The 57,671-nt window shown below is 71.9% G+C and carries 50 protein-coding genes and 1 riboswitch (1 of these 51 only partly in view); of the genes, 28 read left to right on the top strand and 22 right to left on the bottom strand.

Going from position 1 to position 57,671, the window contains the following annotated elements; translation table 11 throughout:
• The 3 genes from AB0E05_RS20335 to AB0E05_RS20325 form a co-directional block, all read right to left on the bottom strand.
• Positions 1-846 carry the 5' portion of a phosphatidylglycerol lysyltransferase domain-containing protein gene (locus AB0E05_RS20335; protein WP_361965325.1) on the bottom strand. 960 nt of this gene lie to the left of the window's left edge, so 846 of the gene's 1,806 nt are visible here — the first part of the coding sequence; its start codon is at positions 844-846; its stop codon lies beyond the left edge, outside the window.
• Between the two features lie 81 nt (positions 847-927).
• On the bottom strand, positions 928-2,019 hold the full coding sequence (gene cobT, locus AB0E05_RS20330; protein WP_361965323.1) for a nicotinate-nucleotide--dimethylbenzimidazole phosphoribosyltransferase: 1,092 nt from the start codon (positions 2,017-2,019) through the stop codon (positions 928-930).
• Between the two features lie 561 nt (positions 2,020-2,580).
• On the bottom strand, positions 2,581-3,777 hold the full coding sequence (locus AB0E05_RS20325) for a bifunctional adenosylcobinamide kinase/adenosylcobinamide-phosphate guanylyltransferase (protein ID WP_361965321.1): 1,197 nt from the start codon (positions 3,775-3,777) through the stop codon (positions 2,581-2,583).
• A gap of 90 nt (positions 3,778-3,867) precedes the next feature.
• On the opposite strand from AB0E05_RS20325, the gene AB0E05_RS20320 reads away from it, so the two are divergent.
• On the top strand, positions 3,868-4,071 hold the full coding sequence (locus AB0E05_RS20320) for a hypothetical protein (protein WP_361965319.1): 204 nt from the start codon (positions 3,868-3,870) through the stop codon (positions 4,069-4,071).
• A 38-nt stretch (positions 4,072-4,109) separates the two neighbouring features.
• On the opposite strand, the gene AB0E05_RS20315 is transcribed toward AB0E05_RS20320, so the two are convergent.
• From AB0E05_RS20315 to AB0E05_RS20300, 4 genes are all read right to left on the bottom strand, one after another.
• The gene (locus tag AB0E05_RS20315; RefSeq protein ID WP_361965317.1) at positions 4,110-5,183 is read right to left on the bottom strand and encodes a trypsin-like peptidase domain-containing protein; all 1,074 of its coding nucleotides are present in this window, start codon (positions 5,181-5,183) and stop codon (positions 4,110-4,112) included.
• A 94-nt stretch (positions 5,184-5,277) separates the two neighbouring features.
• Positions 5,278-7,080 (bottom strand): ABC transporter ATP-binding protein, encoded by a 1,803-nt coding sequence (locus AB0E05_RS20310; RefSeq protein ID WP_361965480.1) that lies wholly within the window; start codon positions 7,078-7,080, stop codon positions 5,278-5,280.
• A 545-nt stretch (positions 7,081-7,625) separates the two neighbouring features.
• Positions 7,626-8,366: a methyltransferase domain-containing protein gene (locus AB0E05_RS20305; RefSeq protein ID WP_361965315.1), complete on the bottom strand. Its 741-nt coding sequence runs from the start codon at positions 8,364-8,366 to the stop codon at positions 7,626-7,628.
• A 101-nt stretch (positions 8,367-8,467) separates the two neighbouring features.
• Positions 8,468-9,064 (bottom strand): DUF3043 domain-containing protein, encoded by a 597-nt coding sequence (locus AB0E05_RS20300; protein ID WP_361965313.1) that lies wholly within the window; start codon positions 9,062-9,064, stop codon positions 8,468-8,470.
• A 308-nt stretch (positions 9,065-9,372) separates the two neighbouring features.
• Between AB0E05_RS20300 and AB0E05_RS20295 the strand changes: the two genes are divergently transcribed.
• From AB0E05_RS20295 to AB0E05_RS20270, 6 genes are all read left to right on the top strand, one after another.
• Positions 9,373-10,173: a PspA/IM30 family protein gene (locus AB0E05_RS20295; protein ID WP_361965311.1), complete on the top strand. Its 801-nt coding sequence runs from the start codon at positions 9,373-9,375 to the stop codon at positions 10,171-10,173.
• 55 nt (positions 10,174-10,228) lie between these two features.
• Entirely contained in the window at positions 10,229-10,507 is a 279-nt protein-coding gene (locus AB0E05_RS20290; protein WP_361965309.1) for a hypothetical protein, read from the top strand.
• A gap of 177 nt (positions 10,508-10,684) precedes the next feature.
• Complete coding sequence (locus AB0E05_RS20285) at positions 10,685-12,037, top strand: histidine kinase (protein WP_361965307.1); 1,353 nt, start codon at positions 10,685-10,687, stop codon at positions 12,035-12,037.
• A complete protein-coding gene (locus AB0E05_RS20280; protein ID WP_361965305.1) occupies positions 12,034-12,720 on the top strand; it encodes a response regulator transcription factor in 687 nt (228 codons plus the stop codon). Before AB0E05_RS20285 ends, AB0E05_RS20280 begins: the two co-directional genes overlap by 4 nt.
• Positions 12,721-12,919: 199 nt before the next feature.
• Complete coding sequence (locus tag AB0E05_RS20275) at positions 12,920-16,057, top strand: efflux RND transporter permease subunit (protein WP_361965303.1); 3,138 nt, start codon at positions 12,920-12,922, stop codon at positions 16,055-16,057.
• A 149-nt stretch (positions 16,058-16,206) separates the two neighbouring features.
• Positions 16,207-16,884, top strand: a complete 678-nt coding sequence (locus AB0E05_RS20270) for an alpha/beta hydrolase (protein WP_361965301.1) — start codon at positions 16,207-16,209, stop codon at positions 16,882-16,884.
• Positions 16,885-16,887: 3 nt separating this feature from the next.
• Here the strand turns inward: AB0E05_RS20270 and AB0E05_RS20265 are convergent, their stop codons facing one another.
• Together AB0E05_RS20265 and nadA are read right to left on the bottom strand one after the other, a co-directional pair.
• Entirely contained in the window at positions 16,888-18,090 is a 1,203-nt protein-coding gene (locus tag AB0E05_RS20265; RefSeq protein ID WP_361965299.1) for a multidrug effflux MFS transporter, read from the bottom strand.
• Positions 18,091-18,385: 295 nt separating this feature from the next.
• Positions 18,386-19,582, bottom strand: coding sequence for a quinolinate synthase NadA (gene nadA, locus AB0E05_RS20260; RefSeq protein WP_361965297.1), 1,197 nt, complete (start codon positions 19,580-19,582; stop codon positions 18,386-18,388).
• 271 nt (positions 19,583-19,853) lie between these two features.
• Here nadA and AB0E05_RS20255 point away from each other — a divergent pair, with 271 nt between their 5' ends.
• Positions 19,854-20,210 (top strand): iron-sulfur cluster assembly accessory protein, encoded by a 357-nt coding sequence (locus AB0E05_RS20255; RefSeq protein WP_361965295.1) that lies wholly within the window; start codon positions 19,854-19,856, stop codon positions 20,208-20,210.
• 68 nt (positions 20,211-20,278) lie between these two features.
• Here the strand turns inward: AB0E05_RS20255 and AB0E05_RS20250 are convergent, their stop codons facing one another.
• Entirely contained in the window at positions 20,279-21,781 is a 1,503-nt protein-coding gene (locus AB0E05_RS20250; protein ID WP_361965293.1) for a hypothetical protein, read from the bottom strand.
• Between the two features lie 81 nt (positions 21,782-21,862).
• Positions 21,863-22,063, bottom strand: a complete 201-nt coding sequence (locus tag AB0E05_RS20245; protein ID WP_361965291.1) for a hypothetical protein — start codon at positions 22,061-22,063, stop codon at positions 21,863-21,865.
• Positions 22,064-22,192: 129 nt separating this feature from the next.
• On the opposite strand from AB0E05_RS20245, the gene AB0E05_RS20240 reads away from it, so the two are divergent.
• The gene (locus AB0E05_RS20240) at positions 22,193-23,164 is read left to right on the top strand and encodes a carbohydrate kinase family protein (protein WP_361965289.1); all 972 of its coding nucleotides are present in this window, start codon (positions 22,193-22,195) and stop codon (positions 23,162-23,164) included.
• A 205-nt stretch (positions 23,165-23,369) separates the two neighbouring features.
• On the opposite strand, the gene AB0E05_RS20235 is transcribed toward AB0E05_RS20240, so the two are convergent.
• Positions 23,370-24,737, bottom strand: a complete 1,368-nt coding sequence (locus tag AB0E05_RS20235) for an aminotransferase class V-fold PLP-dependent enzyme (RefSeq protein WP_361965287.1) — start codon at positions 24,735-24,737, stop codon at positions 23,370-23,372.
• Between the two features lie 435 nt (positions 24,738-25,172).
• On the opposite strand from AB0E05_RS20235, the gene coxB reads away from it, so the two are divergent.
• The 4 genes from coxB to AB0E05_RS20215 all read left to right on the top strand — a co-directional run bounded on the left by coxB (position 25,173) and on the right by AB0E05_RS20215 (position 29,614).
• Positions 25,173-26,099, top strand: coding sequence for a cytochrome c oxidase subunit II (gene coxB / locus AB0E05_RS20230; RefSeq protein ID WP_361965478.1), 927 nt, complete (start codon positions 25,173-25,175; stop codon positions 26,097-26,099).
• On the top strand, positions 26,096-27,820 hold the full coding sequence (gene ctaD / locus AB0E05_RS20225) for a cytochrome c oxidase subunit I (RefSeq protein ID WP_361542562.1): 1,725 nt from the start codon (positions 26,096-26,098) through the stop codon (positions 27,818-27,820). The genes coxB and ctaD overlap by 4 nt, the downstream gene beginning before the upstream one ends.
• A complete protein-coding gene (locus tag AB0E05_RS20220; RefSeq protein WP_361965285.1) occupies positions 27,817-28,215 on the top strand; it encodes a cytochrome c oxidase subunit 4 in 399 nt (132 codons plus the stop codon). The genes ctaD and AB0E05_RS20220 overlap by 4 nt, the downstream gene beginning before the upstream one ends.
• Positions 28,216-28,360: 145 nt before the next feature.
• Entirely contained in the window at positions 28,361-29,614 is a 1,254-nt protein-coding gene (locus AB0E05_RS20215) for an Ig-like domain-containing protein (protein WP_361965283.1), read from the top strand.
• Positions 29,615-29,718: 104 nt separating this feature from the next.
• On the opposite strand, the gene AB0E05_RS20210 is transcribed toward AB0E05_RS20215, so the two are convergent.
• Positions 29,719-30,120, bottom strand: a complete 402-nt coding sequence (locus tag AB0E05_RS20210) for a hypothetical protein (RefSeq protein ID WP_361965281.1) — start codon at positions 30,118-30,120, stop codon at positions 29,719-29,721.
• Between the two features lie 191 nt (positions 30,121-30,311).
• On the opposite strand from AB0E05_RS20210, the gene AB0E05_RS20205 reads away from it, so the two are divergent.
• The 6 genes from AB0E05_RS20205 (at position 30,312) to AB0E05_RS20180 (ending at position 37,896) form a co-directional block, all read left to right on the top strand.
• The gene (locus tag AB0E05_RS20205; protein WP_361965279.1) at positions 30,312-30,929 is read left to right on the top strand and encodes a heme-copper oxidase subunit III; all 618 of its coding nucleotides are present in this window, start codon (positions 30,312-30,314) and stop codon (positions 30,927-30,929) included.
• Between the two features lie 98 nt (positions 30,930-31,027).
• Complete coding sequence (locus AB0E05_RS20200) at positions 31,028-31,837, top strand: c-type cytochrome (protein WP_361965277.1); 810 nt, start codon at positions 31,028-31,030, stop codon at positions 31,835-31,837.
• Positions 31,834-32,907: a Rieske 2Fe-2S domain-containing protein gene (locus AB0E05_RS20195; protein WP_361965275.1), complete on the top strand. Its 1,074-nt coding sequence runs from the start codon at positions 31,834-31,836 to the stop codon at positions 32,905-32,907. Before AB0E05_RS20200 ends, AB0E05_RS20195 begins: the two co-directional genes overlap by 4 nt.
• The gene (locus tag AB0E05_RS20190; RefSeq protein WP_361965273.1) at positions 32,904-34,580 is read left to right on the top strand and encodes a cytochrome bc complex cytochrome b subunit; all 1,677 of its coding nucleotides are present in this window, start codon (positions 32,904-32,906) and stop codon (positions 34,578-34,580) included. The genes AB0E05_RS20195 and AB0E05_RS20190 overlap by 4 nt, the downstream gene beginning before the upstream one ends.
• 161 nt (positions 34,581-34,741) lie before the next feature.
• On the top strand, positions 34,742-35,809 hold the full coding sequence (gene trpD / locus AB0E05_RS20185; protein ID WP_361965271.1) for an anthranilate phosphoribosyltransferase: 1,068 nt from the start codon (positions 34,742-34,744) through the stop codon (positions 35,807-35,809).
• Between the two features lie 381 nt (positions 35,810-36,190).
• Positions 36,191-36,308: riboswitch (SAM riboswitch) on the top strand.
• Between the two features lie 190 nt (positions 36,309-36,498).
• Positions 36,499-37,896 (top strand): aminotransferase class V-fold PLP-dependent enzyme, encoded by a 1,398-nt coding sequence (locus AB0E05_RS20180; protein WP_361965269.1) that lies wholly within the window; start codon positions 36,499-36,501, stop codon positions 37,894-37,896.
• Here AB0E05_RS20180 and AB0E05_RS20175 read toward each other — a convergent pair.
• The 7 genes from AB0E05_RS20175 to AB0E05_RS20145 form a co-directional block, all read right to left on the bottom strand.
• Positions 37,827-39,047: a glycerate kinase gene (locus tag AB0E05_RS20175; RefSeq protein ID WP_361965267.1), complete on the bottom strand. Its 1,221-nt coding sequence runs from the start codon at positions 39,045-39,047 to the stop codon at positions 37,827-37,829. The genes AB0E05_RS20180 and AB0E05_RS20175 overlap by 70 nt on opposite strands.
• Positions 39,048-39,118: 71 nt before the next feature.
• The gene (locus AB0E05_RS20170; protein WP_361965264.1) at positions 39,119-40,534 is read right to left on the bottom strand and encodes an SLC13 family permease; all 1,416 of its coding nucleotides are present in this window, start codon (positions 40,532-40,534) and stop codon (positions 39,119-39,121) included.
• A 164-nt stretch (positions 40,535-40,698) separates the two neighbouring features.
• The gene (locus AB0E05_RS20165; protein WP_361542522.1) at positions 40,699-41,361 is read right to left on the bottom strand and encodes a response regulator transcription factor; all 663 of its coding nucleotides are present in this window, start codon (positions 41,359-41,361) and stop codon (positions 40,699-40,701) included.
• Entirely contained in the window at positions 41,358-42,818 is a 1,461-nt protein-coding gene (locus tag AB0E05_RS20160) for an ATP-binding protein (RefSeq protein WP_361965262.1), read from the bottom strand. Before AB0E05_RS20160 ends, AB0E05_RS20165 begins: the two co-directional genes overlap by 4 nt.
• Entirely contained in the window at positions 42,805-43,206 is a 402-nt protein-coding gene (locus AB0E05_RS20155; protein ID WP_361965260.1) for a small secreted hydrophilic protein, read from the bottom strand. Before AB0E05_RS20155 ends, AB0E05_RS20160 begins: the two co-directional genes overlap by 14 nt.
• A 150-nt stretch (positions 43,207-43,356) precedes the next feature.
• Positions 43,357-43,638 (bottom strand): Lrp/AsnC ligand binding domain-containing protein, encoded by a 282-nt coding sequence (locus AB0E05_RS20150; RefSeq protein WP_361542513.1) that lies wholly within the window; start codon positions 43,636-43,638, stop codon positions 43,357-43,359.
• Entirely contained in the window at positions 43,635-44,375 is a 741-nt protein-coding gene (locus AB0E05_RS20145; RefSeq protein WP_361965476.1) for a rhomboid family intramembrane serine protease, read from the bottom strand. The genes AB0E05_RS20150 and AB0E05_RS20145 overlap by 4 nt, the downstream gene beginning before the upstream one ends.
• Positions 44,376-44,694: 319 nt before the next feature.
• On the opposite strand from AB0E05_RS20145, the gene AB0E05_RS20140 reads away from it, so the two are divergent.
• From AB0E05_RS20140 to AB0E05_RS20120, 5 genes are all read left to right on the top strand, one after another.
• Entirely contained in the window at positions 44,695-44,937 is a 243-nt protein-coding gene (locus AB0E05_RS20140) for a hypothetical protein (RefSeq protein ID WP_361965475.1), read from the top strand.
• A gap of 54 nt (positions 44,938-44,991) precedes the next feature.
• Positions 44,992-46,353, top strand: a complete 1,362-nt coding sequence (locus AB0E05_RS20135) for an NYN domain-containing protein (protein ID WP_361965258.1) — start codon at positions 44,992-44,994, stop codon at positions 46,351-46,353.
• A 351-nt stretch (positions 46,354-46,704) separates the two neighbouring features.
• On the top strand, positions 46,705-47,772 hold the full coding sequence (locus AB0E05_RS20130) for an NlpC/P60 family protein (protein ID WP_361965256.1): 1,068 nt from the start codon (positions 46,705-46,707) through the stop codon (positions 47,770-47,772).
• A gap of 205 nt (positions 47,773-47,977) precedes the next feature.
• Complete coding sequence (locus AB0E05_RS20125; RefSeq protein ID WP_361965254.1) at positions 47,978-49,000, top strand: NlpC/P60 family protein; 1,023 nt, start codon at positions 47,978-47,980, stop codon at positions 48,998-49,000.
• Positions 49,001-49,029: 29 nt separating this feature from the next.
• Entirely contained in the window at positions 49,030-50,286 is a 1,257-nt protein-coding gene (locus tag AB0E05_RS20120; protein ID WP_361965252.1) for a hypothetical protein, read from the top strand.
• On the opposite strand, the gene AB0E05_RS20115 is transcribed toward AB0E05_RS20120, so the two are convergent.
• On the bottom strand, positions 50,243-51,517 hold the full coding sequence (locus AB0E05_RS20115) for a glycosyltransferase 87 family protein (protein ID WP_361965250.1): 1,275 nt from the start codon (positions 51,515-51,517) through the stop codon (positions 50,243-50,245). The two genes, AB0E05_RS20120 and AB0E05_RS20115, sit on opposite strands and share 44 nt — an antisense overlap.
• 142 nt (positions 51,518-51,659) lie before the next feature.
• Between AB0E05_RS20115 and AB0E05_RS20110 the strand changes: the two genes are divergently transcribed.
• Positions 51,660-52,814: a glycosyltransferase family 4 protein gene (locus AB0E05_RS20110; RefSeq protein WP_361965248.1), complete on the top strand. Its 1,155-nt coding sequence runs from the start codon at positions 51,660-51,662 to the stop codon at positions 52,812-52,814.
• 91 nt (positions 52,815-52,905) lie between these two features.
• On the opposite strand, the gene AB0E05_RS20105 is transcribed toward AB0E05_RS20110, so the two are convergent.
• Positions 52,906-54,702, bottom strand: a complete 1,797-nt coding sequence (locus tag AB0E05_RS20105) for an AMP-dependent synthetase/ligase (protein WP_361965246.1) — start codon at positions 54,700-54,702, stop codon at positions 52,906-52,908.
• 328 nt (positions 54,703-55,030) lie between these two features.
• On the opposite strand from AB0E05_RS20105, the gene AB0E05_RS20100 reads away from it, so the two are divergent.
• The 3 genes from AB0E05_RS20100 to AB0E05_RS20090 all read left to right on the top strand — a co-directional run bounded on the left by AB0E05_RS20100 (position 55,031) and on the right by AB0E05_RS20090 (position 57,595).
• Positions 55,031-55,804 (top strand): metallophosphoesterase, encoded by a 774-nt coding sequence (locus AB0E05_RS20100; RefSeq protein WP_361965244.1) that lies wholly within the window; start codon positions 55,031-55,033, stop codon positions 55,802-55,804.
• Positions 55,805-55,919: 115 nt separating this feature from the next.
• Complete coding sequence (locus AB0E05_RS20095; RefSeq protein ID WP_361965242.1) at positions 55,920-56,369, top strand: SRPBCC family protein; 450 nt, start codon at positions 55,920-55,922, stop codon at positions 56,367-56,369.
• Positions 56,369-57,595 (top strand): ArsA-related P-loop ATPase, encoded by a 1,227-nt coding sequence (locus AB0E05_RS20090; RefSeq protein ID WP_361965240.1) that lies wholly within the window; start codon positions 56,369-56,371, stop codon positions 57,593-57,595. Before AB0E05_RS20095 ends, AB0E05_RS20090 begins: the two co-directional genes overlap by 1 nt.
• Positions 57,596-57,671 lie beyond the last annotated feature (76 nt).

Below are 57,671 nucleotides of genomic sequence, written 5' to 3'. Positions count from 1 at the left end.
CACCGCGCTCTTCTCGCGGCGCAGGGCGAAGTAGCCGAGGGAGTCGCGTTCGCCGTGCCGCTCCAGGAGGGCGCGTAGCCGCTCCTCGTCGTCCGCGTCGATCGGGTCGACGGCGCGGCGCGAGCGGAACGCCGCGTACAACACGGCGAGCAGCAGCAGCGTGGACATCACGTTGATGGTGACGTCCACCCAGCCGGGGGTGTCGATGCCCGCGAACGCGGAGTCGTCGGCGGCGAGCGAGCCGAGCCGGACTGCGCCGTACCGCCAGCGCTCCAGGAAGGTGGAGGGGGCGGTCGCGGTGTTGGTGACGGTGACCAGCAGGGCCGCGGCCAGCGAGGTGACCAGCAGCCCGCCGGCCGCGACGGCCGCCGCGAGCTTGGGGTTGGAGCGGTCGCCCTTCGCGTAGAACTCCCGCCGCCCCAGCACCAGCGCCGCGCAGAACGCCGCCGTCAGCGCCAGCGAGATCCAGTTCTGCGGATGGGACCTGATGGCCGCGTCGACCGCGAAGGCCAGCGTGAAGAGGGCGAGGAACAGCCCCCCGAGGACCAGGTTCAGGATCCAGGCGGCCCGCTTGCGGCGGCGCATGGTGATCGCGAGGAAGAGCGTGAAGGCGCCGGAGGCGAAGCCCGCCGTCAGCAGGTACGGGGTGAAGTAGTCGTCGACGTTGTGGCGGCGGATGTCCTGGCCGAGGGAGACCCACACCGCGCTCAGCACGTTGAGGCACGTCACCGCGCGCAGGTACCAGACGGTGAAGGCCCACGCGCGGTGCGAGCGGGTGGTGGCCCCGTCGGGGCGGGTGCGGCTTCCTGTGTCGCTGACCGAATGGAACAAGCGGACCTCTCCCATGAAAAGCGATCATATGGGGCATCGCTGGTCATGGCGGGTCAGGGTACGGCCGCCTCGTCGGTGGCGGCCGTACCCGGCGCGTCAGTCCTTGTCGTCGCCCGCCTCGGGGCCGTCGGCCGCGGCCTCCGCGGGGCGCTCCGGCAACTGGGCCAGCAGCGAGGCGGCTGCCTGTACGAGGGGGAGCGCGAGCAATGCCCCGGTTCCTTCACCCACACTGACGCCCTGGTCGAGCATCGGGTTGAGCGCCATCCGGTCCAGCGCCTTCGCCTGCGCCGGCTCACCGGTCAACTGGCCCGCCAGCCACCAGTCCGGCGCACGGAACGCGGCCCGCTGCCCGACCAGCGCGCACGCCGCCGAGACGACCCCGTCCAAGATCACCGGGGTACGGCGCACGGCGCACTGGAGCAGGAAGCCGGTCGTCGCCGCGAGGTCCGCGCCGCCGACCGCCGCCAGCAGCTCCAACTGGTCGCCGAGCACCGGGCGGGCGCGGCGCAGCGCGTCGCGGATCGCGGCGCACTTGCGCATCCACGCCAGGTCGTCGATGCCGGCGCCGCCGCGGCCCGTGACCACCGAGGCGTCGGTCCCGCAGAGCGCCGCGACCAGGACGGCCGCGGGGGTCGTGCCGCCGACGCTCAGATCGCCCAGCACCACCAGGTCCGTCCCGGCGTCCGCCTCCTCGTCGGCGATCGCCATGCCCAGGCGCACCGCCGCCTCGGCCTCCTCGACGGTCAGCGCGTCCTCGACGTCGATCCGTCCGCTGCCGCGGCGCACCCGGTGCCGTACGACGTCGGCGGGGAGCAGGTCCGGGTCGCAGTCCAGGCCGGCGTCCACGATCCGCACCGGGACGTCCATCCGGCGGGCCAGCACCGCGACGGGGCTGGTGCCCTCCAACACCGCGGACACCAGCGCGTGCGCGCTGCCCGCGGGGCGGCCGGAGACGTCCAGCTCGGCGACGCCGTGGTCACCGGCGAAGAGCACCACCTTCGGGCGGACGACGGGCTCGGGCGGGGTGCAGCCCTGCGCGGCGACCAGCCACTGGCCCAACTCGTCCAGCCGCCCCAGTGCCTTCGGCGGGACCAGCAGCCGTTCCCGGTGGTCTTCGGCGACCTGTCGGAGGGTGCCGTCCGCGCGGGCGATCCGGTCGGAGAAGTCATCGAGAGTCAGCCTGCTCATTCGCCGAACAGTACCGGGTGGCCTCGGGCCCCGTAGGCGCCCGTTCCCCTGCGGGTGCGCTGCCCTCCGCGCTCCGTGACCGCCCGCCGTTCCCCTGCGGGTGCGTTGGTCTCTGCGGACCGTGGTCGCTTCTCGCGCAGTCCCCCGTCCCCTGCGGGTACGGGGACCCCCAGCGCCCCTAAAGACTGCCGCCCTGCGGCGCAGCTGCGCCATGGGGATCCGCCCACGCCCGAAGGGCGGGGCATATAGGGGCGCGGGGAACTGCGCGAACAGCCACAGACGGGCCGCAGACGCCAACGCCCCGCATGGGAACGGCGGAGTGGCATGGGGGCGCGGGGAACTGCGCGATAAGCCCACCACCGGGCGGTAGGGGCCAATGCACCCGCAGGGCTACGGCGGGCGGCAGTCGTTAGGGGTGCTGGGGGTCCCCCCCGTGCCCGCAGGGCACAGGGGCGGAACTGCGCGATAAGCCCACCACCGGGCCGCAGGGACCGGCGCACCCGCAGGGATGCGGCGGGGTGTCAGGGGCGCGGGCCACCCGCACCTGCACCCGCACGCGCGTCAGCGCAGGCGCAAGGGCTGGCCCGCGACCACCAGGACCACCTGTTCGCACTCCGCGGCGAACGCCGCGTTCAAGCGGCCCAGCTCGTCCCGGAACCGCCGGCCCGACGCCGTCGCCGGGACCACCCCCGCGCCCACCTCGTTCGTCACCGCCACCACCGTCCGCGGTGTGGCGCGGACCGCCGCGACCAGGTCCGCCACCCGCTCCCGCAGGGACGACTCGCCGCCGTTCCGCCACGTCTCCTCCTCCCACGCCCCCGCCCGGTCCAGCGCGTCCGTCAGCCACAGTGACAGGCAGTCGATGAGCAGCGGCGGGCCCGGTTCCGTCAGCAGGGGCACCAGGTCGCAGGTCTCCTCGGTGCGCCAGGAGCCAGGGCGGCGGTCCCGGTGCAGCCGGACCCGTTCCGCCCACTCCGCGTCGCCCTCCCGGCCGCCGCCCGTCGCCACGTACGTCACGTCCGGGAAGGTCCAGAGCCGCCGCTCCGCCTCCACCGACTTGCCCGAGCGCGCGCCGCCGGTGACCAGGGTGCGCCGGGGGACGTCCGGCACCGCGTGGTACTCGCCGACGAGCAGGGTCGTCCCGTCCGGCACCGCCCTTGCGCCCGCCGCCGCCAGCCGGCGGTCCAACTCGGGCCCGCCCGGCACGTCGTGGTCCAGATGCACCGCGACCACGTCGGTCGTCGGGCCGACCGCGCCGGCCGCGCGCAGCCGGGCGAGCCCGTCCGGCCGCCCGACGACGTCCGCGACGACCATGTCGTACGGCGCGCCGGCGGGCGCGAGGCCCGCGGGTGCGCCCTGCGGCGGCAGGTACAGCAGCCGGGTCCCGTCGGGCGACGTCACCTCGTACCCCGTGCCCGGGTGGTCCATCGGCACCGCCCGCACCCGATGCCCGCTGATCAGGGTCAGCACCCGGCCGTCCGGCACCCGGCCCGCCGTCGGCAGCCCGGCCGGCAGCTCCACCGCGGGCCCGTCGTGGGGGTGCGTCAGCAGCACCTGGCGCACCCCCACCAACGAGTGGCCCGCGCGCGCGGCGGCCAGCGCGGCCCCCGGCGTCAGGTCGAGCAGCAGTGCTCCGTCCACCAGCAGGGCGGTCGCGGCCCGCGCCTGCGGGCCCCGGGCGAGTGCGCACACGGCGCACGGACAGTCGGACCTCGGCAGCCCGGCGGGTGCGCCGGTCCCGAGCAGGGTCAGTTCCACGCCCTTGATACTCCCGTGTCTTAGCCGGTGCTGCGCGCCCGGCTACGCTGCGGGCAGGACAGAGATCACCGACGGCCTGCGGAGGCGGACATGGCGTGGACGTGGCGGTTCGAGAAGTCCGACGGAACGGAGGTCGCGCCCTCGGTCGAACCCGAGGAGTTCTCCACCCAGGGCGATGCGGAGTCCTGGATCGGCGAGCACTGGAAGTCCCTGTGCGAGGGCGGTGCGGACCAGGTCGTCCTCTCCGAGGACGCCACCGTGATCTACGGGCCGATGAGCCTGCACGCGGAGTGACCGACGGGCGCCCCGGACCCCCGGGGCGCCCCGTCCCCTCAGATCTCTCCGAGCGTCACCTGCGCCGACTTGCGCTCCCCTTCCCTGAGGAAGGTCACGGGCACCTTCTCGCCCGGCTTGTCGGACGCCAGCGCCTCCGCCAGCGAGGTCAGGTTGGTGATCGACGCGTTGCCCACCTGCGTGATGATGTCGCCGCTGCGCAGCCCCGCCCGGTCGGCCGGGCCGTTCTTCTCCACCTCGACCACCGCCACCCCGGACGGCTGGTAGTTGTCGTCGAGGACGGTGCGTCCGATGATCCCCAGCGCCGCCCGGCCGGAGTCCGTCACCCGGCCGTACTTGATGATCTGGTCGGCGACGGTCTTCACCATCGTCACGGGGATGGCGAAACCGATGCCGGGAGCGGCGCTGCCCAGGTTCGGGTCGGTCGCCGCCAGCGTCGGTACGCCGATCACCTCGCTGTCCAGGTTGACCAGGGCGCCCCCGCTGTTGCCCGGGTTGATCGCCGCCGAGGTCTGCACCATGTTCGCGATCGTCGCGCCCGTGCCGCCGCCGGACGCGCTCTCCGTCACCGTGCGGCCGACCGCCGAGACGATGCCCTGGGTGACGCTGCTGGACAGCCCGAGCGGGGAGCCCATCGCCAGGACGATCTGCCCGACCTCGACCTTCGCGGAGTCGCCGAACGTGGCGGGCTTCATGCCGGCGGGCACCTGGTCGAGCTTGAGGACCGCGAGGTCCTGCTCCGGGTAGGAGGACACCAGCTTCGCGGGCAGCGGCTGTTCCCCCGTCGCCGTCGTGACCTGGAAGGTCTTCTCCGCGCCCACGACGTGGGCGTTGGTGATCAGATGGCCCTTGTCGTCGTAGACGACGCCGGAGCCCAGGCTGTCGCCGGCCTCGATCTGGACGACCGACGGCAGCACGTCCTTGATGACGGTCTCGTAGTCCGTCTGGAGGTCGTTGGCGGCCTTGGGCACGGCGACGGCCCGGGTGGAGCTCTCCGGCTTGGCCGCGGCCGATGCGCCCGCGCAGCCGGCGGCGAGGGCGCCGGTGGATATCGCGGCGGTCAGCGACAGCAGCAGGCGGCGGAGGGCGGCGCGGCGGTGGGGTGAGTCCATGCTCGGAGTGTCCCTTTTGCCGGGTTGCGTCGGCCTGTTGTACGCCTCCGATCAGGTGGCCGCCGCCCGGCCCCGGTCCCGGCTCCGGCCCGCTTCAGGAGGCCGGCACCCCCGCCTCGTCCTGCTCGACCGCCCGCTCGGCCCCGCCCGGCAGCGCCGGCTCGGACGCCAGGAACTGCGTGGCCGCCAGCTCCCCGTACAGCGGGTCCCGCGCCACCAGCTCCTGGTGCGTGCCCACCGCACGCACCTTGCCCGCGTCCATGACCACGATCCGGTCCGCCAGCGTCACCGTCGACAGCCGGTGCGCCACCACCAGCACCGTGACGTCCCGCGACACCTCGGCCACCACGTCCCGAAGCGCCAGCTCGTTCACCGCGTCCAGCTGCGACGTCGCCTCGTCCAGGAGCAGCAGCCGGGGTCGGCGCAGCAGGGCGCGGGCGATCGCCACCCGCTGGCGCTCGCCGCCGGACAGCTTGGAGCCGCGGTGGCCCACGACCGTGTCCAGGCCGTCCGGCAGCCGGTCGACGAGCGCGTCCAGCCGCGCCCGTACCAACACCTCCCGGACGTCCTCGTCCGTGGCGTCGGGGGCGGCGAACAAAAGGTTCTGCCGCAGGGTGCCGGCGAGCACCGGCGCGTCCTGCTCGACGTAACCGATCGCGGCGCGCAGCTCGGGCAGCGACCAGTCCCGCACGTCGCGGCCGTCCACCAGGACCCGGCCGCCGCTCGCCTCGTAGAACCGCTCGACAAGGCCGAAGACGGTCGTCTTGCCCGCGCCGGACGGGCCGACGAAGGCGGTCATGCCGGCGCCCGGCACGGTGAAGGAGACGCCGTGGTGCACGGGCGGCAGGTCGTCGCGGTAGCGGAAGACCACGTCCTCGAAGACGACCGTGGCCGCCCCGGAGACCTCGGGCCGGCCGGACGCCGACGGCCGCGGGTCCAGGTCCTCCGTCTCCAGCTGCTCCGCCTCCACCAGCCGCGCGATCGCGGCCGAGCCGATCTGGTACTGCGTCGCCGCCTCCACCAGCCTGCTCACCGGGTCGATCAGATAGAAGAGGAAGAGCAGGAACGCCACCAGCGTGGAGACCGAGATCTCGCCGGACGCCACCCGCGCCCCGCCGATGCCCAGCACGGCGAGGAAGGACACCTGGATCGCCAGGCCCACCGACGACCACGCCACCGCCTGCCACTTCGCCGAGCGCACCCCGTACCGCCACGCGGTCGTCGCCGCCTGGTTGACGACCTCGGTCTCCCGCTGCTCGGCGCCGGACGCCTTGACCGTGCGGAACGCCCCGAAGGCCCGCTCCAGCACGGTGGATATCTCGCCGACCGCCTCCTGCGCCTTCTTCGTCGACTTGGAGATCTGCGGCATGACGAACGAGACCACGCCGCCGATCAGCACGATCACCCCGAGCGTGACCCCGAGGAGCACCGCGTCCATCAGCGCCATCAGCACGATCGTGGCGACGAACGAGACGCCGCCCGTGATCGCGGAGACCACGGACTGGGTCGTCACGGCCTTCAGCAGGGTGGTGTCCGAGGTGATCCGGGACATCAGGTCGCCCGGCTGCGTGCGCTCCACCTCCGGCAGCCGCAGCCGCAGCAGCCGCCCGATGAGCGTGCGGCGGGCCGCGAGGACCACGGACTCGGCGGTGCGCTCCAGGACGTACGCGCCCACGGACTCGATCGCGGTGCCGACCACCACCAGGGCGGTGAGCACCACCAGGATCCCGGCGATGGAACCGTCCTCGCCGAGCCGGTCGACCAGCGCCTTCGCCGCGAGCGGCTGGGCGAGCGAGGCGACCGCCCCGACCAGGGCGAACACGGCGCCGAGCGCGACCGCCCAGCGGTGCGGCCGGAAGTGCGCGTACAACGCCCGCCAGGTCTCCCTGGCGGGCAGCTTGGGCGTGTCGGCGGGCTCAGATCCGCTGGGACTGTCACCGGTTCTCGGCCGGGTGACGTCGTCATTTCGGGTGGTGTCTTCGGCGCTCACGGAAGGGGGGACGCGAAATCGGGCCCGACGCCTGACTGAAGGCGCGATGCGATCGCCAGGGCGTGCTGGACGTAGCCGCCGTAACCCTGCGGCCCGGCGGGGACTGTTCGCGCAGTTCCGCCCCTACGCCCAGAGGGCGTGGTGGTACCTCCAGCACTCCTTGACAGCCCCACTCGCCGTAGCCCTGCGGGAGCATTGGTCTCCACCGGCCCGTGGAGGGCTGTTCGCGCAGTTCCGCCCCCTGTGCCCTGCGGGTACGGGGGGACCCCCAGCGCCCCTGATTCGTTGCCCCGTCACTCTCCTGCGGGCCGGAGGTGAAGGTGTTTAGGGGCGCGGGGAACTGCGCGACAAGCCCACCACCGGGCCGCAGAGACCAATGCTCCCGCAGGGGAACGGCGGCTACGTCCAGCGGCGCAGGGGGGCGCGACCCACGATGTGGGCGCCCCGCGGGGTCAGCCGCGGACGCCGCACAGGTGGAGCAGCGCCGCGATGCGGCGGTACGGATCCCGGCGGCCCGCCCGGTCCTCCGCCGCGATCAGCCGCTCCAGCGCCTCGGTCGCGGCGCTGTCGGCCCCGGTCGTCGACCACTCGGAGAAGACCTGCACGCCGTACCAGGCGTGCAGCGGCGCCGCGATCCCCGCCAGCGTGGCGGTCAGGTCCTCCAGCCGGTCCGCGCGCAGCGGCACCCCGCGGCGGTCGGTGTACCCGGCGGCGTCCGGCTCCAGGGCGGAGAGGGTCCGCTCCCAGTCCCCGGCGAGCCCGGGACCCATGGCGAGCGCGTCCGCGTTCCGTACGACGAGGGACAGCAGCCCCCCGGGCGCCAGCATCCGGGCGAGCCCGGCGAGCACCCCCTCCGGCTCCACGGACGCCATCAGGACGCCGTGGCACAGCACCACGTCGAAGCTGCCGGGAGTGAAGTGGACGCCGGTGTCCCGGCCGTCGCCCTCGATCAGCCGGACGCGCTCGCGGATGCCCGCGGGCTCGGTCGACAGCGCCTCCTGGGCGAGTCGGAGCTGCTCGGCGTCGCCCTCCAGGCCGGTGATGGCGTGGCCGGCACGGGCCAGCCGCAGCGCCTGCACGCCCCGGCCCATGCCGACGTCGAGTATCCGCAGCCGCTGCCCGACCGGGTAGCGGGCCACTATCTGCTCGTCGAGCTGGCGGGAGACCAGCTCCTGCCGGACGGCGTCACCCACGTCGGCGAAGGACGCGGGAGGAGCAGAGGGCGCGGCGGGTGCGGCTGAGGCGGCGGACGCGGCCCCACCCGGAACTTCCGGGGCGGTCGCGCCCTGGCCGGTCAGGGCCGTTCTCCGCGCTTGACCTGGGGCTTGGGCAGACGCAGTCGGCGCATCTGGAGCGTGCGCATCAGGGCGTACGCCACCGCGCCGCGCTTGGGCTCGTCGGGGAAGCGCTCGTTGAGCTGCTTCTTCAGGCGGATGCCCAGGCCGATGGAGTCCACGACGATCATCACGATGACGCCGAGCCAGAGCAGCAGCGCGATGCTCTGCAGCTGGCCGATGCGGACCATGCTCAGGATGAGGATGATCACCGCCATCGGGAGGAAGAACTCCGCGATGCAGAAGCGGGAGTCCACGAAGTCGCGGGCGAAGCGGCGGACCGGACCCTTGTCACGGGCTGGCAGGTACCGCTCGTCACCGCTCGCGAGCGCCTCGCGCTGACGGGCCAGCTCGGTGCGCCGGGTCGCCCGCGCACGCTTCATCGCGGCCTTGCGGTCGGTCGGCTGCGTGGCGGCACGACGGCGTTGGCTCTGGGCCTCGCTCCTCTTGGGAGTGGGGCGACCCTTCGGGGCCTCGGGGTCGCGGGGCTGCTGGGAGAGGTCCGCCGGCACCTGGTCGGTGGGGGCCTTCTCTGTCTTCGCACGGCTACGGAACACGAAACCCAAGGGTACGTGGTGGTGCGCGGGGGACCCAATGCCGGAGGGGAACGATCCGGCAACACCGTGCGTCTTCACAGGCGGGACGACCGCGTTCGCCGGACCCGTACGGGGCCGGTCCGGAGGGGTGCCGAGGGGCGACCCTGACGGTCATCTACTCCTTGCGCTGGATCAGGAGCCGTACGCAGTCGTCCTTGGGGAGGAGCGCATCCGTGCTCGAACAGTGCGGTAATGGAAGCAGGGCCCGTACTGTGGGTTCTGTTGGAGTGCTGGAGCCGTAGTCCGTCAGAAGGGGGCGCGCGAAGCCCATGAGCGGTGTGATGAAGCGTATGGGGATGATCTTCCGCGCGAAGGCAAACAAGGCCCTTGACCGGGCCGAGGATCCGCGCGAGACCCTCGATTACTCGTACCAGAAGCAGCTGGAGCTGCTTCAGAAGGTGCGCCGCGGCGTCGCCGACGTGGCGACGTCCCGCAAGCGTCTGGAGCTCCAGCTCAACCAGCTCCAGGGGCAGTCCTCGAAGCTGGAGGACCAGGGCCGCAAGGCGCTGGCGCTCGGCCGTGAGGACCTGGCGCGCGAGGCGCTGTCCCGCCGCGCCGCGCTCCAGCAGCAGGTCACCGACCTGGAGACCCAGCACACGACGCTGCAGGGCGAGGAGGAGAAGCTCACCCTCGCCGCCCAGCGCCTCCAGGCCAAGGTCGACGCCTTCCGCACCAAGAAGGAGACGATCAAGGCCACCTACACCGCCGCCCAGGCGCAGACCCGGATCGGGGAGGCGTTCTCCGGCATCTCGGAGGAGATGGGCGACGTCGGTCTGGCGATCCAGCGGGCCGAGGACAAGACCGCCCAGCTCCAGGCGCGGGCCGGGGCGATCGACGAGCTGCTGGCCTCCGGTGCGCTCGACGACCCGTCCGGGATGGCGAAGGACGACATCGCCGCCGAACTGGACCGCATCTCCGGCGGTACGGACGTGGAGCTGGAGCTCCAGCGGATGAAGGCGGAGCTGGCCGGCGGCTCGGGCTCGTCCCAGCAGGCCATCGAGGGCGGCCAGGGCGCCGCGCAGGACGCCGGGCAGCAAGGCACCAACCGTCCGAACTTCGACAAGCACTGACCTGCGGGCGGGCCCGCGGGCCGGCTGTCACAGGACCGAGCGAGAAGGACTCGTCATGATCGTACGGATCATGGGGGAGGGCCAGGTGAGGCTGGCGGACAGCCACCTCACCGAGCTGAACGAGCTCGACGACGAGCTGATGGCCGAGTTGGAGCAGGGTGACGAAGCCGGGTTCCGGCGCACGTTCACCGCCCTGCTCGACAAGGTCCACGAGCTCGGCGAGCCCTTGCCGGACGCGTCCTTGGAGCCGTCCGAGCTGATCCTGCCCGCGCCGGAAGCCACCTTGGAGGACGTCAGACAGCTCATCGGGGACTGGGGCTTCATCCCCGGCTGAGCCGCCCCGCGGGACGGCGTTCCCGCCCGGCGCCCAGCACACTCCAACACGTCGATCCCCCCGTACCCGAAGAGGGCCGGGGGGATCGGTGCACCCACCGCCCGCCGCCGCGGTCCCGCCCCACCGTCCGGGGGCATCCGCCCCGTCCGCCGACCGCACGTCGTACCGTTGCTTGCCGTGACCTCCCTCGCCACCGGGTTCGCCCGCGCGCAACGCTGGCTCCGCGAGCACCCCCTGGCGCTCGACGCGGCCATCGCCACCCTCGCCCTCGCCTGCATGGTCGTCGGCTCCTTCGCCGAGCCGTACGGCGAGCACGGGCCGACGTTCGGCGCCCGCAGCCCCGGCGCCCGCAGCCTGCTGCTGATGACCCTGGCCGCCGCCGCCCTCGTGTGCCGACGGCGCCAGCCGATGGCGGTGCTGGCGTTCACCGGCCTCCTCAGCCTCATCGAGCTGGTCTTCGGGGAGCCGTCCGCCCCGGTGGCGATGTGCGCGGTGATCGCGCTCTACACCGTCGCCTCCCGCACCGACCGCTCCACCACCTGGCGTGTCGGGCTGCTGACCATGGTCACCCTGTCCGGCGCCGCGATGTTCTTCGGCACGACGCCCTGGTACACCCAGGAGAACGTCGGCGTCTTCGCCTGGACCGGAATGGCCGCCGCGGCCGGTGACGCGGTGCGCAGCCGCCGTGCCTTCGTCAACGCCATCAGGGAGCGCGCCGAACGCGCCGAACGCACCCGCGAGGAGGAGGCCCGGCGCCGGGTCGCCGAGGAGCGGCTGCGGATCGCCCGGGACCTGCACGACGTGGTGGCCCACCACATCGCCCTGGTCAACGTGCAGGCGGGGGTGGCCGCGCACGTCATGGACAAGCGCCCCGACCAGGCGAAGGAAGCACTGGCCCACGTGCGGGAGGCCAGCCGGTCCGCGCTCAGCGAGCTGCGCGCCACCGTCGGCCTGCTGCGGCAGTCCGGCGACCCGGAGGCGCCCACCGAGCCGGCGCCCGGCCTCGACGTGCTCGACGAACTCGTCACCACCTTCCGGCAGGCCGGACTCCCGGTCGAGGTGGCCCGCGCCGACCAGGGCGTGCACCGGCCGGCGGCGGTGGACCTGGCCGCGTACCGCATCATCCAGGAGGCACTGACCAACGTCCGCAAGCACGCGGGCTCGGGGGCCAGCGCGGAGGTCAGCGTCATCCGGGTGGGGACGACCCTGGAGGTCACCGTCATCGACAACGGCTCGCCCGAGGGCGAGGGCCCCGACTGCGTCCACGCCCGGGCGAGCGCCGACGCCCCGGGCCAGGAGGCGGCCCGCGACGGCGGCCACGGCAAGGGCCAGCCCCCCAACGGCCACGACGACCCCGATGCCGGTGACGGGCGCGATCGGGGTGAGGACCGCGGTGGCCACGGCCTCCTCGGCATGCGCGAGCGCGTCACCGCCCTCGGCGGGCGGCTCAGCACCGGCCCCCGCTACGGCGGCGGCTTCCGCGTACAGGCGATACTGCCCCTCACCGCACGCACGGGAGGGGACCGATGACGATCCGCGTCTTGCTCGTCGACGACCAGACGCTGCTGCGCAGCGCGTTCCGCGTCCTGGTGGACTCGGAGCCCGACATGACCGTGGTCGGCGAGGCCGCCGACGGGGCCGAGGGGGTGGCCCTGGCCCGCTCCGAACGCGCCGACGTCGTCCTGATGGACATCCGCATGCCCGGCATGGACGGACTCGCCGCCACCCGGCTGATCAGCGCGGACCCCGAACTGGCCCACGTCCGCGTGGTCATGCTGACGACGTTCGAGGTGGACGAGTACGTCGTCCAGTCGCTGCGCGCCGGGGCCTCCGGCTTCCTCGGCAAGGGCGCCGAGCCCGAGGAGCTGCTGAACGCCATCCGGATCGCCGCCGCCGGTGAGGCGCTGCTGTCGCCGACCGCGACCAAGGGCCTGATCGCCAAGTTCCTCGCCCAGGGCGGCACGGCGGACGACGACCCGGACGCCGAGCCGTACTCGGAGCGCCTCGCAGCGCTGACCGTACGGGAACGGGAGGTGTTGGTGCTGGTCGCGGGCGGCCACTCCAACGACGAGATCGCCGAGCGCCTCGAAGTCAGCCCGCTCACCGTGAAGACCCATGTGAACCGGGCGATGGCCAAGCTCGGCGCCCGCGATCGCGCCCAACTCGTCGTCACCGCCTACGAGTCGGGACTGGTACGCCCAAGGGTGGAGTGACCCCGCCGGGGTACGTACTCCAGCTGCGGTATGCGCGAGATAAAGAAACGGGACCTGGGGGCGACGGGCCCGGCGCGGGGATGGCTGATCGTATAAGCGGGCCACTGACCCCGCCCGCCGGCGATCCAGGTCGCCCTGCGCCGTACGTCCCACCGCGGCGCGCTCCTGCCGCGCATGCCACAGAAGAGAGACGAACCCCATGTCCTGGCTGTCGAAATTCAGCCTGAAACAACGTGCCCTGGTCGGGCTGATGTCGATCGTGGCGATCGTCTTCGGGGCGATCGCCATACCCCAGCTCAAGCAGCAACTGCTGCCCTCCATCGAACTGCCGATGGTCTCGGTGCTCGCCACCTACGAGGGCGCCTCTCCCGACGTGGTGGAGAAGCAGGTCGTCGAGCCCCTGGAGAACTCCATCGAGGCCGTCGACGGCATCAAGGGGATCACCTCCACGGCGAGCGAGGGCAACGCCGTCATCATGGCCAGCTTCGAGTACGGGGACGGCACCAAGCAGCTCGTCGCCGACGTGCAGCAGGCGGTGAACCGGGCCCGCACCCAGCTTCCCGAGGACGTCGACCCGGAGGTGATCGCCGGCTCCACCGACGACATCCCCACCGTCGTCCTCGCCGTCACCTCCGACAAGGACCAGCAGGCGCTCGCCGACCAGTTGGAGCGCACCGTGGTGCCCGCCCTGGACGACATCGAGGGCGTCGGCCAGGTCACCGTCGACGGCGTCCAGGACCTCCAGGTCTCCGTCACCCCCGACGACGCGAAGCTCGTGGCGGCCGGGCTGACCACCGCGGCCCTCGCCGACGCGCTGAGGGCGGGCGGCGCGACCGTGCCGGCCGGCTCCTTCAGCGAGGGCGGCAAGAACCGCACGGTGCGGGTCGGCGCCGGCTACACCGACCTCAAGCAGATCGAGAACCTCAGCGTGGTGCGACCCAAGGGCGGGCCCGTGCGCGTCGGTGACGTCGCGAAGGTGGCGCAGCAGCCGTCCGTCGCGACCTCGCTGACCCGCACCAACGGCAAGCCCAGCCTCGCCGTCTTCGCCACCATGGACAACGACGGCAGCGCCGTCGCGATCTCGGACGCGGTCAAGGACAAGCTGCCGGAGCTGCGCAAGGACCTCGGCAGCGGCGCCGAGGTGACCGTGGTGGCCGACCAGGGCCCGGCGGTCTCCAAGGCCATCTCCGGACTAACCACGGAGGGCGCGCTCGGCCTGCTCTTCGCGGTCGTCGTGATCCTGGTCTTCCTGGCCTCCCTGCGCTCCACCCTCGTCACGGCGGTCTCCATCCCGCTCTCCGTGGTGCTGGCGCTGATCGTGCTGTGGACCCGTGACCTGTCGCTGAACATGCTCACCCTGGGCGCGCTGACCATCGCCATCGGCCGGGTCGTGGACGACTCGATCGTGGTGCTGGAGAACATCAAGCGGCACCTCGGCTACGGCGAGGAGCGGGAGGGCGCGATCATCACCGCGGTCAAGGAGGTCGCGGGCGCGGTCACCGCCTCGACCCTGACCACGGTCGCCGTATTCCTGCCGATCGGGCTGGCCGGCGGCATGATCGGCGAGCTGTTCGGCTCGTTCTCGCTGACGGTCACGGCGGCGCTGCTCGCCTCGCTGCTGGTGTCGCTGACCGTCGTGCCGGTGCTGTCGTTCTGGTTCCTGCGCGCGCCGAAGGACGTGCGCGACCTCGGCCCGGACGAGGCGCGCCGGATCGCGGAGGAGAAGGAGGAGCGCAGCAAGCTCCAGCGCTCGTACATCCCCGTGCTGCGGTTCGCCACCCGCCGTCGGATCACCAGCATCGTCCTCGCGGTCGTCGTCCTCTTCGGCACCTTCGGCATGGCCGGCCTGGTGAAGACGAACTTCTTCGACCAGGGCGAGCAGGAGGTCATGTCGATCAAGCAGGAGCTCCCCGTGGGCGCCAGCCTGGAGGCGTCCGACGCCGCGGCCAAGCAGGTCGAGAAGGTGCTGTCGGGCCTGGACGAGTTGGAGAACTACCAGGTCACCGTGGGCTCATCCGGCTGGATGGCGGCCTTCGGCGGCGGTACGGGCACCAACCAGGCGTCGTACCAGATGACCCTGAAGGACGCCGCGGACTTCGAGGACGTGCGCGACCGCGTCGACGCGGAGCTGGCGAAGCTCAAGGGCATCGGCGACACCACGATCTCGGCGGGCGACGGCTTCGCCAGCCAGGACGTCAGCGTCGTGGTGAAGGCCGCCAACCCGGACACGCTCAAGGAGGCGTCCGAGGCGGTGCGCAAGGAGGTCGCGAAGGTCAAGGACGTCACCGACGTCCAGAGCGACCTCGCGCAGTCCGTGCCGCGGATCTCGGTGACGGCGAAGCCCGCCGCTGCCGCCGCCGGCTTCAACGACGCGACGCTCGCCATGGCCGTCACCCAGGCCGTGCGCGGCACCCCCGCCGCAAAGGCGACCCTGAACGACACCGAGCGCGACGTGGTGATCACCTCCGCCAAGCCCGCCACGACCATGGCGGAGCTGAAGGAGCTCCCGCTCGGCGCGGTCAAGCTGGGCGAGATCGCCGAGGTGCAGCTGGTGCCGGGTCCGGTCTCGATGACCCGCATCGACGGCTCGCGCGCCGCCACCATCTCGGCCAAGCCGACCGGTGACAACACCGGCGCGGTCAGCTCCTCGCTCCAGTCGAAGATCTCCGGCCTGGACCTGCCCGAGGGCGCCACCGCCTCCATCGGCGGGGTCTCCGAGGACCAGGACGAGGCGTTCGTCTCGCTGGGCCTGGCGATGCTCGCGGCGGTCGCGATCGTCTTCATGCTGCTGGTCGCCACCTTCCGGTCGCTGGTGCAGCCGCTGATCCTGCTGGTCTCCATCCCGTTCGCGGCGACCGGTGCGATCGGTCTGCTGGTGATCACCGGCACCCCGATGGGCGTACCGGCCCTGATCGGCATGCTGATGCTGATCGGCATCGTGGTCACCAACGCGATCGTGCTCATCGACCTGATCAACCAGTACCGCGCCCAGGGGCTCGGCGTCGTCGAGTCCGTCATCGAGGGCGGCCGGCACCGGCTGCGGCCGATCCTGATGACCGCACTGGCGACGATCTTCGCGCTGCTGCCGATGGCGCTCGGCGTCACCGGCGAGGGCGGCTTCATCGCCAAGCCGCTGGCGGTCGTGGTGATCGGCGGTCTGATCAGCTCCACGCTGCTCACCCTGCTGCTCGTGCCGACGCTGTACGCGATGGTGGAGCTGCGCAAGGAGCGGCGCCGCAAGAAGAAGGCCGAGAAGCGCGCCCGGAAGTCGGGCGAGCAGGGGCCGGACCGCGGGCCCGCACAGGGCGACGAGGACCTGAGCCTCCAGAAGGCCTGAGCCGCAGCCGTACGACGCCGCCCGCTCCCGGGGAAGGTCCCTGGGGGCGGGCGGCGTGTTGCCGCCCCGAGGCGCCCATGGGTGGGGCTCGACCGGCCTATCAGGCGAAAGTGCCACAAATCGGGGCACTCTTCCGTCACGATGTGACCATGACGGAGTACGTGCTCATCCCCGGTGCCGACGGCCGCGCCTGGTACTGGCACCGTGTCGTGCCGGAGCTGCGGGCCCGGGGGCATGAGGCCATCGCCGTCGACCTCCCGGAGGACAACACCGCCGACCTCGCCGCGTACACGGACGCGGTCATCGACCAACTCGACGCCGCGCCCGGCCGGCTCGTCGTGGTGGCGCAGTCGCTCGCCGGCTTCATCGCGCCCCTGGTGTGCCAGCGCATCCCGGTCGAGCGGCTGATCCTGGTGAACGCGATGGTGCCGGCGCCCGGCGAGAGTCCAGGGGAGTGGTGGGGCAACACGGGACACCCCCAGGCGCGCCGGGCCTCCGCACTGCGCGACGGGCGCGACCCGGACGCGGCCTTCGACCCGCTGGTGGACTTCTTTCACGACGTGCCGCCGGAGATCACCTCCGAAGCGCTGGCGATCGGTCCGCCCGGCGGGCCGTCGGAGGCCCTCTTCACGGACCCGTGGCCGCTGTCCGGCTGGCCCGACGTCCCCACCCGCTTCCTCCAGGGCCGGGACGACCGCTTCTTCCCCCTGGAGTTCCAACGCCGGGTGGTCGCCGAGCGCCTGGGCGTCCCCGTGGAGCCGCTGCCCGGCGGCCATCTCGTCGCCCTCGCCCGCCCCGAGCAGCTCACCGACTGGATCTGCGGCTGACCCTCACCCCGAGGGCGCCTGGACGGAGTTCGCGCCACGGGCCGTGCGGTGCGCCGCGTACCGCTCCGACGCCAGGGCGGCGGCCGAGCACACGGTCATCCCCAGCACCAGCGGCCCCACCGCCTCCGCCCCGGCCAGCCCCATCAGCGGGGCGACCAGCGCACCCAGTGCGCTCTGGGCCGTACCGAGCAGGGCGGACGCCGTGCCGCTCGCGGTCGGGACCCGGGCGAGCGCGAGCGCGGCGGAGTTCGACCCGGTGCACCCCAGCCCCGCGCACACCAGCGCCAGCAGCGGCAGCGCGAGGTGCACCGACAGCGCACCGGCGCCCGCGGCCAGCAGCAGCCCGCAGGACCCGGCGAGCATCAGCCGCAGCCCGGTCCGCAACAGTCCTTCGGGACTCACCCGCCCCACCAGCCGCGCGGCGAGCAGGGAGGAGAGCGTCGCCACCACCGCGCCCGAGGAGAAGGCCGCCGACGAGGCGCCCACGCCCATCCCCAGGACCGACTGGAAGAGGAACGGCGACCCGGCGACGTAGCAGAACAGCGTGCCGTACCCGAAGGCGAACGCACCCGAGTAGCCGAGGTACGGACCGTCGGCGACGGTCGTGCGCAGGGACCGGGCGAACGGCGCGAGCCCGCCCGCGACCCGCCGCCGCGCCGGCAGGCTCTCCGGGACGCCGACGGCCACGCCTACGGTCACGAGCGCCGAGACCGCCGCCAGGACCCAGAAGACGCCGCGCCACCCGGCGGCCCCGATCACCGCCCCGCCCGCGAGCGGTGCGACGACCGGCGCGATGCTGCCCAGGGTGACCAGCAGCGCCAGCAGCCGGGCGGCCCGGGCGCCGCCGGTCACGTCGGTGACCACGGCGCGCCCGACGACGATCCCGGCGGCCCCGCTGAAGCCGGCCGCGAACCGCAGGACGACCAGCCACTCCAGCGTCGGCGCCAGCGCGCACAGCGCGGTCGCTGCGGTGCACGCCACCGCCCCGGCGAGCAGCGGCCCGCGCCGCCCGAAGCGGTCGGAGAGCGGCCCGAACACCAGGTGTCCGAGGGTCATGCCGACCAGGAACGCGGTCAGGGTGAGCTGCACCCCCGACGCGTCGGTGCCCAACTCCTGCGCCATGCGCGGGAAGGCGGGCAGATACATGTCGGTCGACAGCGGACCGATGACGCACAGCAGCGCGAGCGCGCCGGTCAACAGGGGCATGGCAAGGGGCCTCCGCACCAGGAGCCGAGAAATCCGGAGAACCGGAAATAGGGGCGAGGGAGGGGGAGGCGCTCCGGGAGTCCGGAAGAGGCCACCGCGAGCGGAGCGGGGCGCGTACGGCCCCGGTCGGAAACGCCCGGGTGGGAAACGGCGCCGAAGGCGCGGTGCGGCAAACGCTAACCGATCCCCGCGACACGCCGGAAGGGGGCGCCCCGGTCGCATCGACCGGGGCGCCCCCTTCCGTTCAAGACGAGCCCGAGACCCCGACGGGCAGACGGGACTTTGAAGACACGGCCTAGGGCAGTGCGAGCATCCGCTCCAGCGCCAGCTTCGCGTGGCCCTCGGTCTCCGCGTCCACCTGGATGCGGTTGACCAGCTTGCCCTCGGCCAGCGACTCCAGCGTCCACACCAGGTGCGGCAGGTCGATGCGGTTCATCGTCGAGCAGAAGCAGACCGTCTTGTCGAGGAAGACGACCTCCTTGTCCGGGTGGGCGGCGGCGACCCGGCGCACCAGGTTCAGCTCGGTGCCGATCGCCCACTTGGAGCCCGCGGGAGCGGCGTCCAGGGTCTTGATGATGTGCTCGGTGGAGCCGACGTGGTCGGCCGCGGCCACCACCTCGTGCTTGCACTCGGGGTGCACCAGCACGTTCACCCCGGGGATGCGCGCGCGGACGTCCTCGACGGACTCCAGCGAGAAGCGGCCGTGCACCGAGCAGTGCCCCCGCCACAGGATCATCTTGGCCGAGCGCAGCTGCTCGGCGGTCAGCCCGCCGTTCGGCTTGTGCGGGTTGTAGACGACGCAGTCGTCGAGCGACATCCCCATGTCCCGTACGGCGGTGTTCCGTCCGAGGTGCTGGTCGGGCAGGAAGAGCACCTGCTCGCCCTGCTCGAACGCCCACTCCAGCGCACGCCGCGCGTTGGAGGAGGTGCAGATGGTGCCGCCGTGCTTGCCGGTGAACGCCTTGATGTCCGCCGAGGAGTTCATGTACGAGACGGGCACGACCCGGTCGGCTATGCCCGCGTCGGTCAGCACGTCCCAGCACTCGGCGACCTGCTCGGCCGTCGCCATGTCGGCCATCGAGCAGCCGGCGGCCAGGTCGGGGAGCACGACCTTCTGGTCGTCGGAGGTGAGGATGTCGGCGGACTCGGCCATGAAGTGCACGCCGCAGAAGACGATGTACTCGGCCTCGGGGCGGGCCGCGGCGTCCCGGGCCAGCTTGAAGGAGTCGCCGGTGACGTCCGCGAACTGGATGACCTCGTCGCGCTGGTAGTGGTGGCCGAGCACGAAGACCTTGTCGCCGAGCTTCTCCTTGGCGGCGCGTGCGCGCTCCACCAGGTCCGGGTCGGACGGGGACGGCAGCTCGCCGGGACACTCCACGCCGCGCTCGCTCCTCGGGTCGGCCTCCCGACCGAGCAGCAGCAGCGCGAGCGGCGTCGGCTGTACGTCGAGCGTGGTGCTCGCCGCGTCCGTACGGGCTTGGGCGGTGGTCACGTCACACACCCTTTCTCTTTCTGCACAGACCTTTTCGTCTGATTGACGCTATCTATCATATCCGCTTCGCGTCACTTTGACGATGGCCATAGCGTCGATGTGACGCATCCCCGGTTCCGCCCATTGCCCCCTGGCGACGGTGTGCGAGCATGAAGGAAGCAAGTCCGGTCCGGAATGAATCCGCGGCCACGCCGGTTGCAATGTCGGCAAGCAGTCTCCGTACTTCGCCCTGCCCCTGGCGGGGGAACCCATCCCGGGAGTGATGAAGCAGATGTCCGTATCGGACGAGACCCAGACCGTGAGCGACGGCATCCTCCTGTCCGACGCCGCCGCCGCCAAGGTGAAGGCGCTGCTCGACCAGGAGGGCCGGGAAGACCTGGCGCTGCGCGTTGCCGTCCAGCCCGGCGGTTGCTCCGGCCTGCGCTACCAGCTCTTCTTCGACGAGCGTTCCCTCGACGGTGACGTCGTCAAGGAGTTCGACGGCGTGAAGGTCGTCACCGACCGGATGAGCGCTCCCTACCTGGGCGGCGCCTCCATCGACTTCGTCGACACCATCGAGAAGCAGGGCTTCACCATCGACAACCCGAACGCCACGGGTTCCTGCGCCTGCGGCGACTCCTTCAACTGAGCATCCGCCCCAGGGCGTGACGAAGGCGGCGGTCCCTTCCGGGGCCGCCGCCTTCGTCGTACTGCGCGTCAGCCGCGGGGGACCGGCAGCCCGGACGCCTCGTCGACCACCTTGCGGTCGCCGAGCGGGCGCGCGAGCGCGACCTGGGCGGTCTGCTCCTTGGCCACCTGGATGCAGACCCGGCCCGGCTCCTGCGCGCCCGCGGTGACCGAGACCCGTACCTCGTCGCCCTTCTCGACGGCCCGCGCCGTGTACGGGGAGCACACCCCGCCTATGAACGTCACCGTCACCGTCCGCCCGTCGTGGTCCGTACGGTACGACTGCACCAGTGAGGAGCCCTTCGGGTCCTTCGGCGGTTGCTCCACCGGCTCCTGCGACGCCCCCGGGGCCAGGCCCGCCGTCGTCAGGTGCTGCGGCTGGACGGCGACGTACGGCAGCGTGGACACCGGCTTGCGCGCCCCCTCGGGCGCGACGTCGAAGAGCCACGTCGGCACGAGGTCCGCCCCGCCCGGCTGCCGCACCGCGCTCAGCCCCAACACCGCGTCCTGCACCGCCAGCCGTTGCGGCGGTGCGAACTGCGCGGGCGGGCACCCCGCCCTGCCGCCCTTGCCCGCCAACGGCATGGACGTCGCGCAGACGGACACGTCACAGGGGTTCCCGGCGTCGGGCGGCCCCTGCGTCTGCGGCCCGCACTTCCTGCCGTCCTTCGGCACCGGCGCCACGCCGTTCCGCTCGTTCGCCTGCTCCAGCGCGGCAGCGGCCGTCAGCAGCGGATACCGCTCGCCCTTCGCCGGCCTGCTCAGCCAGCCGCTCGCGGACGTCACGCCGCCGTCGGCCCCGACCTCCACGCGGGTCGACCAGCCGTACGTCGGCACTCCGCCGACCAGCGGATCGGCGACCACCGTCCGGCTCGCCCCCAGGGTCTCGCCGGCGTCCACCGCGGCGTCCTGCTGGCCCACGGCCTTGAGCAGCGGCGCCGCGGCGGCCTCCGCCCGCTTCTCGCCGACCGGGTCGATCGTGAGGCCCTGCGGCGGCGCGACGCTCCCCGCGCAGGTCAGGCCCTTGCCGCAGTCGTCGGAGCCCTTGCGCACACCGGCCGCGGAGTACGTCCACTGGCCCGGTGCGGTCAGCTCCACCCGGAGCGGCGCGTTCTCCTCGGCACCGACGAGCCAGGAGTCCGCGGCCTTGCGCGGTGCGTCCGTCAGGCCGAGCGCCCGCGCCAGCGCCGTGACGTCCTGGAGCGTCGGCGCGGTGCGCACCCGGTACGCGGCGGCCTCCGTGGGCCCCTCCGGCAACTCGCCCGCGTCCGCACTCAGCTCCAGCAGACCGCCGACCGCCCCTTCCGTCCCCGGCGGGGGCACCGTCTGGTGCACCGGCAACTTGGGCAGGTCACCGCCGTGCGTCCGGCTCGCCCCTTCCGTACCGCCGCCCCGGCCCGAGTCCGCCGCGACCAGGTACGCGCCGCCGCCCGCGCCGGCCACCAGCACCGCTGCCACCAGTGAGATCAACCAGGGGGAACGCCTGCGCGCCCCCTCGCGCTGCGTGTCGTCTGTGTTGTCCGTGTCGCCCACCGCTTCGCTCCCTGCTCCGTCGAATCCGCCCATGGGACGGAACGGGGGCGGCCCCGGTTCCCACCGGACCCGGCGCGGGCCTCAGTAGTCGAACATCCCCCGGGCCAACCGGGCCGACGCCGCCGGCACCACCACCCCGTGGATGAGGGACGGCGACACGGGCCGGGGAGCGTCCTTCGCGGGCGGTGACCAGTGCGGAGCCATCCGGGCACAGTCGCCGCGCAGCTCGTCCAGGGTGAACTCGGCCTCACGGGTCGCCCGGGAGGCACTCGAAGTCTTCATATCCGCACCGTATGCGCCAAACAGGACCCGACAAAGGTCTACTATCGAGTAGTTTGTACCCTTCGGTCCGCGATCAGAAACGGGTAGCGTTAGGCGTCAACTCCACCCCGCCACAGGAGCGCATACGCCGTGCGAATCGCAGTCACCGGCTCCATCGCAACCGACCACCTGATGACCTTTCCCGGTCGTTTCGCAGACCAGCTCGTTGCTGACCAGTTGCACACGGTCTCCCTCTCCTTCTTGGTCGACACCCTCAACGTGCGCAGGGGCGGTGTCGGCGCGAACATCTGCTTCGGCATGGGCCAGCTGGGCACCCGACCCGTCCTCGTCGGCGCGGCCGGCGCGGACTTCGACGAGTACCGCGCCTGGCTCGACCGCCACGGGGTCGACACGGAGTCCGTACGGATCTCCGAGGTGCTGCACACCGCGCGCTTCGTCTGCACGACGGACTCCGACCACAACCAGATCGGGTCCTTCTACACGGGCGCGATGAGCGAGGCCCGCCTCATCGAACTGAAGTCCGTCGCGGACCGGGTCGGCGGCCTCGACCTCGTCCTCATCGGCGCGGACGACCCCGAGGCGATGCTCCGCCACACCGAGGAGTGCCGCTCCCGCGACATCCCCTTCGCCGCCGACTTCTCCCAGCAGATCGCCCGGATGGGCGGGGACGAGATCCGCATACTGCTCGACGGGGCCGCGTACCTCTTCTCCAACGAGTACGAGAAGGGCCTCATCGAGTCCAAGACCGGCTGGAGCGACGCGGAGATCCTCAGCCGCGTCGGCCACCGCGTCACCACGCTCGGCGCGCGCGGAGTGCGCATCGAGCGGGCCGGCGAGGACCCGATCGAGGTCGGCTGCGCGGAGGAGGAGGCGAAGGTCGACCCCACGGGTGTCGGCGACGCGTTCCGCGCGGGCTTCCTGTCCGGGCTGTCGTGGGGCGTCAGCCTGGAGCGGGCGGCGCAGGTGGGCTGCATGATCGCGACGCTGGTGATCGAGACGCTGGGCACGCAGGAGTACACGCTGCGGCGCGCGCACTTCATGGAGCGCTTCACGAAGGCGTACGGCGACGAAGCGGCCTCCGAGGTCCACAAGCACCTCTGACCCACCGGGGTGCCGGCCCCCTGCCTGCCGGCCGGCACCCCGTGCGCCCCACGGGGTGCCGCGCCCTGGGCCCCGACGTACCCACCGTTCCCCTGCGGATGCCTTGGTCTCCGCGGCCCGGTGGGTGGCTGGTCGCGCAGTGACCAAGGCATCCGCAGGAACACGGCGGGTATGTCACGGGCCCGCATGGGCGCCGCAGCCCAAGTCAGGTCGCGCGGCGGACCACGTACGCGACGCCGCGCTCGCTCGTGCGCTCGCCCACGTACTCCTGGCCCCGCATCCCGCACCACGCCGGGATGTCCAGGCGGGCCGCCTCGTCGTCGGAGAGGACCGTGATCGTCTCGCCGAGCGGGACCCCGTCGATGACCTTGGCGAGTTCGATCACGGGGATCGGGCACCGCTTGCCCAGGGTGTCGAGGACGCGCTCCTCACTCATCGCGGAGACCGGCGACTCGATGCGCGCCCGGGTCGCCGCCACCACCCGCGGCAGCACCTCCAAGAAGCGGTCCACGTCCCCTTCCTCCGTGCCGAACGGCAGCGACACCCGGACGTTGCCCTCGCTCAGCACGCCCATCGCCCGCAGCACATGGCTCGGCGTCAGCGTGCTCGACGTGCACGACGAGCCCGAGGAGACCGCGAAGCCCTCGCGGTCCAGCTCGTGCAGCAGGGTCTCCCCGTCGACGTAGAGACAGGAGAACGTGACCAGGTGCGGCAGCCGGCGCACCGGGTCGCCGACCACCTCGACGTCCGGCACCAGCTCCGGCACGCGGGTGCGGATGCGGTCCACCAGCGCCCGCAGCCGCCGCGCCTCGTCCGCCGCCTCCGCCCGCACCGCGCGGAGCGACGCCGCAGCCGCCACGATCGCGGGGATGTTCTCGAACCCGGCCGACCGCCCCGACTCGCGTTCGTCCGCGGGCTCCTGCGGCGCGAACCGGACCCCCTTGCGCACGGCGAGCAGCCCGACCCCCGCCGGGCCGCCCCACTTGTGCGCGCTCGCCGCCAGCAGGGACCAGTCGCCCTCGACCGGTCCGTACGCCAGGGACTGCGCCGCGTCCACCAGCAGCGGCACCCCGGCGGCCCGGCACACCGAGGCCACCTCCGCCACCGGCTGCTCGGTGCCCGTCTCGTGGTTCGCGGACTGGAGGCAGGCGAGCGCGGCGCCCTCGCGCCCGGGGGCCGGGTGGACCTCCGCCTCGTACCCCGCGGCCGACGCCCGGCCGAGCCGGTCCACGGGCACCTCGGTCGGCGTGAAGCGACCCGCCGCCTGGAGCACGGAGGAGTGCTCCACCGCCGAGACGACGACCCGCTGCCCGACGCGCCGGCGCGCGGCGACCGCGCCGGACACCGCGAGGTGGACCGCGCGCGTCCCCGAAGGAGTGAAGACGAGTTCGTCGGGCCGGCACCCCACCGCCTCCGCCGCGGCCTCCCGCGCCGCGTCGAGGAGGAGTCGGGCCCGTCGCCCCTCCCGGTACAGCCGGGCCGGGTCGGCCCAGCCCTCGTCGAGGGCGGCTTGCAGCGCCTGGCGGGCCACGGGGTGCAGGGGGGCCGAGGAGGCGGCGTCGAAGTAGGGCACGCCCTCAACGTAACCCCACCCCTTCGAGGGGCCGTCAGATGCCCGCCGGAATCCAGCACTCCACGCGCGCCGCTCCCCGTCCCGAGGACGGTCCCGGAGCCCGGTCGCCACCCCCTCCGCACCGCCTGCGACCCGGGGATTTGTGGCCTGGAAGCGGCGGAAATACGGTAAAAAATCCGGGGGATTCCACCCCTTCAGGGGGTGGGACGGCGCGTTGGGCACCCTCCCCGCGCGACCCCAAATAGCGTCCAGTAGGGTTTGGTCCGCATAAACATCCAAACCCCTGCCCGCGTCAGGGCCGGCGACCGACCTGAGAGACGGCCGCACCCCGTCGCGCGGGCCTAAAGACTCTCGGGAAGGCGCTACGTGAGTCCCAACGGCTCCGACCTCCCCCGCAGCCAAGGCGCGGGTGGTACCCCCGTGTCGCGGCGCCCGATGCGGCGGAAGCTGCCGCAGGTGCTGACTGCGGGCCTGATCCTGGTTACCGCCACCGGTTGTGAATACACCTGGGAAGACTTCCCCCGCCTCGGCATGCCGACTCCGGTCACGGAGGAGGCGCCCATCATCCTCTCCCTCTGGCAGGGATCGTGGGCGGCTGCGCTCATCACGGGCGTCCTGGTCTGGGGTCTGATCCTGTGGAGCGTCTTCTTCCACCGGCGCAGCCGGACCAAGGTGGAGATCCCTCGGCAGACCCGGTACAACCTGCCGATCGAGGCGCTGTACACGGTGGTTCCGCTCATCGTCGTCTCAGTGTTCTTCTACTTCACCGCGCGTGATCAGACGAAGATCCTCTCCCTGTCCGACAAGCCCCAGCACACCATCAACGTGGTGGGCTACCAGTGGAGCTGGGGCTTCAACTACATCGCGGACGTCCCCGGCTCGACGGGCGACGCCAAGACGGACAAGAACCTCAAGGCCATCCCGGACAAGTGGCTGAACGACCTGCCCGCGAACGCGGGCGGCGTCTGGGAGGCCGGCATCCCCGGCACCCGCAACCCGGAGACCGGCAACCCGGGTCCGACCCTGGTGCTGCCCAAGGGGGAGAAGGTCCGCTTCGTCCTGACCTCCCGTGACGTGATCCACTCCTTCTGGGTGGTTCCCTTCCTCTTCAAGCAGGACGTCATCCCGGGCCACACCAACGCCTTCGAGGTGACCGCCACGCAGGAGGGCACCTTCCTCGGCAAGTGTGCCGAGCTCTGCGGCGTCGACCACTCCCGGATGCTGTTCAACGTCAAGGTCGTTTCTCCCGAGGAGTACCAGAAGTACCTGAAGGACCTTGCGGACAAGGGCCAGACCGGATACATCCCGGCGGGCATCGAGCAGTCGACCCCGGCCAAGAACGCGGAGAAGAAGCAACTGTGAGCATCCTCAACCAACCCCAGGGTGCCGCCGCGACGGACGACTCGTACGAGAACGAGCTGCCGGTCCGGCGCAAGCAGCCCGGCAACGTCGTGGTGAAGTGGCTGACGACCACCGACCACAAGACGATCGGTACGCTCTACCTGATCACGTCCTTCGTGTTCTTCGTCATCGGCGGCCTCATGGCGCTCTTCATGCGCGCCGAGCTGGCCCGGCCGGGTACGCAGATCATGTCGAACGAGCAGTTCAACCAGGCGTTCACGATGCACGGCACGATCATGCTGCTGATGTTCGCGACGCCGCTGTTCGCCGGATTCGCCAACTGGATCATGCCGCTGCAGATCGGCGCGCCCGACGTGGCGTTCCCGCGGCTGAACATGTTCGCGTACTGGCTGTACCTCTTCGGCTCGCTCATCGCCGTCGCCGGCTTCCTCACTCCGCAGGGCGCCGCCGACTTCGGTTGGTTCGCCTACTCCCCGCTGTCCGACGCGGTCCGCTCCCCGGGCGTCGGCGCCGACATGTGGATCATGGGTCTGGCCCTGTCCGGCTTCGGTACGATCCTGGGCTCGGTCAACTTCATCACCACCATCATCTGCATGCGCGCGCCCGGCATGACGATGTTCCGGATGCCGATCTTCACCTGGAACGTCCTGCTCACCGGTGTGCTGGTGCTGCTCGCCTTCCCGGTGCTCGCCGCCGCGCTCTTCGCGCTGGAGGCCGACCGGAAGTTCGGGGCGCACATCTTCGACGCGGCCAACGGTGGCGCACTGCTGTGGCAACACCTCTTCTGGTTCTTCGGCCATCCAGAGGTGTACATCATCGCCCTGCCGTTCTTCGGCATCGTCTCGGAGATCATCCCGGTCTTCTCCCGCAAGCCGATGTTCGGCTACATGGGCCTGGTCGCCGCGACGATCGCCATCGCCGGCCTGTCGGTGACGGTGTGGGCGCACCACATGTACGTGACGGGCGGCGTCCTCCTACCGTTCTTCTCGTTCATGACCTTCCTGATCGCGGTACCGACCGGTGTGAAGTTCTTCAACTGGATCGGCACCATGTGGAAGGGCTCGCTGTCCTTCGAGACACCGATGCTCTGGACCATCGGCTTCCTGATCACCTTCACCTTCGGTGGTCTGACCGGTGTCATCCTGGCCTCGCCGCCGCTGGACTTCCACGTCTCCGACTCGTACTTCGTCGTCGCGCACTTCCACTACGTCGTCTTCGGCACCGTGGTCTTCGCGATGTTCGCCGGCTTCCACTTCTGGTGGCCGAAGTTCACGGGCAAGATGCTGGACGAGCGCCTGGGCAAGATCACCTTCTGGACGCTCTTCCTCGGCTTCCACGGCACCTTCCTGGTGCAGCACTGGCTCGGTGCCGAGGGCATGCCGCGTCGTTACGCGGACTACCTGGCGGCCGACGGCTTCACCGCCCTGAACACGATCTCGACGATCAGCTCCTTCGTCCTCGGCGCGTCGCTCCTGCCGTTCTTCTACAACGTCTGGAAGACCGCCAAGTACGGCAAGAAGATCGAGGTCGACGACCCGTGGGGCTACGGTCGTTCGCTCGAATGGGCGACATCGTGCCCGCCGCCGCGGCACAACTTCCTCACCCTGCCGCGCATCCGTTCCGAATCGCCGGCGTTCGACCTCCACCACCCGGAGATCGCTGCCCTCGACCACCTGGACGACCACGCCGTCCTCACCACCGGGAAGGAGGCCGGCAAGTGAAGATCCAGGGAAGGATGTTCATCTGGCTCGCCGTCTTCATCCTCGCCGTAGCCATCCTCTACGGCGTGTGGTCGAAGGAGCCGGCCGGTACCACCGCGCTCTTCCTGGCCTTCGGCCTGAGCATCATGGTCGGCTACTACTTGGCCTTCACGGCCAAGCGGGTCGACGCGATGGCCCAGGACGACAAGGAGGCCGACGTCGCCGACGAGGCCGGCGAGCTGGGCTTCTTCGCCCCGCACAGCTGGCAGCCGCTCTTCCTGGGGATCGGCGGCGCGCTCGCCTTCCTCTCGGTGGCGGTCGGCTGGTGGCTGATGTACTTCTCCGCCCCGATCATCCTCATGGGCATCTGGGGCTGGGTCTTCGAGTACTACCGCGGTGAGAACCAGAACCAGTAGCGGCGGACACCGCCAGGGCGTGTCGTCGTCCTGTCAACGGCACGCGCCGGGCCCGGGCCCCCCTTTCACCCAGGGGGACCCGGGCCCGCCCCTTTTGTACGTACTCAGCGCGCCCTTCCGAAGTGATCTTCATACCGTGGTCGGTATGAACCAGACGCCGCGCTTCCGCACCGTCCTCCGGTGCTCCCTGTTGCTCGTCTCCCTCGGGGCCGTCGCGATCGCGTGCAGCGAGGCCGGCCCCGACCCGATGACGACGAAGCCGTTCGACGCGGCCAAGCAGGTCACGTTCAACACGCCCCGGGGCGGCGCCAAGGCCGACCCCGACAAGCCCCTGGAAGTCACCGTCAAGCGGGACGAGGGGCGGATCATGGACGTCTCCGTGGTCGACGCCACCGGACACCACCTCGCGGGCGAACTCTCCGCCGACGGCGTGCGCTGGCGCTCCACCGGCGCCCTGTCCGCCGGCGCCAAGTACACCGCCAGGGTCTCCACGGAGGACGCCGAGGGCTCCCCGGGCACTCGTACGCTCGCCTTCGCCACCTCCGCGGCCAAGCGGGAGCTGAGCGTGGAGTTCGGCCCGGAGGAGGGCGAGTACGGCGTCGGACAGCCGATCATCGCGGAGCTGAGCTCCCCGGTCGAGGGCAAGGCCGCCCGGGCCGCCGTCGAGCGCGGCCTCAAGGTCGACCTCAAGCCAGGCGCCGAGGGCGCCTGGCACTGGCTCAACGACGACGTGCTGCACTACCGGCCCAAGGAGTTCTGGCCCGCCGGTGCCAAGGTCACCGTGAGCAACAACCTCCAGGGCGTGAAGATCGCCGACAAGCTCTACGGCGGCGCCCCCGGCAAGCCGCTGAAGATGACCATCGGCGACCGCATGGAGGCCATCACGGACGCCTCGTCGCACTGGATGACGGTGCTGCGCAACGGCGAGGTGATCAACACCATCCCGATCACCACCGGCAAGCCGGGCTTCTCCACCCGCAACGGCATCAAGGTGGTGCTCGGCCAGGAATACTTCGTACGCATGCGCGGATCCAGCGTCGGCATCGGCGGCTCCGAGGCGTACAACCTGCCCGTGTACTACGCCACCCGGGTGACCTGGAGCGGCGAGTACGTGCACGCCGCGCCCTGGTCCCTCAGCGACCACGGCAGCCGCAACGTCAGCCACGGCTGCACCGGGATGTCCACCGCCAACGCCGCCTGGTTCTACGAGACGTTCAAGGAGGGCGACATCGTCGAGGTCATCAACAGCATCGGCGAGGACATGGACCCCTTCGGCAACGGCTACGGCGACTGGAACCTGGACTGGGCGGAATGGCGCGAAGGCAGCGCCCTGGTGGCCGACACCCGCCCCGACGGCAGCAGCCGCGCCGACGCCGCCCGACTGCGACCCCAGGTCTGACGCCGGCACCCGGCGCACAAGCCGTGGGGGTCGGTACGGGCGGCGCACACCGCCCGTACCGACCCCCGTACGGATCACGCGCCGGCAAGGCGCTCAAACGGCTCTCAGGCGTCCACGGACAGCCTGGAGCGCAGCAGTGCGGCGAGCGCCCGGGCGAACTCCACCGGCTCCACCGGCAGCGTCACGGCGGCCTCCGCACGGCTCCAGGTGGCGAGCCAGGCGTCCTGCGGGCGCCCCATCAGCAGCAGCACCGGCGGGCAGTTGAAGACCTCGTCCTTGATCTGTCGGCACACGCCCATGCCGCCGGCGGGGACGGTCTCCCCGTCCAGGACGCAGACGTCGACGCCCCCCTCGTCGAGCCGGGCGAGCACGGCTGGCAGGGTGGCGCACTCGACGAACTCCACCGGTGGCAGATCGGCGGCGGGCCGGCGCCCGGCGGCCAGCCGCACCTGCTCGCGGGTGTTGGCGTCATCGCTGTAGACCAGCACGGTGGCGGTCGGCTGCATCGTTCCTCCGCGTCGTCGAACCGGGGTGTGGGCCGGGTGGGCCGGGTACCGATGGGGCGGATGCTACTCCGTCCGACTGCCGGTCAACACCGGTTCGAACGGTGCCCCGACGGTGCGGGGCCGCTGCTCGGGGCGGGCTGACACACCGAACGGCACCCCCCGGAGTGAGGGCGGGATAAGCGACCGACATAATGTCGGTCGTGGCGACAGCAACGACAGTAGATATCGGGCATGCGCACCCGCCGGTCAATCGACCGAACCTCACGAGCGTCGGAACCATCATCTGGCTGAGTTCCGAGCTGATGTTCTTCGCGGCCCTCTTCGCGATGTACTTCACCTTGCGTTCGGTGAAGGGTGCAAGCTTCTGGACCGAGAAGGCAGACCTTCTCAACTTTCCCTTCTCGGCGACGAACACCACGATCCTGGTGCTCTCCTCGCTCACCTGTCAGCTCGGCGTTTTCGCTGCCGAGCGCGGTGACGTGAAGAAGCTGCGGACGTGGTTCATCGTCACCTTCATCATGGGCGCGATCTTCATCGGCGGCCAGGTGTACGAGTACACCGAGCTGGTCCAGCACGGTCTCTCGCTGAGCTCCGACCCGTACGGTTCGGTGTTCTACCTGACGACCGGCTTCCACGGACTGCACGTGCTCGGCGGCCTCATCGCCTTCCTGCTGGTCCTGGGCCGCACCTACGCGGCCCGGCGGTTCACCCACGAGCAGGCGACCTCCGCCATCGTCGTGTCCTACTACTGGCACTTCGTCGATGTCGTCTGGATCGGCCTCTTCCTCACGATCTACATGATCAAGTAATGGGGCGGGCGCCAACCGCCGCCTGACGAACACAGACGCTGCCAAGGCAGACACAGTCCAGAAGCACGACGCAGAAAATCCTGACACCGGGGTAATCCGTGAAAAAGCTCTCCGCACGACGACGCCATCCGCTGGCGGCGATCGTCGTCCTACTCCTCGCGCTGGCGGCTACCGGGGGGCTGTACGCCGCGTTCGCGCCTGCGGACAAGGCACAGGCTGACGAAACCGCCCAGTCCCTCGCCATCGAGGAGGGCAAGAAGCTCTACACCGTCGGCTGCGCCAGCTGCCACGGAACCGGCGGTGAGGGAACCACTGACGGTCCGAGCCTGGTCGGCGTCGGCTCCGCCGCGGTCGACTTCCAGGTCAGCACCGGCCGCATGCCCGCGCAGCAGCCCGGCGCCCAGGCGCCGAAGAAGAAGGCCATCTACACCCAGGCTGAGATCGACCAGCTCGCGGCGTACGTCGCCTCGCTGGGCGCCGGTCCGATCACGCCGACCGAGAAGCAGTACAGCCCCACGGGCGCGGACGTCGCCAAGGGCGGCGACCTCTTCCGTAACAACTGTGCCCAGTGCCACAACTTCTCGGGCAAGGGCGGCGCGCTGACCGAGGGCAAGTACGCCCCGACCCTTGAGGGCGTCAGCGCCAAGCACATCTACGAGGCCATGCAGACCGGCCCGCAGAACATGCCCTCCTTCCCCGACGGGATCATGCCGGAGCAGGAGAAGCGCGACATCGTCGCCTACGTCCGGGAGATGAACGACAGCCAGGCCGAGAGCCCGGGCGGTCTCTCCCTCGGCGCTCTCGGTCCCGTCACTGAGGGTCTCTTCGCCTGGGTCTTCGGGCTCGGTGCGCTGATCGCAGTTGCCGTCTGGGTCGCGGCCCACACCGCTAAGGCCAAGAAGTCATGAGTAGCCAAGACATTCCAGAAGAGAACCTGCCGTCGGAGCAGGGCGCCGCGCACGACGCGGCCGGTCACGGCTCGGCCGTGACCCCCCACGGGAACGACCCGTTCGCCGACCCCGGACTGCCGGCGCACAAGCCGCGCATCCAGGACATCGACGAGCGCGCCGCCAAGCGGTCCGAGCGCACCGTCGCGTTCCTGTTCACGCTGTCGATGCTGGCGACGGTGGCCTTCATCGCCTCCTACGTCATCTTCCCGATCGACAAGATCGTCTACATCTGGCCGTTCGGGCACATCAGCGCGCTGAACTTCTCGCTCGGACTGACGCTCGGCGTCGCCCTCTTCTGCATCGGCGCGGGCGCGGTCCACTGGGCCCGCACCCTGATGTCCGACGTGGAGGTCGCCGACGACCGTCACCCGATCGAGGCGTCCCCCGAGGTCAAGGCCCAGGTCATGGCCGACTGGCAGGCGGGCAACGAGGAGTCGGGCTTCGGCCGTCGCAAGCTGATCCGCAACACGATGTTCGGCGCGATGGCACTGGTGCCGCTCTCCGGCGTGGTGCTGCTGCGCGACCTCGGTCCGCTGCCGGAGAAGAAGCTCCGCAGCACCCTGTGGGCCAAGGGCAAGCAGCTCATCAACATGAACACCAACGAGCCGCTGCGTCCCGAGGACATCACGGTCGGCTCGCTGGTCTTCGCCAGCCCCGAGGGCCTGGACCCGCACGCGCACGACTGGCAGATCCAGATGGGCAAGGCCGCCCTGATGCTCGTCCGGATCAAGCCGGAGGACATCAAGGACAAGCGCGAGCTGGACTGGTCGCACGAGGGCATCGTGGCCTTCTCCAAGGTCTGCACCCACGTCGGCTGCCCGATCAGCCTCTACGAGCAGCAGACGCACCACGTGCTGTGCCCCTGTCACCAATCCACCTTCGACCTCTCCGACGGCGCCCGGGTCATCTTCGGCCCCGCGGGACACCCGCTTCCGCAGCTGCGGATCGGTGTCAACGCCGAGGGCAACCTCGAAGCGCTGGGCGACTTCGAAGAGCCCGTCGGTGCGTCCTTCTGGGAGCGCGGATGAGTACTACGACCGAGAACAAGCAGTCCGCGGACCAGCGGAAGGCACCCGCGGGCGAGCGGGTCGCCGACTGGGCGGACGGCCGGCTGGGGATCTACTCCCTCGCCAAGGCCAACATGCGCAAGATCTTCCCGGACCACTGGTCCTTCATGCTCGGTGAGATCTGCCTCTACAGCTTCATCATCATCATCCTCACGGGTGTGTACCTGACGCTGTTCTTCAACCCGTCGATGAACGAGATCGTCTACAACGGCAGCTACGTGCCCATGCAGGGCATCAAGGTGTCGGAGGCGTTCGCCTCGACGATGGACATCAGCTTCGACGTCCGCGGCGGTCTGCTGATCCGGCAGATCCACCACTGGGCCGCGCTGATCTTCGTCGCGGCGATGATGGTGCACATGATGCGCGTCTTCTTCACCGGCGCGTTCCGCAAGCCGCGCGAGGTCAACTGGCTGTTCGGCTTCCTGCTGCTCGTCCTGGGCATGTTCACCGGCTTCACCGGCTACTCCCTCCCGGACGACCTGATCTCCGGCACCGGTGTCCGCTTCATGCAGGGCGCGATCCTGTCCGTGCCGATCATCGGCACGTACATCTCGATGTTCCTGTTCGGCGGCGAGTTCCCCGGTCACGACTTCGTGCCCAGGTTCTACTCGATCCACATCCTGCTGCTGCCCGGCATCATGATGGCGCTGCTGGTCGGCCACCTGATCCTCGTCGTGTACCACAAGCACACGCAGTACGCGGGTCCCGGCCGCACCAACAAGAACGTCGTCGGCATGCCGCTGCTGCCGGTCTACATGGCCAAGGCCGGAGGCTTCTTCTTCCTGGTCTTCGGCGTGATCGCGGTGATCGCGGCGATCGCGACGCTCAACCCGGTCTGGTCGGTCGGTCCCTACCGCGTCGACCAGGTGTCGACCGGTGCGCAACCGGACTGGTACATGGGCTTCGCCGAGGGGCTGATCCGAGTGATGCCTGGCTGGGAGATCAACGCATGGGGCCACACCCTGGCCCTGGGCGTGTTCATCCCGCTGGCGGTCTTCCCGCTGGTGCTGGGCGCGATCGCGGTCTACCCGTTCATCGAGTCCTGGGTCACCGGCGACAAGCGCGAGCACCACATCCTGGACCGCCCGCGCAACGCCCCGACCCGTACGGCCTTCGGCGTGGCCTGGCTGTTCGCGTACTTCATCATGCTGATGGGCGGTGGCAACGACATCTTCGCCACCCACTTCAACCTGTCGATCAACGCGATCACCTGGTTCGTCCGGATCTTCTTCTTCGTCGGTCCGGTGCTGGCCTTCATCATCACCAAGCGCATCTGCCTGGGCCTCCAGCGCCGGGACCGCGAGAAGGTGCTGCACGGACGCGAGTCCGGCATCATCAAGCGGCTGCCGCACGGTGAGTTCATCGAGGTCCACGAGCCGCTCAGCCAGGCGGACCTGCACACCCTCACCGCGCACGAGCAGCACAAGCCGCTCGAAGTCGGCCCCGAGGTCGACGAGAACGGCGTGCGCCGCAAGATCTCGCGCACGGAGAAGCTGCGCGCGAAGCTCAGCAAGGGCTATTACGGCGAGGGGAACCAGATCCCCAAGGCGACGCGCGAGGAGTACGAGGAGATCGCCGCGGCCCACGGTCACGGCCACGGCGAGCACGAGGAGGTCACCAGCGGCAAGCACTGACCGCTGAACCACCGTCGCCACGGTGAGAGCCCCGTCCACTGCCTGGACGGGGCTCTTCGCCGTTCCCGGGTCTGGATAGGCTGGGTGGCGTACCTTCCCCTTCGTAGCGCCATCGTTTTCGTACATCCCCTTCCCCGTCGTGTGGACCCCAGGAGCGGACCATGAACGTTGTGACCCCGGCAGGCGGCGACAGCGTGGCGGCCCACTCCTGGCCGGCCGTGCTGAACTCGCTGCTGAACAACGACGACCAGGGTGCGGACGCGACGGCCTGGGCGATGGACCGGATCCTCAGCGGCGAGGCGTCGGACGCGCAGATCGCCGGCTTCGCCGTCGCGCTGCGGGCGAAGGGCGAGACCGTGGAGGAGATCTCCGGTCTCGTGTCGACGATGTACGAGCACGCCAACCTCATCGAGGTGCCCGGCCCCAGCGTGGACATCGTCGGCACCGGCGGCGACGGCGCGAAGACGGTGAACATCTCGACCATGGCGTCGATCGTGGTCGCCGGGACGGGCGCGAAGGTCGTCAAGCACGGCAACCGTGCGGCGTCCAGCGCCTCCGGCGCCTCCGACGTGTTGGAGAAGCTCGGGGTGAACCTGGAGCTGTCACCGCAGCGGGTGGCCGAGGTCGCCGACGAGGCGGGCATCACCTTCTGCTTCGCGATCAAGTTCCACCCGGCGCTGCGGCACGTGGCGGTGGCCCGCCGTGAGCTGGGCATCCGGACGATCTTCAACTTCCTGGGTCCGCTGACGAACCCCGCGCGGGTGAAGGCGCAGGCCACGGGGGTGGCCGATGCCCGGATGGCGCCGATCATGGCGGGGGTGCTCGCCCGGCGCGGCTCGTCGGCGCTGGTCTTCCGCGGGGACGACGGGCTGGACGAGCTGACCACGACGTCCACGTCCCGGGTGTGGATCGTGCGGGACGGCGCGGTCCGCGAGGAGCGCTTCGACCCGCGGGACGTCGGCATCGACCTGGTGCCGGTGTCGGAGCTGCGGGGCGCTGACGCGTCGTACAACGCGGAGGTCGCGCACCGCGTGCTCTCCGGCGAGCGCGGCCCGGTGCGGGACGCGGTGCTGCTGAACGCGGCGGCGGCGCTGGTGGCGCTGGAGCCGGGGGACGCGCCGCTGCGGGAGCAGATCGCGGCGGGGATGGAGCGGGCGGCGGAAGCGGTGGACTCCGGCGCGGCGGCCCGCACCCTCGCGCGCTGGGTCCGCGCCACGAACGCGTCGTAGCGCCCGCGCCCTGCTAGTGGCGTGCGGGTGCGGTGTGCCCCGCTGGGGCGTGGGCGCCTCTTCTTGCCACCGGCGCGTGGGGTTTCAGGGGCGCGGGGAACTGCGCGAACGGCCCCCACCGAGCCGCACTCGGAATCGCCGCATCAGCGCCGTAGTACCACGGTGGGCATGGCGGCTACCTGCTGTCTTGGGCTTGTCGCGCAGTTCCCCGCGCCCCTAAAACCCCCGCCCGTCTGCGGGCCGTGGAGGTTGCGTGGGAGACGCCAGCGCCCTCAAAGCCCCTGCCCGGCCGCAGGGCGCGGCGGATACTCGCGTGCGAACAGCCTGTCCGGGATGCGGACGTGGTTGCGCGGGGGCGGGGCGTCGCATACGGTTTGCGCAGGTCATGAGTGACAGCGACTACGGCCCCGGCCCGCTGTCCGGCAACCCTCCGTCCGTGGCGGGGTGCCCCGGGTGAAGACCAGGTCGTGGGCAGCGAGGTCCGCGGCAAGCGCGGACCCCTGTGAACCCTGGGGTCCTGGTCCTCAAGGGAGCAGCCTCGTGAGCAAGCGAATGCGATAGGGCCTCGTAGCCCCTTCTTCATCACCCCTCCGCGCCACCGCGCCAACTGCGCCCAGTGCGCACGTGCGCCCCGCGGAGCCCGTCCTGAAGCCATTCCCTTTCGCTGTGCCCCACCGGGAGATTCCGCCATGTCCGCATGCCCGAACGCCGCCGCCACCACCGTCACCGACTGTGCCGCCCTGCCCGTGCTCGGCCGGGACGTGACCGTCCCGCTGGTGACCGGCGGGGAGGTCGCGTACGCGGCCCTCGACTACGCGGCGAGCGCCCCCGCGCTCCAGCGGGTGTGGGACGACGTCGCCGCGTACGCCCCGTACTACGGCAGCGTGCACCGCGGCGCCGGCTACCTCTCCCAGCTCTCCACCGACCTCTTCGAGAACAGCCGGGAGACCGTCGCGGAGTTCCTGGACTGCCGCGAGGGCGACCAGGTGGTGTTCACCCGCTCCACCACCGACTCGCTCAACCTCCTCGCGGCCGTGCTCCCCGCCGACTGCGAGGTGTTCGTCTTCGAGACCGAGCACCACGCCTCCCTGCTGCCCTGGCAGGAGGCCCGGGTGACGTACCTGAACGCGCCGCGCACCCCGCAGCAGGCCGTCAGCACCCTGGAGCGCGCGCTCGCCGACCGCGACCCGTACGGGCCCGCGCTGGTCTGCGTGACGGGTGCGTCGAACGTGACCGGTGAGCTGTGGCCGGTGAAGGAGCTCGCCGCCGCGGCCCACGCGCACGGCGCCCGCATCGTGCTGGACGCGGCCCAACTCGCCCCGCACCACCCGGTGTCCGTGCGCGAGCTGGACGTCGACTACGTGGCCTTCTCGGGCCACAAGCTGTACGCCCCGTTCGGCTCCGGGGTGCTCGCGGGCCGCGCGGACTGGCTGCGGGAGGCCCGGCCCTACCTCGCCGGCGGCGGCGCGTCGCGCAAGGTCGCCCGGCGCGCGGACGGCGGCGTGGACGTCGAGTGGCACACCACCGCCGCCCGCCACGAGGCCGGTTCGCCGAACGTCATCGGCGTGTACGCGATCGCCGCCGCCTGCCGTGCGCTCACCGAAGCCGGCTTCGACTCCCTCGTCGCCCGGGAGCAGGAGCTGGTGGCGCGGGTGCGCGCGGGCCTCGCCGAGGTGCCGCAGGTGAAGGTGCTGTCCCTGTTCGGGGACGACGCACCCCGGGTCGGGGTGATCTCCTTCGTCGTCGAGGGGTGGAACAGCTCCCACTTCGCCGCCGCGCTCTCCGCCGAGTACGGCATCGGGGTGCGCGACGGCCTGTTCTGCGCCCACCCCCTGGTGCGCACCCTGCTCGGCAGCGACCCCGAGGAGCCGGGCGAGTGCGGCGCCCCCGAGGCCGAGCCGGGGGAGCGGTCGCTGAACGCGATCCGGGTCAGCTTCGGCGCCGGTACGCCCGACGAGCACCTGGAGCGCTTCGTGCGGGCCGTGCGCGAGCTGGTCACCGACGGCGCGCGGTGGAGCTACCGCACCGAGGACGGCCGCTGCGTGCCCGACCCGACCGCGGGCCCGGCCGCCGCGCCGACCGGCTGACGCTCCGGCAGCCGCGCACCGAGCAGGACCATCCGCAGCGCCCGCTCGGTCGCGTCCGCCAGGAACTCCCCGCCGCGGCCCAGGGCTTCGCTGAGCGAGACGGGCGCGGGCAGGATCGAGCTGTACGCGTCCACGCCTGCCGACCGCACCTGGTGCGCGCCCTCCCCGATCGTGCCGGCGAGGGCGAGCACGGGGCGGCCGTACCGCTTGGCGCGCCGGGCCACCTCGGCGGGCACCTTGCCGCGCGGGGTCTGGTGGTCCAGTGCGCCCTCGGCAGTGAGCACCAGGTCCGCCCGGGCCAGTCGGGCGTCCAGGTCGAGCTGGTCGAGCAGGACCTCGAACCGGGGCAGCAGATGGGCGCCGAGGGCGGCGAGCCCCGCGCCGAGGCCGCCGGACGCGCCCGTACCGGGGCCGCCGTACAGGTCGCCGCGGACCTTCAGGTCGCGGGTGAGGACGTCCGCCCAGTGCTCCAGGGCCGCGGACAGCTCCTCGACCTGCGCCGGGGTGGCTCCCTTCTGCGGGCCGAAGACCCGGGCCACCCCGCGCTCCCCGCACAGCACGTTGAACGGGTTGCAGGCGACGCGGATGTCGGTACGGCCCAGTCGGGAGTCCAGCCCGCTGGTGTCGATGCGGTCCAGCTCCAGCAGGTGCCGGCCGCCGTGCGGCAGTTCGCGACCGTCCGCGTCCAGCAGCCGGGCGCCGAGCGCCTGGAGCGCACCGGCGCCGCCGTCCGAGGTCCCGGAGTCGCCGCAGCCGACGAGGATCTCCCGGGCGCCGGCGTCCAGGGCCGCGCGGATGAGCTGGCCCACCCCGTACGTGGTGGTGACGCCGGGGTCGCGCAGGTCGCGCGGGACCAGCGAGAGGCCGGCGACGGCCGCCATCTCCACCACGGCCGTGTACTTGTCGAGCATGGCGAAGTGGGTGAGGACGGGGGCGCCGGTGGGGCCGGTCGCGGTCAGGGCGACCAGCCGGCCGCCGGCGGCGGCGGCCAGCGCGCGGGCCGTGCCCTCCCCGCCGTCGACCAGGGGGATCAGATCGATCTCGGCGTCCGGGACGACCCGCAGCACTCCGGAGGCGATGGCCTCGGCGGCGGACTGGGCGGACAGGGACTCCTTGAAGCCGCTGGGCGCGATGGCGAAACGGGTCAGCATCGTGTGAACTCCCGGTACGAATGAGGATGAGGAGAGCGAGGGGGGAGGGGAGGAACGGGGACGGAGGTGCGTCAGGGGGTGAGGGGCACGCCGAGCAACGGCCAGACGGCGACGGCGAACAGCAGCACCAGCGCGGCGGTCAGCGGCGCCAGGACGGCGGACATCTTCAGCAGGTCCCGCGGGGTGTAGGTGGGGACGTCCGGTATGTCGGCGAAGAGGGTGACCGGCTTCGCGGAGGCCGGCAGGGTGTGGCAGAACCCGGCCGCGGCGGTGGACGCGAGCGCCGCCGCCACCGGATTGACGCCGGCTCCCACCGCGGCGGCCACCACCAGCGGCACCAGCACGGAGGAGCGCGCCGACCGGGACTGAAGCACCAGGTGCGCCAGCGTCGACACCACGACCACGACAGTGAGGAACGCCCAGGCGGGCAGGTCCAGCGGCACCCCGCCGACCAGCCACTTCGCCGCGCCGGAGTCGGCGAGCGCCAGGCCCATCGCCATCGTCGCGGCCATGAAGAGCAGCAGCGACCACGGCACGGTCTTCAGCGCGTCCTTGAGGTTCACCGTGCCCAGTGCGGGGGAGGCGGCGACGACGGCTCCTATCAGCGCCACCACGGCCGGCGGCACCTGGTGCAGGGGCTCGCTGCACCACAGCACGACGACGGTGGCCAGCAGCAGCGCACAGCGCGCCTCCGACGGCGACCACGGCCCGGTGACGGGGTGTTCGGTGTGCTCCTGGATGTGTTCGGCGGTGATGTGCACCGCGCCCTTGCGGTCGGCCCGCTTCGTGGTGGTGAACAGCACCACCTCGGCGGCCAGATGGGACGACACCACCGCGAGCGGCAGTCCGAGCAGCAGCCACTCGGCGAAGCCGATGCGCTCGCCCGCGGACTCCCACAGCACGGACACCGTGATCAGGTGGGCGCCCGCGCCGATCAGGGTCGCCACCGCCGACAGCAGGATCACCGTGGGGAAGAGCAGCGCCAGCATCACCACGAGCCGCTTGCGGTCGGCGAGCGCCTTCGCCAGCGCGATGAACACCGGCAGCGCGAGCGCGGCCCGCCCGGAGGTCGCCGGCACCGCGAAGGCGGTGACCACCAGCGCGGCGGTGGTCAGATGGACGAGTTGGCGCACGTTGCGCGCGCCCGTGACCAAGAACGCTGCCGCCCGCCCGGCGAGCCCGGTCCTGGTGACCGCGGCGGCCAGCACGAACGCGCAGATCAGCAGCCAGACGGTGTCGTCGCCGAGGGTCCCGAAGAGGGTGTCGCTGCTGATCACCCCGGTCGCGGTGAGCGCCAGCCCCGCGCCGAGCGCGATGTAGGTGTCGTCGATCGGGGTGCCGATCCAGGCGCAGGTGGCGAAGGCGAAGACGGCCAGGGTGATTCTGGCGTCACCGCTGAGGCCGGGGAAGTTGCCGGGCACCACGAGCAGCGCGCAGATGCTGAGCGCCACGGTGAGGGTCACGGCTTGTCGCAGGTTCAGTGTCACGTCATAGAGGTTTCACGGGCGCGGTGAGCACTTCATGAGCCGATGATGAAAGGAACTTCACCAAAGCCGGCGCAATGGTGTGACGATTGCGCCGTCCGGGGGAGCGGAACATGAAGAAGCCGTACGGCCCGTGCCGTACGGCTTCGTCGTGGGAGCGCCCGGGCTCACTCGGGCAGGCGGTAGCCCATGCCCCGGACCGTCTCCACCCGGTCGGGACCCAGCTTCTTGCGCAGCGCCCGCACGTACACGTCCACGATGTTCGAACCGGGGTCGAAGTCGTACCCCCACACGTGGGAGAGGATCTGCTCCCGCGACAGCACCTGGCCGGGGTGGCGCAGGAACAGCTCCAGCAGGACGAACTCGCGCGCCGTCAGGTCCACGGTGCGCTCGCCGGAGCGGGCGCGCCGGGTGCGCAGGTCCAGCGTCAGCTCGCCGTTGCGCAACACGGTGACCTCGGGCGCCCGGGCGGCGGTGCGCAGTCGCAGCCGCACCCGGGCCAGCAGTTCCTCGAAGCGGAACGGCTTGGTCATCCAGTCGTCCGCGCCGCCCTCCAGGCCGGCCACGGTGTCCCGGACGGAGTCCCGGGCGGTCAGCACGATCACCGGCACCGAGACCTGGGCCTCGCGCAGTTGGCGCAGGACCGTGAAGCCGTCCTTGCCGGGCAGCCCGATGTCCAGGATCACCAGGTCGAACCCGCCGGTCACGGCGTAGTCGAAGGCCGCGTCGCCGTCGTGGACGACGGAGGTGGTGAAGCCGTTGGCGCGCAGCCCCTTCTCCACGAAGGCGGCGATGCGTTCCTCGTCCTCCACGATGAGTATCCGGTTCACGACGTCGCTTCCTTCTGCAGTACGAGGACGAAGGTGGCGCCGCCGCCGTCCGTGGGGCGCAGTTCCACGCGTCCACCGTGCCCTTCGGCGATGGCCTTCACAATGGCGAGTCCCAGACCCGCGCCGGTGGCCCGCGAGCCGCGCCGCGAGGTGCCCCGACGGAACCGCTCGAAGATCACTTCGGAGTCCTTGGGCTGGACGCCGGGCCCGCTGTCCGCGACGAACAGCTCGATCGTGCCGTCCCCGTCGCGCGATCCTATGCCGATGCGCTGCCCGGGAACGGTGTGCTGGACCGCGTTCTGCGCCAGTTGGACCATCGCCTGGGTGATCCGCTGGGGGTCGAGCAGCACTTCCGCGTCCACGGCCTGGTCCAGGTGCCAGTCGCGTTCGCCGAGCGCCCGGGCCTTCACGAAGACGTCCGCGGTCAGCTCGCCGAGCTGGACCGGTTCGGGCGAGACGAAGTCGGGCCGCTCCGCCTTGGCGAGCAGGAGGAGGTCCTCGACGATCCGGCTCATCCGGTCCAGCTCCTCCATCACGATCCGGACCGTCTGCTCCCGTTCGAGGGGGTCGTCGCCCATCAGCTCCAGATGGCCGCGCACGATCGTGATCGGGGTGCGCAGCTCGTGCCCGGCGTCGTCGACGAACTCCCGCTGGGCGGCGAAGGCCCGCTCCAGCCGGTCGAGCATCCCGTTGAACGTCTGGGCGAGCGCGGCGATGTCGTCCCGGCCCTGCACCGGGATGCGCTGGGTCAGGTCCTGCTCGGTGAGCTGGGCCGCGGTGGTGCGCACCAGGCGTACGGGGCGCAGGATACGGCCGGCGACGACCCAGCCGATGCCGGTGGTCATCAGCAGCGCCACGCCGGAGATCCCGAGCAGCATGTGGAAGACGCCGGTGGCCTTGGCCTGTTCGGCCGCGGGGTGGATGGCGACGACGAAGGCGGCCGGGAGCTGTCCCTCGGCGCCCTCGATGGGCACCTTGGCCCAACGGATCTCGCCCTCGGTGCGGTGCAGCGTGCCCATCGAGTCCCCGGAGTGGAGTATCTCCGCCATCGCGTCCCTGTCGTTGACCAGGGGGTAGGGCACCCGCTGGTCCCGGGACTGCTGCTTGACGGCGAAGCCGCGGCCGGGGGCCTGGACCAGGCCGATCAGCTCCTCGTCGGGGTCGGGATACTGCCGGGCCAGGAACACCAGCAGCAGGGGGCTGGGGTCGGTGAACTTGCGTCCGTTCTCGGGGTCGAACCCCTGCTCGACGAAGTTGGCGAACTCGTTCGTCTCCTGGACCAACAGCCCGTTGATCCGGTGGTCCGCGTCGCGCAGCAGCACCGAGCGGGTGGCCACGGCGACCGAGGCCAGGGCCACCGTCATCACGATCAGCAGCCACAGCAGGATGCGGGCGCGCGCTGAGACGATCTGGAGCCGTGCGGTGACCCAACGGCGTACTGGATCAGCCGTCGTCACCGTAGTCGTCGCCCCCCGGGCCGTCGTCGTCCCCGCCGTTGCCCGGGTTGGTGTTGTTGTTGCCGCCCGAGCCGGTGCCGTTGCCTCCGGAGCCGGTGCCCGTGCCGCCCGAGCCGTTGCCCGAGCCCTTCGACGGGGCGTCGTCGTCGCCCGCCGGGTTCTCGCTCACGGGCGGTGCGACGGTCTCGTCGCGGGGAGGGGTCGGGGGCGAGCTGGGCGCCTGCGAGGTGGTGCCGGGCGAGCCCGACGGAGTACCGGTCTCCAGGCGCACCTTCGGCGGAACCTTGTTCGAGTCGGGGCTGTCGGTGAGGGCGTAACTGGTCACCGCGATCCCGAGGGGGATCGCGACGACGGCGGCCAGGGCCGCGATGCGATGCGAGAAGACCATGGTGTCGATGGTGGGAGCCGGACCGGCGTGAGCGGATGAGGACAAGATGAGGATTTCTTCATCCGACTGTCGCGGGCGGGACCCGGTGCTAGGGGTGTGGTGCGGAGGGGAGGGTGGTGCCGGGGAGGGGAGCGGGGCGAGGCGCCGCGGTCAGGAGTCGAGACCGATGGCGAAGGCGGCCTCCAGGTCGTGCTGGGAGTACGTGCGGAAGGCGACGTGCGTGTCGGTGCCGACGACGCCCTCGACCTTGCTGATCCGGCCGGGGATCACGTCCGCCAGGTTCTCGTGCCGGGCGACCCGGACCATGGCGATCAGGTCGTAGGTGCCGGTGACGGAGAAGACCTCGCTCACCCCGTCCAGCGCGGCGATGGCGTCCGCGATCTCGGGGATGCGGTCCACGCTGGTCTTGATGAGCACGATCGCGGTGATCACGGCTGGTTTTCTCCCTCGGTCGCCGCTGCTGGGACCTTCACTGTAGCCGGCCGTCGAAAGCGGCCCCAGGCGTAGAGGAACCCCGCTCCGAACCCCACCAGGTGCGCCAGGTAGGCCACCCCGGGGCCGCCTTCGCCCGCCCCCGACGCCGCCAGCCACTGGAGGACGAACCAGAAGACCAGCACGACCCAGGCGGGGAAGCGCAGCGGCAGGAAGAAGAGGAACGGGAAGAGACTGGTGACCCGGGCCTTGGGGAAGAGGAAGAGGAAGGCCCCGAGCACCCCTGAGATCGCTCCGGAGGCGCCCACCAGGGTCTGCTCGGACTCCGCGTTGGCGGCGGCGTAGGCCACCAGCGCCACATAGCCCGTGCCGAGGTAGAAGAGGGTGTACTCGACCCGGCCCAAGTGCTCTTCCGCCATGGCGCCGAAGACGTGCAGGAAGAGCATGTTGCCGAGGAGGTGGAGCCAGTTGCCGTGGACGAAGAGCGCCGTGAGCGGGGTGACGAGGGCGTCGGCGGCGCCGCCGGTCAGCTGGGCCGGGATCACTCCCCACTGTTCGAAGTAGCGGCTCTGCGCGGCCAACAGCGCGTCCCCGCTCCCGTAGGAGGGGTTGAGTCCCGACACCGGGCCGACGAGGAAGACCGCGCAGCACAGGGCGATCACTCCGGAGGTCACGGCGGGGCCGCTCGTGGCGCCCCGTACCGCACCGCGCAGCGCCCGGCCCACCGTCGACGGCATCGACTGCCAAAGGGTCACGGGACAGATCATGACGGAACGGTCCATGGTGGTACAGGGTGCCTCGCCGTGCCCCGGGACCCCCGTGAGGCCATAGAGTTACGAGCAGTACACCCGCAGTTCGAAGGCGCACCGCGGTGACCGCGCGTGGGGGCCGGCTCGAAGCCGCCACCGAGGTCGAGGAAGTCGACGGCCCCGAGGGCGTCGGCGCACGTCCGTGCCTGTCGATGTACGTCGAAACGGGTCGGCGAACGCCAAAGGGACGCCCAAGAGAAGCCCATGAACGTCAAGGAACGTCAAAGAAATGAGGACGGACGGAACGATGACGACGGTTCCCTCTCCCACGGCGGACACCCGCTGGCGCTGCACCCTCTGCGGAAACCTGACCCGCTTCGACGTGACCCGCTCCTCCAAGGTCGTGGAGTACGTCCATCTGGACCTTGCGGGAGCGCCCACGGTCGAGGAGCGCGAGGTGGTCAGTGAGACCATCGAGTCCGTGCGCTGCCGCTGGTGCAACGCCGTGGATCAGATCGAACTGGTGGACAGGCCGGGCGCGACCTCCTGAGAGGCCGCGCCCGGGTCTCGGTGACGGGCGAAACGGGTTATGGGGTGACGGATCGTGGAGCAGCCTGAGGGCGGCGCCGGACCGGCCGGTGCGGCCGACGACGTCGCGGAGGCTCTCGAAAGGCCGTTGCCGGAAGGCGTACGGCGCAGGGTCGTGACCCTGGTCGCGGAGGTCTTCGGCGGTCTGACCGTCGCGGAACTCCCGGCGCAGCTGCGGCAGTACGCCCGCTTCACCCCCTCCCGGCGCGCCAAGCTCGCGGGCAACGCGATGGCGGCGACGCTGGAGAGCGACCCGGTCTTCCGTCAACGGGTGGGCGAGCGGATCGCACAGCTCCAGCCGGAGCTGTGCGCCGCGCTCACCGCCGGCTCGCCGCCGGCGGCGGCCGATCCGTTGGACGTGGCGGCGGCGGCGTACGTCCTGCGCCCCACCGGATGGGTGAAGCTCGTCGCCACGGCGGGTGAAGAAGCCCAGCGCGCGGACGCCGAGCGGGCCGACGAGGCCGGTCGGCGCGAGCAGGACCGGCTGCGCGCCGAACTGTCCGAGGCGCGCGCCCAGACCAAGAGTGAGACCGAGCGGCTGCGCACGGAGTCGGAGACGGCCCGCAAGGAAGCGGAATCGCTTCGCCGCAAGCTGCGCAGCGCCGAGAGCGACATCAAGCGCGGCGAGGCCGCACTGCGCCGGGCCGCCGCCGAGATCGACTCCGTACGGGCGGACGCCGCCGCCCAGGTGTCCGCGGCCGAGAGCGAGACCCGACGGCTCAAGGCGCGGCTCGGGGAGGCGGAGGCCGCGGTCGAGGCCGGGCGCCGCGCCGCCCGCGAGGGCCGCTCCATCGAGGACATGCGGCTGCGGCTGCTGTTGGACACCGTCCTGGACGCGGCCCAGGGGCTGCGCCGCGAGTTGGCGCTGCCGCCCGTGTCCGTGCACCCCGCCGACACGGTGGACGCCGTCGAGCCGGGGCGGATGACGCCCAAGGACGTCGCCGCCCGCGCGCTGTCGGAGACCGATCCGGCTCTTCTCGACCAACTGCTGTCGCTGCCCCAGGTCCATCTGGTGGTCGACGGCTACAACGTGACCAAGACCGGCTATCCCACGATGCCGCTGGAGAAGCAGCGGCTGCGGCTGCTCGGCGGGCTCTCCGTGCTCGCCGCCCAGACCGGTGCGGAGATCACCTGCGTCTTCGACGGCGCCGAGTTGGCCGCGCCCGTGCTGCTCGCGCCGCCGCGCGGGGTGCGGGTGCTCTTCTCCAAACCGGGGGTGACCGCGGACGAGTTGATCCGCCAGCTCGTCCGGGCCGAGCCACCGGGCCGGCCCGTGGTGGTCGCCTCCACCGACCGGGAGGTCGCCGACGGGGTCGCCCGGGCCGGCGCCCGTCCGGTTGCTTCACTTCTGCTCCTGAAGCGACTGTCCCGCATCTGATGCCCCGTTGGTTCGCATGCAGTGGCGTACGTCCGTATGTGTCATCCCGTGGGTGCTTTTTTGCCCTGTGGGGCGAGACGGACGGTCAAGTACCCATGACGCAGTGTGGGATCAGAGTAAAGAATGCCCGGGCGTCCGAATTTTTTCGCCGGAAGATTTGAAGTGATCACAAGCGGGTCACTAGGGTCAGGCGTCGAACCTTCGCACGGTTGATCGCCCACCCGGGGTGACAGCGAAGGACCGCCGAGTCCGTGCGTACAGCGAAGTCCGGGGGAGCTGGCACCGCGGAGCCGAGGGGGCGAGTGTTCCCCGTGCCGGCTGGCGGCCTTGAGGAAGAAGGAGCCCGCCTCCGTGGCGTCCCACCGTCGAGCCAAGCAGCCGGGCCGTACCCGCGTCACCGTCCTCACCGCGACCGCAGCCGCCGCGGTGGCCCTCACCTCACAGGGCGCCAACGCGGCGCCGCAGCCCAGCAAGAACGAGGTGAAGGCGAAGGTCGACAAGTTGTACGAGGAGGCCGAGAAGGCCACCGAGAAGTACAACGGCGCCAAGGAAGAGCAGGACAAGCTCCAGAAGCAGGTCGACGGCCTCCAGGACAAGGTCGCCCGCGGCCAGGAGGAGCTCAACACCCTGCGCAACAACCTCGGTGCGGTCGCCAGCGCCCAGTACCGCTCCGGCGGTCTGGACCCCTCCCTCCAGCTCTTCCTCTCCGCCGACCCGGACACCTACCTCGACAAGGCGTCCGCGCTCGACCAGCTCGGCAGCAAGCACAGCGACGCGATCGACGAGATCCAGTCCAAGCAGCGGGCCCTCGCGCAGCAGCGCAAGGAGGCCCAGACCAAGCTGACCGACCTCGCCGAGGCCCGTACCGAACTCGGCGCCCAGAAGCGTCAGGTGCAGGGCAAGCTGAACGAGGCGCAGAAGCTGCTCAACTCGCTGACCGCCAAGGAGCGCGAGGCCCTCAAGGAGGAGCAGGACCGCGCCAACCGCGCCAGCACCGCTTCCCGCCCGGACCTCAGCAAGGTCGACAAGTCCGGCGGCGCGTCGGACGGCAAGTCCGCCAAGCCGGCTTCGAGCCGAGCCGCCGCCGCGTACGCCGCCGGCGTGAGCAAGATCGGCAAGCCGTACGTCTGGGGCGCGTCGGGGCCGAACTCCTTCGACTGCTCCGGCTTCACCTCCTGGTCCTTCGCCCAGGCCGACGTCCAGATCCCGCGCACCTCCCAGGCCCAGGCCAACGCCGGCCAGCGGATCTACTCGCAGAGCCAGCTCAAGCAGGGCGACCTGGTCTTCTTCTACGACGACCTGCACCACGTCGGCTTCTACGCGGGCAACGGCCAGATCCTGCACTCGCCGCGCACCGGCGCCGTCGTGCGCTACGAGTCCATCAACAACATGCCGTTCAAGTTCGGCGTGCGCATATAACGCCGTCCGGCACCAGGTCGACGCACCGTCGGGCCGCCGCCCGAACGGGCGAATTCCCGCCGCGCCACCACGCCGCGTCCCGCCGGTGACCTGTGCTCTCCCCGTCGACCCCACCGCGCCCCGGTCGGCGGGTCGTTGGTCGTTCCGTAGCCGCCCGGCTACTGTCTGCCGCGCACCACTGTCGTACGCAGAAGGAGCGCGGCCCGTGGCGTCCCATCGACGGCCCCCGCAGACCGGCCCCGCCCACGGCGTCCGGGCCACCGTCCTGTCCGCCGCGGCCGCGACGGCCGCCGCGCTCGGCGCGGCCCCGGCGACCGCGGAGCCGCACTCCTCCCCGGAGGCCACCCGCGCGGGTGTGGACCGGCTGTTCCAGGAGGCCGAGAAGGCCACCGAGCGGTTCAACGCGGCGGGCGAGCGGGCCGGTGAGCTACGGGCGCGGGTGACCGCCGCACAGGACGCCGTCGCCCGCGGCCAGGAGCGGGTCAACCGGCTGCGCGGCACGCTCGGTGCGGTCGCCGGCGCCCAGTACCGCTCCGGCGGACTCGACCCCGCGCTGGTGCTGCTGCTCTCCGCCGACCCCGAGAGCTATCTGGAGCGCGCCGAGTTCCTGGAGCGCACCGGCGCCCGGCAGACGGGCGCGCTGCGCGACTTCCTGCGCGCTCAGCGGACCCTGGGCCAACAGCGCGCCGAGGCCCGGCGCGACGTCGACGCGTGGGAGCGCAGCCGGGCCGACCTCGCCCGCCACAAGCGCACCGTGGAACACAAGCTCGCCGCGGCGCAACGGCTGCTGAACTCCCTGTCGGACGCCGAACGCGCCGCCCGCGACCGGGCCTCCCGCTCCGGCCGGGACGATCTCGCCCCCGCCGGCGGGGAGCCCGCGTCCGGGCGCGCCGCCGCCGCGGTCGACGCCGTGCGCAGCGCGATCGGCCGCCCCTACGTCTGGGGCGCCAACGGCCCCACCGGCTTCGACTGCTCCGGGCTGATGCAGTGGTCCTACGCCAAGGCCGGCATCGGGCTGCCCCGCACCTCCCAGGCCCAGCGGCACGCCGGCCGGCAGGTCCCGCTCTCCCAGGCGCGCCCCGGTGACCTCGTCGCCTACCGGGACGACGCCAGCCACATCGGGATGTACGTGGGCGGCGGCCGGGTCGTCCACGCCCCCTACCCCGGGGCCGCGGTGCGCTCCGACCCCGTCGGCATGATGCCGATCTCGTCGATCACCCGCCCCTGACACCACGCGGGTTCCGTACGATCAGCGGCGTGGCGAAGGGTGAGCGCGTACGCGGCGCACGCAGCGGACACAGCGGGCGCACGGTGACGAGACGGACGGCGGCCCTGTGGCTCGCCACCGCCTTCGTGCCCGCCTGCACCGCCGCCCCGGAGGCGTCCCACCGCACCGTCGACGCCGTCCAGGAGACCCTGAACGCCCGGGCCGCCGCCCTCGTCGGCCGCGACGAGGAGGCGTTCCTGGCCGTCTGCGCGTCCGAGCAGAGCGAGCTGCGGGCCGAGGAGCGCCGGCAGTTCCGCAATCTGGCGGACGTGCCGGTCGGGGAGTGGGCGTACCGGGTCGGCACGGTGCGGCGGGACGGCGCCAAGGCGTACGCCGACGTCGAACTGCACTACCGGATCGCCGACTACGACACCGCCCCCGTGGTGGTGGCCCGCGCCATGGAGCTCGGGCTGCGCGACGGCCGCTGGTACGTCACGGCCGACCGCCCGGCGAAGGGCACGACGCAGCAGCTCTGGCAGCTGGGCCCGGTGACCGCGGTGCACGGTCAGCGGTCGCTGGTGCTCGCCGTCGGGCAGCAGCCGGACCGGCAGCGTGCGCTGGCCGACACCGCCGACCGCGCGGTGCCCGCGGTCTCCGGCGCCTGGCGCTCGCCCTGGGCCGAACGGGTCGTCGTGCTCGTACCCCCGTCGCTGGAGGGGATGGGGGCGCTGCTCGGGGCGGCGGGGGACGGCTACCGGGGCATCGCCGCGGTGACCACCGGCGAGACGGGCAGCACCCACGCGGTGCCGGCGGACCGGGTGATCGTGAACCCGAGCGCTTACGACGCGCTGGACCGCTACGGGCAGCAGGTCGTCCTCACCCACGAGACGACGCACGTCGCGACCCGCGCCCGGACCACGTCGACGACCCCGATGTGGCTCTCCGAGGGCTTCGCCGACTGGGTGGCCTACCGGGACACCGCCCGCACCACCGGGCAGATCGCCCCGGAGATCCAGCGCGCCGTGCGCTCCGGCGACCTGCCCGACGCCCTGCCCTCCGAGGCCGACTTCTCCTTCGGCGAGGACGCGGAGACGCTCGCCGTGGCGTACGAAGGCGGCTGGCTGGCCTGCGAGTTCGTCGTCGGGCGCTGGGGCGAGCAGGCGCTGCTTGAGCTGTACCACTCGGTGGGGGGACAGCGCGGGGACCCCGCGGGCGCCGTGGACCGGGAGCTGGTGCGGGTGCTCGGCATGGACACCGCTCAGTTCACGGCGCGCTGGCGCGACTACCTCCGCCAGCGCTTGGACTGACCGGCACCTCCTGCCGCGCCGGGAGCGGGGAGGCGTCCGCGGGACGCCCCGCGGTGCCGGGGACCGTGGCGCGCCACAGCCGGCGGCAGGCCGTCACCGTCGCCGCCACCAGCAGCCCGTTGCGCACGACGAGCAGCAGCACGCCCAGGGGATCGCTCGCCACGACCCGGGCGAAGAAGACGGGGAACTCCAGCACCGTCACCGCCGACGCGGCGACGACGAGCCAGCACGGCAGCGCCATCCGGCTGTCCCGGTGCAGCAGGCAGACCGCGGCGAGACCCACCAGCCACACCAGGTACTGCGGGCTGATCACCCGGCTCGTGGTGGTGAACAGCAGCACGGCCGTCAGCGCCGCGTCCGCCGTCGTGCTCGGGCCCGCGTCCGTCAGCCGGGCGCGCGCCCGCCACACCACGAGCCACGCCAGCGCCCCGAGCGCCAGCAGCAGCGCGGCGGTCGACACCAGGGACACGTACGGTCCCAGGAACTCCACGGAGCCGTAGTTCAGCAGCACCTGCCCGTCCCAGCCGCCCGTCAGCCGAGCCAGGTGGAACACCAGGGCGCCCAGGGACTCGACCTCCGTGCCGCGGTCGCGCTGGTAGGTGAGGAAGGCGAAGGCGCCGGGCGCGGCGAGGAGGAAGGCGCCCGCGAGCGCCGCGGCGGTGACCGCGGCGCTCCACCACGTCCGCTTCGGCGCCGCCGCGAGCAGCAGCGCCGGCCAGACCTTCAACAGCGCCCCGAAGGCGGCGAGGGCGCCGAACGCCCCCGGGCGGCGGATCCCGGCGAGCAGCGCCGCGACGGCGACCGCGGTGACCATCAGGTCGTAGCGGGCGTACGCGGTGGGGCCGAGCAGCGGTACGCCGACCACCCACACCCAACTGCCGCGCGCCGAACGCCCGGGGTGCCGGCCCGCGGACAGCAGCAGGGCGAGCACCGCGGCGTCGCACAGCAGCGCGATGACGAAGAAGGCGGCGGCGTAGTCGAGGAAGGGCAGCACGCCGGGGGAGAGGAGCGCGAGCGCCGCGGCCGGCGGGTACTGCCAGGCGACGTCGTCCCACGGGAAGGTGCCGGTGCGCAGCACCTCGTACCAGCCGCGGTAGATCACGGAGACGTCCGAGGTCACGTCCGGGCCGGGGAAGACCACCGCCTTGGTGACGAACAGCAGCAGCGCCGCCCTGGTGAGGACCCACGCCGCGAGGACCCACCGCACCCCGCCGTACCCGCTGCCCGTCATAACCCCTTCGCACCTTTCCTTGGCATTGGTGGCGATGTGCGAAGCTCCATGATGCCCGGCGGGGGCGGGCGCGCGGGGTGAGGCGGGGCCGACGAGCCGGCGCGAGGGGCCGGCACGGCGCGGTTGGTACTGTCGGCGCACGATGCACAAGACCCTGATCGTGACCAACGACTTCCCGCCCCGGCCCGGCGGCATCCAGGCGTTCCTGCACAACATGGCGCTACGGCTGGACCCCGATCGGCTCGTCGTGTACGCGTCCACCTGGAAGCGCGGGCGCGAGGGCGCGGAGGCGACGGCCGCCTTCGACGCGGAGCAGCCCTTCACCGTCGTGCGCGACCGCACGACGATGCTGCTGCCCACCCCCCGCGTCACCGCCCGGGCCACCTCCCTGCTGCGGGAACACGGCTGTTCGTCGGTGTGGTTCGGCGCCGCGGCACCGCTCGGGCTGATGGGGCCCGCGCTGCGTCGGGCGGGGGCGCGGCGGCTGGTTGCCACCTCGCACGGCCACGAGGCCGGCTGGGCCCAACTGCCCGGCTCCCGCGCGCTGCTGCGCCGCATCGGCGAGGGCACCGACACCATCACGTACCTGGGCGAGTACACCCGCTCCCGGATCGCCGCCGCCCTCACCCCGGACGCGGCCGGTCGCATGACCCACCTCCCGCCCGGGGTCGACGAGAAGACCTTCCACCCGGACTCGGGCGGCGCCGCGGTCCGCGCCGAACTCGGGCTCAGCGACCGGCCCGTGGTGGTGTGCGTCTCCCGCCTGGTGCCGCGCAAGGGGCAGGACACCCTGATCCTGGCGATGCCCCGGATCCTCGCCCGCGTCCCGGACGCCGTCCTGCTGGTCGTCGGCGGCGGCCCGTACGAGCAGGACCTGCGGAAGCTGGCGCATCAGGTCGGCGTGGCCGACGCCGTGCGCTTCACCGGCGCGGTGCCGTGGGCGCGGTTGCCGGCGCACTACGGCGCGGGCGACGTCTTCGCCATGCCGTGCCGGACCCGCCGCGGCGGACTGGACGTCGAAGGGCTCGGCATCGTCTATCTGGAGGCGTCCGCCACCGGACTGCCGGTGGTCGCCGGCGACTCGGGCGGGGCGCCGGACGCGGTCCTCGACGGCGAGACCGGCTGGGTCGTGCGCGGCGGTACGGACGAGGCGGCCGTGGCCGGCACCGGCGAGCGGGTCGTGACGCTGCTCCAGGACCCGGAACTGAGGCGGCGGATGGGCGAGCGGGGGCGGCGCTGGGTCGAGGAGACCTGGCGCTGGGACCTGCTGGCGGAGCGGCTGCGCACGCTGCTGTGACGAGGCGCCCGACCGTATGCGTACGGTCGGGCGCCCTCGGTGGTGCCCTTCGTGCCCGTCGTGCCGTCAGCCGGCCGGGGCGTCCGTGCTCTCAGCCGTGGTAGATGGCCTCGATCTCCTCGGCGAAGTCCTTCGCCACCACGTTCCGCTTCAGCTTCAGCGACGGCGTGATGTGGCCGTCCTCCTCGGTGAACTGCGCGCCCAGGACCCGGAACTTGCGCACCGACTCCGCCTTGGACACCGCCGCGTTGCCGTCGTCCACCGCCCGCTGGATCTCCGCGAGCAGGTCCGGGTCGTCCCGCAGGGACGCCGCGGTCGAGCCGGCCGGCTTGCCGTGCTCCGCCGCCCACCGGCCCAGGAACTCCTCGTCGACGGTGACCAGCGCGGCCACGAAGGGCCGCCCGTCGCCGACCACCATGCACTCCCCGACCAGGGCGTGTGCCCGGATGCGGTCCTCGATCACCGCGGGTGCGACGTTCTTGCCGCCGGCGGTCACCAGGATCTCCTTCTTGCGGCCGGTGATCGCGAGGTAGCCCTCCTCGTCGAGCGTGCCGATGTCACCGGTGTGGAACCAGCCGTCCGCCATCGCCTCGGCGGTCGCCGCGTCGTTGTTCCAGTAGCCCTCGAAGAGGTGTTCCCCGTGCAGCAGCACCTCGCCGTCGTCGGCGATCCGCACCACCGTGCCCGGCAGCGGCTGACCGACGGTGCCGATCTTCTGCCGGTCCCACGGGTTGAACGCGGTCGCCGCGCAGGACTCGGTGAGCCCGTACCCCTCCAGCACCGTGAAGCCGATGCCGCGGAAGAAGTGCCCCAGCCGCTCGCCCAGCGGCGCGCCGCCGGAGATCGCGTACTCGCCCCGACCGCCCAGCACGGCGCGCAGCTTGCGGTAGACGAGCTTGTCGAAGAGCGCGTGCTTGAGCCGGAGGCCCAGCGAAGGGCCCTGCGGGGTGTCGAGCGAGCGGCTGTAGGCGATCGCCGTCTGCGACGCCCGGTCGAAGATCTTCCCCTTGCCGTCGGCCTGCGCCTTGGCGCGCGCCCCGTTGTAGACCTTCTCGAAGACCCGCGGCACCCCGAGGATCAGGGTGGGCCGGAAGGTGGCCAGGTCGTCGGTGAGGTGCTTGATGTCCGGCAGGGTGCCCAGCTTGATCGGCGCCATCACGGCCGCCACCTCGACCATCCGGCCGAAGACGTGCGCCGCGGGCAGGAAGAGGAGCACGGAGCTCTCGCCCGTGCGGAACAGCGGCTTCAGCCGCTCCACCACGTTGCCGCACTCCGCGAAGAACGCCCGGTGGGTGAGGACGGAGCCCTTGGGGCGGCCGGTGGTGCCGGAGGTGTAGACGATCGTCGCCACGTCGTCCGCCTTGGCGCTCGCGGCGCGCGCGTCCACGGTCGCGTCGTCGACCTCGGCGCCGAGCGCCACCAGCGCGTCGACGCCGCCGGCCGAGAGCTGCCAGACCTCCCGCAGCCGCGGCAGCCCGGCCCGTACGGACTCCACCGCGGCGGTGTGCGCATCGCTTTCCACGACCAGCGCGACCGCGCCCGAGTCGGAGAGGATCCACGACACCTGCTCGGGCGAGCTGGTCTCGTACACCGGGACGACGACCGCGCCCGCGCACCAGATCGCGAAGTCCAAGAGCACCCACTCGTAGCGGGTGCGCGACATCAGGGCGACCCGGTCGCCGGGCTCCACGCCCGCGGCGATCAGGCCCTTGGCGGCGGCCCGCACATGGGCCAGGAACTCCGTGGCGGTGACGTCGACCCAGCCGTCCGGGACCTTGCGGCCCATCACGACGACGTCGGGGTGCTGAGCTGCGTTGCGGTGGACGAGGTCGGTCAGATTGCCGTCGGAGGGGACCTCGTACAAGGCCGGAAGGCTGAACTCGCGCAAGACTGCTGCTCCTCATCGGGCGCCGGTGCCACGGCTCTGTGGGGTGCGCCGGCCTGATCGGGCAGGGTGCTCATCGGGGGGTGAGCACAACTGGACTGCCCGGACGTTACCCACCAGTACTCAGTTCCGGATAGGGGGTTCCGGCCAGATGTTCCGTGCGTCACACGGCGGACCGTGCTCCGCGCAGAGCAATCCCACGGTAGTCCACGGGTGGCACGACCCGGAAGAACGACCCTGTCCTGAGGGACACCCGGGGTTCTAGGGTGATCAGAGGTGATCAGGGTTGATCGCACGGGAGGCACGAGTGAACGCACGGGCGGGTGCACGGGTGAGTACGCGGGTGAACGTGATCAGCGACGTCCACGGCAACGCCGCGGACCTCGCCGCCGCGCGGGACGGCGCGGACGCCCTGATCTGCCTCGGCGACCTCGTCCTCTTCCTCGACTACGCCGACCACTCGCGCGGCATCTTCCCCGACCTCTTCGGCGTCGAGAACGCCGACCTGATCGTCTCCCTGCGCACCGCCCGCCGCTTCGACGAGGCCCGGGAGCTGGGCCGCCGGCTCTGGGCCGAACTCGACGCGGACCGGGACACCGCCATCGAGCAGGCCGTACGGCGCCAGTACGCGGAGCTGTTCGCCGCCTTCCCCACCCCGACGTACGCCACCTACGGGAACGTCGACATCCCCACCCTCTGGCCGGAGTACGCCCGCCCCGGGGTCACCGTCCTCGACGGCGAGCGGGTCGAGATCGGCGGCCGGGTCTTCGGCTTCGTCGGCGGCGGGCTGCGCACCCCGATGCGCACCCCGTACGAGATCTCCGACGAGGAGTACGCGGCCAAGGTCGAGGCGCTCGGCGACGTCGACGTGCTGTGCTCCCACATCCCGCCGGACGTGCCCGAGTTGACGTACGACACGGTCGCCCGCCGCTTCGAGCGCGGCAGCGGCGCGCTCCTCGCCGCGATCCACCGGGTGCGGCCCCGCTACGCCCTCTTCGGCCACGTCCACCAGCCGTTGGTGCCGCGGATGCGGATCGGCGCCACCGAGTGCGTGAACGTGGGGCACTTCGCCTCCTCCGGCCGGCCCTGGACGCTGAGCTGGTGACCGGTGGGCGGGGCGGCTCCCCGGCCCGGGGGCGGGGCCCGGCCCCTTCCCGGGCGCGATAGCCTTCACACCTACATTCACCCCGGGTCGGTACCGCACTGAAGGAGCCGCTGCGATGGCGGAACACACCAGCTCAAGCATCACCATCGAGGCGGCGCCGGTCGACGTCATGGGAGTGATCTCCGACTTCGACCGCTATCCCGAGTGGACCGGGGAGGTCAAGCAGGCCGAGGTCGTCTCCCGGGACGACCAGGGCCGCGCCGAGCAGGTCAGGCTGGTCCTCGACGCCGGAGCGATCAAGGACGACCACACCCTCGCGTACACCTGGAGCGGTCCGGACCAGGTGAGCTGGACGCTGGTGAAGTCCCAGATGCTGCGCGCCCTGGACGGCTCGTACACGCTGCGTCCGGTCGGCGGCGGCGACCGCACCGAGGTGACCTACCAGCTCACGGTGGACGTCAAGATCCCCATGCTCGGGATGATCAAGCGCAAGGCCGAGAAGGTCATCATCGACCGCGCGCTCGACGGTCTGAAGAAGCGCGTCGAGAGCGGATCCGCCCTCTGATGCGCACGGTCCTCGTCACCGGCCTCGGCGGCGCGGGCCGTACCACCATCGCCGCGGCGACCGCGCTGGCCACGGCCCGCGCCGGGCGCCGGGCGCTGCTGCTGTCGCCGGACCCCGGGGACGTCCTCGGGGCGCCGCCCGGCCGTGCGCCGCTCGGCCGTGTGCCCGAGGAGTGCGCCCCCGGGCTGTGGGCCGCCCGGATCGACGCCGCGGTCGACTTCCGGGCCGAGTTCCTCGCGCTCCAGGACCGCGGCGCGGCCCTGTTCGACCTGCTCGGCGCCGCCCGGCTCGCGGAGGAGGAACTCACGCCGCTGCCCGGCAGCGAGCAGTTCGCCCTGCTGAGGGCGGTGGCCCGGGCGGCGGACGGCACTTCGGGCGGCCCGTACGACGTGGTCGTCGTCGATCTGCCGCCGCTGGCCCAGACCGTCCCGCTGCTCGCCCTGCCCGAGCAACTGCGCCGCTATCTGCGCCGACTGCTGCCGCCCGAGCGCCAGGCAGCCCGCGCCCTGCGGCCCGTACTGGCACAGCTCGCCGGGGTGCCCATGCCCGCGGAGTGGCTGTACGAGACGGCCGCGCGCTGGGACCGGGAACTGGCCGCCGTCGAAACGCTGATCACCGCCCCCGGCACCGCACTGCGCCTGGTCGCCGAGCCGGGGCCGACGGCGAACGACGCCCTGAGCGCCGCGCGCGCCGGACTCGCCCTGCACGGCCTGCGCGTCGAGGCCGTCGTCGCCAACCGGATCCTGCCCGCGCACTCCCCGGACACCTGGCTCGCCGGCCTCGCCGCCCAGCAGACCAAGTGCCTCGACGAGTGGCACGGCGCGTGGGGAGCGGACGCGTGGGGGAGCGGCACGGGCGTCCACGAGGTCGCGCACGCCGGCCGCGAGGTGCGCGGTCTCGCCGACCTCGCGCTGCTCGACGTACCCGAGGTCGCCGATCTCCCAGAGACGCCCGGGGCGCTTGATGCGGATATGGCGAACATAGAGGACAGGCGGGACCAGGAGGGCATCCTCGTCTGGTCGATCCGGCTGCCCGGTGCGACGAAGGAGGGCCTGGGCCTGGTCCGTCGCGGCGATGAACTCGTCCTCACCGTCGGCCCGTTCCGAAGGATCGTTCCCCTGCCGTCGGCGCTGCGCCGCTGCACGGTCTCCGGCGCGGCCCTCGCGGACGGCGTGCTCACCCTCCGCTTCACCCCGGACCCCGGGCTCTGGCCCGAGCGGGGCTAGGGTCCGTCTTGTAGATCTTGCTGGGCGCGGTCCTTCTTGATCTTCATGCTTACAGCACCTCCGGCGCGAGCGAGAT

This window comes from Streptomyces sp. NPDC048057 (genome assembly GCF_040653095.1).
Classification (GTDB): domain Bacteria; phylum Actinomycetota; class Actinomycetes; order Streptomycetales; family Streptomycetaceae; genus Streptomyces.
The sequence above is the reverse complement of the archived record's forward strand: the minus strand, read 5'-3'. Positions and strand labels throughout refer to the sequence as shown.

Excerpts from the sequence above, each read along its gene's own strand:
- AB0E05_RS20270 (WP_361965301.1), top strand. The coding sequence starts at position 16,207 with ATGACGGAGTACGTGCTCATCCCCGGTGCCGACGGCCGCGCCTGGTAC.
- AB0E05_RS20315 (WP_361965317.1), bottom strand. The coding sequence starts at position 5,183 with ATGGACTCACCCCACCGCCGCGCCGCCCTCCGCCGCCTGCTGCTGTCG.
- AB0E05_RS20140 (WP_361965475.1), top strand. The coding sequence starts at position 44,695 with ATGACGACGGTTCCCTCTCCCACGGCGGACACCCGCTGGCGCTGCACC.
- AB0E05_RS20180 (WP_361965269.1), top strand. The coding sequence starts at position 36,499 with ATGTCCGCATGCCCGAACGCCGCCGCCACCACCGTCACCGACTGTGCC.
- AB0E05_RS20295 (WP_361965311.1), top strand. The coding sequence starts at position 9,373 with ATGAGCGGTGTGATGAAGCGTATGGGGATGATCTTCCGCGCGAAGGCA.
- AB0E05_RS20115 (WP_361965250.1), bottom strand. The coding sequence starts at position 51,517 with ATGACGGGCAGCGGGTACGGCGGGGTGCGGTGGGTCCTCGCGGCGTGG.
- AB0E05_RS20255 (WP_361965295.1), top strand. The coding sequence starts at position 19,854 with ATGTCCGTATCGGACGAGACCCAGACCGTGAGCGACGGCATCCTCCTG.
- AB0E05_RS20210 (WP_361965281.1), bottom strand. The coding sequence starts at position 30,120 with ATGCAGCCGACCGCCACCGTGCTGGTCTACAGCGATGACGCCAACACC.
- AB0E05_RS20145 (WP_361965476.1), bottom strand. The coding sequence starts at position 44,375 with ATGCCGTCGACGGTGGGCCGGGCGCTGCGCGGTGCGGTACGGGGCGCC.
- AB0E05_RS20320 (WP_361965319.1), top strand. The coding sequence starts at position 3,868 with ATGGCGTGGACGTGGCGGTTCGAGAAGTCCGACGGAACGGAGGTCGCG.
- AB0E05_RS20205 (WP_361965279.1), top strand. The coding sequence starts at position 30,312 with ATGTCGGTCGTGGCGACAGCAACGACAGTAGATATCGGGCATGCGCAC.
- AB0E05_RS20245 (WP_361965291.1), bottom strand. The coding sequence starts at position 22,063 with ATGAAGACTTCGAGTGCCTCCCGGGCGACCCGTGAGGCCGAGTTCACC.
- AB0E05_RS20090 (WP_361965240.1), top strand. The coding sequence starts at position 56,369 with ATGCGCACGGTCCTCGTCACCGGCCTCGGCGGCGCGGGCCGTACCACC.
- trpD (WP_361965271.1), top strand. The coding sequence starts at position 34,742 with ATGAACGTTGTGACCCCGGCAGGCGGCGACAGCGTGGCGGCCCACTCC.
- coxB (WP_361965478.1), top strand. The coding sequence starts at position 25,173 with ATGCGGCGGAAGCTGCCGCAGGTGCTGACTGCGGGCCTGATCCTGGTT.
- AB0E05_RS20155 (WP_361965260.1), bottom strand. The coding sequence starts at position 43,206 with ATGGTCTTCTCGCATCGCATCGCGGCCCTGGCCGCCGTCGTCGCGATC.
- AB0E05_RS20095 (WP_361965242.1), top strand. The coding sequence starts at position 55,920 with ATGGCGGAACACACCAGCTCAAGCATCACCATCGAGGCGGCGCCGGTC.
- AB0E05_RS20175 (WP_361965267.1), bottom strand. The coding sequence starts at position 39,047 with ATGCTGACCCGTTTCGCCATCGCGCCCAGCGGCTTCAAGGAGTCCCTG.
- AB0E05_RS20190 (WP_361965273.1), top strand. The coding sequence starts at position 32,904 with ATGAGTACTACGACCGAGAACAAGCAGTCCGCGGACCAGCGGAAGGCA.
- AB0E05_RS20290 (WP_361965309.1), top strand. The coding sequence starts at position 10,229 with ATGATCGTACGGATCATGGGGGAGGGCCAGGTGAGGCTGGCGGACAGC.
- AB0E05_RS20110 (WP_361965248.1), top strand. The coding sequence starts at position 51,660 with ATGCACAAGACCCTGATCGTGACCAACGACTTCCCGCCCCGGCCCGGC.
- AB0E05_RS20265 (WP_361965299.1), bottom strand. The coding sequence starts at position 18,090 with ATGCCCCTGTTGACCGGCGCGCTCGCGCTGCTGTGCGTCATCGGTCCG.
- AB0E05_RS20195 (WP_361965275.1), top strand. The coding sequence starts at position 31,834 with ATGAGTAGCCAAGACATTCCAGAAGAGAACCTGCCGTCGGAGCAGGGC.
- cobT (WP_361965323.1), bottom strand. The coding sequence starts at position 2,019 with ATGAGCAGGCTGACTCTCGATGACTTCTCCGACCGGATCGCCCGCGCG.
- AB0E05_RS20215 (WP_361965283.1), top strand. The coding sequence starts at position 28,361 with ATGAACCAGACGCCGCGCTTCCGCACCGTCCTCCGGTGCTCCCTGTTG.
- AB0E05_RS20280 (WP_361965305.1), top strand. The coding sequence starts at position 12,034 with ATGACGATCCGCGTCTTGCTCGTCGACGACCAGACGCTGCTGCGCAGC.
- AB0E05_RS20275 (WP_361965303.1), top strand. The coding sequence starts at position 12,920 with ATGTCCTGGCTGTCGAAATTCAGCCTGAAACAACGTGCCCTGGTCGGG.